General features: G+C 52.5%; 57 protein-coding genes and 1 pseudogene (1 of these 58 running past the window's edge). 23 read left to right on the forward strand and 35 right to left on the reverse strand.

Annotated elements, in window-relative coordinates; genetic code table 11:
• Positions 1-143: 143 nt before the first annotated feature.
• Positions 144-662, reverse strand: a complete 519-nt coding sequence (gene mobB, locus N0B36_RS19765) for a molybdopterin-guanine dinucleotide biosynthesis protein MobB (RefSeq protein ID WP_103848142.1) — start codon at positions 660-662, stop codon at positions 144-146.
• A complete protein-coding gene (mobA, locus tag N0B36_RS19770; protein WP_047357798.1) occupies positions 644-1,228 on the reverse strand; it encodes a molybdenum cofactor guanylyltransferase MobA in 585 nt (194 codons plus the stop codon). The genes mobB and mobA overlap by 19 nt, the downstream gene beginning before the upstream one ends.
• A 69-nt stretch (positions 1,229-1,297) precedes the next feature.
• Between mobA and N0B36_RS19775 the strand changes: the two genes are divergently transcribed.
• From N0B36_RS19775 to dsbA, 3 genes are all read left to right on the forward strand, one after another.
• Positions 1,298-1,567 (forward strand): YihD family protein, encoded by a 270-nt coding sequence (locus N0B36_RS19775; RefSeq protein ID WP_003028616.1) that lies wholly within the window; start codon positions 1,298-1,300, stop codon positions 1,565-1,567.
• 76 nt (positions 1,568-1,643) lie between these two features.
• The gene (locus N0B36_RS19780; RefSeq protein ID WP_103848140.1) at positions 1,644-2,630 is read left to right on the forward strand and encodes a serine/threonine protein kinase; all 987 of its coding nucleotides are present in this window, start codon (positions 1,644-1,646) and stop codon (positions 2,628-2,630) included.
• 16 nt (positions 2,631-2,646) lie between these two features.
• Positions 2,647-3,270, forward strand: a complete 624-nt coding sequence (gene dsbA / locus N0B36_RS19785) for a thiol:disulfide interchange protein DsbA (protein ID WP_016155156.1) — start codon at positions 2,647-2,649, stop codon at positions 3,268-3,270.
• 13 nt (positions 3,271-3,283) lie between these two features.
• Here the strand turns inward: dsbA and N0B36_RS19790 are convergent, their stop codons facing one another.
• On the reverse strand, positions 3,284-4,153 hold the full coding sequence (locus N0B36_RS19790) for an acyltransferase (RefSeq protein WP_227021179.1): 870 nt from the start codon (positions 4,151-4,153) through the stop codon (positions 3,284-3,286).
• On the opposite strand from N0B36_RS19790, the gene N0B36_RS19795 reads away from it, so the two are divergent.
• Both N0B36_RS19795 and polA read left to right on the forward strand, forming a co-directional pair.
• Positions 4,038-4,373, forward strand: coding sequence for a hypothetical protein (locus N0B36_RS19795; RefSeq protein WP_019077950.1), 336 nt, complete (start codon positions 4,038-4,040; stop codon positions 4,371-4,373). The two genes, N0B36_RS19790 and N0B36_RS19795, sit on opposite strands and share 116 nt — an antisense overlap.
• A gap of 215 nt (positions 4,374-4,588) precedes the next feature.
• Positions 4,589-7,375, forward strand: a complete 2,787-nt coding sequence (polA, locus tag N0B36_RS19800; RefSeq protein ID WP_259688881.1) for a DNA polymerase I — start codon at positions 4,589-4,591, stop codon at positions 7,373-7,375.
• Positions 7,376-7,708: 333 nt separating this feature from the next.
• Here polA and yihA read toward each other — a convergent pair whose 3' ends face one another.
• Entirely contained in the window at positions 7,709-8,341 is a 633-nt protein-coding gene (gene yihA / locus N0B36_RS19805; protein WP_005121851.1) for a ribosome biogenesis GTP-binding protein YihA/YsxC, read from the reverse strand.
• A 209-nt stretch (positions 8,342-8,550) separates the two neighbouring features.
• Here yihA and N0B36_RS19810 point away from each other — a divergent pair.
• The 3 genes and pseudogenes from N0B36_RS19810 (at position 8,551) to hemN (ending at position 10,976) form a co-directional block, all read left to right on the forward strand.
• Positions 8,551-8,799 (forward strand): annotated as a pseudogene (locus N0B36_RS19810) (hypothetical protein).
• Between the two features lie 105 nt (positions 8,800-8,904).
• On the forward strand, positions 8,905-9,414 hold the full coding sequence (gene yihI / locus N0B36_RS19815; protein ID WP_019077947.1) for a Der GTPase-activating protein YihI: 510 nt from the start codon (positions 8,905-8,907) through the stop codon (positions 9,412-9,414).
• Positions 9,415-9,602: 188 nt separating this feature from the next.
• A complete protein-coding gene (hemN, locus tag N0B36_RS19820; RefSeq protein ID WP_047497475.1) occupies positions 9,603-10,976 on the forward strand; it encodes an oxygen-independent coproporphyrinogen III oxidase in 1,374 nt (457 codons plus the stop codon).
• A gap of 87 nt (positions 10,977-11,063) precedes the next feature.
• On the opposite strand, the gene N0B36_RS19825 is transcribed toward hemN, so the two are convergent.
• The 4 genes from N0B36_RS19825 to glnA form a co-directional block, all read right to left on the reverse strand.
• A complete protein-coding gene (locus N0B36_RS19825; RefSeq protein WP_003028631.1) occupies positions 11,064-11,174 on the reverse strand; it encodes a YshB family small membrane protein in 111 nt (36 codons plus the stop codon).
• A 112-nt stretch (positions 11,175-11,286) separates the two neighbouring features.
• On the reverse strand, positions 11,287-12,696 hold the full coding sequence (gene glnG / locus N0B36_RS19830; RefSeq protein ID WP_016155162.1) for a nitrogen regulation protein NR(I): 1,410 nt from the start codon (positions 12,694-12,696) through the stop codon (positions 11,287-11,289).
• A gap of 11 nt (positions 12,697-12,707) precedes the next feature.
• On the reverse strand, positions 12,708-13,757 hold the full coding sequence (glnL, locus tag N0B36_RS19835; protein ID WP_016155163.1) for a nitrogen regulation protein NR(II): 1,050 nt from the start codon (positions 13,755-13,757) through the stop codon (positions 12,708-12,710).
• Between the two features lie 203 nt (positions 13,758-13,960).
• A complete protein-coding gene (gene glnA / locus N0B36_RS19840; protein ID WP_003028638.1) occupies positions 13,961-15,370 on the reverse strand; it encodes a glutamate--ammonia ligase in 1,410 nt (469 codons plus the stop codon).
• 380 nt (positions 15,371-15,750) lie between these two features.
• Between glnA and typA the strand changes: the two genes are divergently transcribed.
• Complete coding sequence (typA, locus tag N0B36_RS19845) at positions 15,751-17,574, forward strand: ribosome-dependent GTPase TypA (protein WP_008786988.1); 1,824 nt, start codon at positions 15,751-15,753, stop codon at positions 17,572-17,574.
• 69 nt (positions 17,575-17,643) lie between these two features.
• Here the strand turns inward: typA and ompL are convergent, their stop codons facing one another.
• The 8 genes from ompL to yihU form a co-directional block, all read right to left on the reverse strand.
• Complete coding sequence (gene ompL / locus N0B36_RS19850; protein ID WP_259688882.1) at positions 17,644-18,336, reverse strand: porin OmpL; 693 nt, start codon at positions 18,334-18,336, stop codon at positions 17,644-17,646.
• A gap of 66 nt (positions 18,337-18,402) precedes the next feature.
• A complete protein-coding gene (locus tag N0B36_RS19855; RefSeq protein ID WP_016155165.1) occupies positions 18,403-19,824 on the reverse strand; it encodes an MFS transporter in 1,422 nt (473 codons plus the stop codon).
• Positions 19,825-19,870: 46 nt separating this feature from the next.
• Positions 19,871-21,253 (reverse strand): MFS transporter, encoded by a 1,383-nt coding sequence (locus N0B36_RS19860; protein ID WP_016155166.1) that lies wholly within the window; start codon positions 21,251-21,253, stop codon positions 19,871-19,873.
• Positions 21,254-21,298: 45 nt separating this feature from the next.
• On the reverse strand, positions 21,299-23,335 hold the full coding sequence (locus N0B36_RS19865) for an alpha-glucosidase (protein WP_259688883.1): 2,037 nt from the start codon (positions 23,333-23,335) through the stop codon (positions 21,299-21,301).
• A gap of 48 nt (positions 23,336-23,383) precedes the next feature.
• A complete protein-coding gene (locus tag N0B36_RS19870) occupies positions 23,384-24,226 on the reverse strand; it encodes an aldose-1-epimerase (protein ID WP_259688884.1) in 843 nt (280 codons plus the stop codon).
• 18 nt (positions 24,227-24,244) lie between these two features.
• Positions 24,245-25,486, reverse strand: coding sequence for a sulfoquinovose isomerase (gene yihS, locus N0B36_RS19875; RefSeq protein ID WP_259688885.1), 1,242 nt, complete (start codon positions 25,484-25,486; stop codon positions 24,245-24,247).
• Positions 25,487-25,498: 12 nt separating this feature from the next.
• On the reverse strand, positions 25,499-26,374 hold the full coding sequence (gene yihT, locus N0B36_RS19880; RefSeq protein ID WP_016155170.1) for a sulfofructosephosphate aldolase: 876 nt from the start codon (positions 26,372-26,374) through the stop codon (positions 25,499-25,501).
• A gap of 19 nt (positions 26,375-26,393) precedes the next feature.
• Complete coding sequence (yihU, locus tag N0B36_RS19885; RefSeq protein ID WP_259688886.1) at positions 26,394-27,284, reverse strand: sulfolactaldehyde 3-reductase; 891 nt, start codon at positions 27,282-27,284, stop codon at positions 26,394-26,396.
• Positions 27,285-27,450: 166 nt separating this feature from the next.
• Here yihU and N0B36_RS19890 point away from each other — a divergent pair, with 166 nt between their 5' ends.
• From N0B36_RS19890 to fabY, 6 genes are all read left to right on the forward strand, one after another.
• Positions 27,451-28,347 (forward strand): sugar kinase, encoded by an 897-nt coding sequence (locus tag N0B36_RS19890; RefSeq protein ID WP_259688887.1) that lies wholly within the window; start codon positions 27,451-27,453, stop codon positions 28,345-28,347.
• A 33-nt stretch (positions 28,348-28,380) separates the two neighbouring features.
• Positions 28,381-29,184 (forward strand): DeoR/GlpR family DNA-binding transcription regulator, encoded by an 804-nt coding sequence (locus N0B36_RS19895; protein WP_016155173.1) that lies wholly within the window; start codon positions 28,381-28,383, stop codon positions 29,182-29,184.
• A gap of 104 nt (positions 29,185-29,288) precedes the next feature.
• Positions 29,289-29,888, forward strand: coding sequence for a glucose-1-phosphatase (yihX, locus tag N0B36_RS19900; protein WP_016155174.1), 600 nt, complete (start codon positions 29,289-29,291; stop codon positions 29,886-29,888).
• The gene (locus tag N0B36_RS19905) at positions 29,882-30,754 is read left to right on the forward strand and encodes a virulence factor BrkB family protein (RefSeq protein ID WP_019077938.1); all 873 of its coding nucleotides are present in this window, start codon (positions 29,882-29,884) and stop codon (positions 30,752-30,754) included. Before yihX ends, N0B36_RS19905 begins: the two co-directional genes overlap by 7 nt.
• Entirely contained in the window at positions 30,751-31,188 is a 438-nt protein-coding gene (gene dtd, locus N0B36_RS19910; protein WP_003028671.1) for a D-aminoacyl-tRNA deacylase, read from the forward strand. The genes N0B36_RS19905 and dtd overlap by 4 nt, the downstream gene beginning before the upstream one ends.
• Before the next feature lie 44 nt (positions 31,189-31,232).
• A complete protein-coding gene (gene fabY, locus N0B36_RS19915) occupies positions 31,233-32,174 on the forward strand; it encodes a fatty acid biosynthesis protein FabY (RefSeq protein ID WP_003825286.1) in 942 nt (313 codons plus the stop codon).
• 17 nt (positions 32,175-32,191) lie between these two features.
• Here the strand turns inward: fabY and N0B36_RS19920 are convergent, their stop codons facing one another.
• The 3 genes from N0B36_RS19920 to N0B36_RS19930 all read right to left on the reverse strand — a co-directional run bounded on the left by N0B36_RS19920 (position 32,192) and on the right by N0B36_RS19930 (position 33,966).
• Entirely contained in the window at positions 32,192-32,644 is a 453-nt protein-coding gene (locus N0B36_RS19920; protein ID WP_141876133.1) for a type II toxin-antitoxin system HigA family antitoxin, read from the reverse strand.
• Complete coding sequence (locus N0B36_RS19925; protein WP_216403621.1) at positions 32,641-32,952, reverse strand: type II toxin-antitoxin system HigB family toxin; 312 nt, start codon at positions 32,950-32,952, stop codon at positions 32,641-32,643. The genes N0B36_RS19920 and N0B36_RS19925 overlap by 4 nt, the downstream gene beginning before the upstream one ends.
• Positions 32,953-33,036: 84 nt before the next feature.
• Positions 33,037-33,966, reverse strand: coding sequence for an alpha/beta hydrolase (locus N0B36_RS19930; protein WP_259688888.1), 930 nt, complete (start codon positions 33,964-33,966; stop codon positions 33,037-33,039).
• Positions 33,967-34,170: 204 nt separating this feature from the next.
• On the opposite strand from N0B36_RS19930, the gene N0B36_RS19935 reads away from it, so the two are divergent.
• Positions 34,171-34,413, forward strand: coding sequence for a CopG family transcriptional regulator (locus N0B36_RS19935; protein WP_016155181.1), 243 nt, complete (start codon positions 34,171-34,173; stop codon positions 34,411-34,413).
• Positions 34,413-34,787, forward strand: a complete 375-nt coding sequence (locus N0B36_RS19940; RefSeq protein ID WP_216403623.1) for a type II toxin-antitoxin system VapC family toxin — start codon at positions 34,413-34,415, stop codon at positions 34,785-34,787. Before N0B36_RS19935 ends, N0B36_RS19940 begins: the two co-directional genes overlap by 1 nt.
• Before the next feature lie 36 nt (positions 34,788-34,823).
• On the opposite strand, the gene fdhE is transcribed toward N0B36_RS19940, so the two are convergent.
• The 4 genes from fdhE to fdnG are packed head-to-tail and all read right to left on the reverse strand — an operon-like array spanning position 34,824 to position 40,347.
• Positions 34,824-35,753 carry a formate dehydrogenase accessory protein FdhE gene (gene fdhE, locus N0B36_RS19945; RefSeq protein ID WP_003028685.1) on the reverse strand — a complete coding sequence of 310 codons (930 nt, stop codon included), beginning with the start codon at positions 35,751-35,753 and terminating at the stop codon, positions 34,824-34,826.
• Positions 35,750-36,385, reverse strand: a complete 636-nt coding sequence (gene fdoI / locus N0B36_RS19950; RefSeq protein ID WP_003028686.1) for a formate dehydrogenase cytochrome b556 subunit — start codon at positions 36,383-36,385, stop codon at positions 35,750-35,752. The genes fdhE and fdoI overlap by 4 nt, the downstream gene beginning before the upstream one ends.
• Positions 36,382-37,284, reverse strand: a complete 903-nt coding sequence (fdoH, locus tag N0B36_RS19955; protein ID WP_003028691.1) for a formate dehydrogenase O subunit beta — start codon at positions 37,282-37,284, stop codon at positions 36,382-36,384. Before fdoH ends, fdoI begins: the two co-directional genes overlap by 4 nt.
• Positions 37,285-37,296: 12 nt before the next feature.
• Complete coding sequence (fdnG, locus tag N0B36_RS19960) at positions 37,297-40,347, reverse strand: formate dehydrogenase-N subunit alpha (RefSeq protein WP_087121869.1); 3,051 nt, start codon at positions 40,345-40,347, stop codon at positions 37,297-37,299.
• Between the two features lie 194 nt (positions 40,348-40,541).
• On the opposite strand from fdnG, the gene fdhD reads away from it, so the two are divergent.
• A complete protein-coding gene (fdhD, locus tag N0B36_RS19965; protein ID WP_049040549.1) occupies positions 40,542-41,378 on the forward strand; it encodes a formate dehydrogenase accessory sulfurtransferase FdhD in 837 nt (278 codons plus the stop codon).
• A 128-nt stretch (positions 41,379-41,506) separates the two neighbouring features.
• Entirely contained in the window at positions 41,507-41,719 is a 213-nt protein-coding gene (locus N0B36_RS19970; protein WP_003825262.1) for a DUF1471 domain-containing protein, read from the forward strand.
• Between the two features lie 56 nt (positions 41,720-41,775).
• On the opposite strand, the gene N0B36_RS19975 is transcribed toward N0B36_RS19970, so the two are convergent.
• The 6 genes from N0B36_RS19975 to N0B36_RS20000 form a co-directional block, all read right to left on the reverse strand.
• Positions 41,776-43,521 (reverse strand): putative frv operon regulatory protein, encoded by a 1,746-nt coding sequence (locus N0B36_RS19975; RefSeq protein ID WP_259688889.1) that lies wholly within the window; start codon positions 43,519-43,521, stop codon positions 41,776-41,778.
• A complete protein-coding gene (locus N0B36_RS19980) occupies positions 43,521-44,591 on the reverse strand; it encodes an aminopeptidase (protein ID WP_259688890.1) in 1,071 nt (356 codons plus the stop codon). The genes N0B36_RS19975 and N0B36_RS19980 overlap by 1 nt, the downstream gene beginning before the upstream one ends.
• On the reverse strand, positions 44,581-46,026 hold the full coding sequence (locus tag N0B36_RS19985; protein WP_016155188.1) for a PTS fructose-like transporter subunit IIBC: 1,446 nt from the start codon (positions 46,024-46,026) through the stop codon (positions 44,581-44,583). Before N0B36_RS19985 ends, N0B36_RS19980 begins: the two co-directional genes overlap by 11 nt.
• A 10-nt stretch (positions 46,027-46,036) precedes the next feature.
• The gene (locus N0B36_RS19990) at positions 46,037-46,483 is read right to left on the reverse strand and encodes a PTS fructose transporter subunit IIA (protein WP_259688891.1); all 447 of its coding nucleotides are present in this window, start codon (positions 46,481-46,483) and stop codon (positions 46,037-46,039) included.
• A 182-nt stretch (positions 46,484-46,665) separates the two neighbouring features.
• The gene (locus N0B36_RS19995) at positions 46,666-46,989 is read right to left on the reverse strand and encodes an AzlD domain-containing protein (RefSeq protein WP_259688892.1); all 324 of its coding nucleotides are present in this window, start codon (positions 46,987-46,989) and stop codon (positions 46,666-46,668) included.
• Complete coding sequence (locus N0B36_RS20000; protein ID WP_016155191.1) at positions 46,989-47,648, reverse strand: AzlC family ABC transporter permease; 660 nt, start codon at positions 47,646-47,648, stop codon at positions 46,989-46,991. Before N0B36_RS20000 ends, N0B36_RS19995 begins: the two co-directional genes overlap by 1 nt.
• Before the next feature lie 101 nt (positions 47,649-47,749).
• On the opposite strand from N0B36_RS20000, the gene N0B36_RS20005 reads away from it, so the two are divergent.
• Complete coding sequence (locus N0B36_RS20005; RefSeq protein ID WP_016155192.1) at positions 47,750-48,298, forward strand: helix-turn-helix domain-containing protein; 549 nt, start codon at positions 47,750-47,752, stop codon at positions 48,296-48,298.
• Positions 48,299-48,634: 336 nt separating this feature from the next.
• Positions 48,635-50,035: a carbohydrate porin gene (locus tag N0B36_RS20010; RefSeq protein ID WP_259688893.1), complete on the forward strand. Its 1,401-nt coding sequence runs from the start codon at positions 48,635-48,637 to the stop codon at positions 50,033-50,035.
• Positions 50,036-50,088: 53 nt separating this feature from the next.
• On the opposite strand, the gene N0B36_RS20015 is transcribed toward N0B36_RS20010, so the two are convergent.
• The 6 genes from N0B36_RS20015 to rhaB all read right to left on the reverse strand — a co-directional run bounded on the left by N0B36_RS20015 (position 50,089) and on the right by rhaB (position 55,609).
• Positions 50,089-50,211: a hypothetical protein gene (locus N0B36_RS20015; protein WP_259688894.1), complete on the reverse strand. Its 123-nt coding sequence runs from the start codon at positions 50,209-50,211 to the stop codon at positions 50,089-50,091.
• 115 nt (positions 50,212-50,326) lie between these two features.
• Positions 50,327-50,641 carry an L-rhamnose mutarotase gene (gene rhaM / locus N0B36_RS20020; protein ID WP_103767188.1) on the reverse strand — a complete coding sequence of 105 codons (315 nt, stop codon included), beginning with the start codon at positions 50,639-50,641 and terminating at the stop codon, positions 50,327-50,329.
• The gene (fucO, locus tag N0B36_RS20025) at positions 50,638-51,786 is read right to left on the reverse strand and encodes a lactaldehyde reductase (RefSeq protein WP_259688895.1); all 1,149 of its coding nucleotides are present in this window, start codon (positions 51,784-51,786) and stop codon (positions 50,638-50,640) included. The genes rhaM and fucO overlap by 4 nt, the downstream gene beginning before the upstream one ends.
• Before the next feature lie 126 nt (positions 51,787-51,912).
• Positions 51,913-52,740 (reverse strand): rhamnulose-1-phosphate aldolase, encoded by an 828-nt coding sequence (gene rhaD, locus N0B36_RS20030; RefSeq protein ID WP_016155197.1) that lies wholly within the window; start codon positions 52,738-52,740, stop codon positions 51,913-51,915.
• Between the two features lie 143 nt (positions 52,741-52,883).
• Entirely contained in the window at positions 52,884-54,143 is a 1,260-nt protein-coding gene (gene rhaA, locus N0B36_RS20035; protein ID WP_259688896.1) for an L-rhamnose isomerase, read from the reverse strand.
• Entirely contained in the window at positions 54,140-55,609 is a 1,470-nt protein-coding gene (gene rhaB / locus N0B36_RS20040) for a rhamnulokinase (RefSeq protein WP_259688897.1), read from the reverse strand. Before rhaB ends, rhaA begins: the two co-directional genes overlap by 4 nt.
• A gap of 300 nt (positions 55,610-55,909) precedes the next feature.
• Between rhaB and rhaS the strand changes: the two genes are divergently transcribed.
• Both rhaS and rhaR read left to right on the forward strand, forming a co-directional pair.
• Positions 55,910-56,758: an HTH-type transcriptional activator RhaS gene (rhaS, locus tag N0B36_RS20045; protein WP_016157890.1), complete on the forward strand. Its 849-nt coding sequence runs from the start codon at positions 55,910-55,912 to the stop codon at positions 56,756-56,758.
• A gap of 105 nt (positions 56,759-56,863) precedes the next feature.
• Positions 56,864-57,362, forward strand: the 5' portion of a protein-coding gene (gene rhaR, locus N0B36_RS20050; RefSeq protein WP_259688898.1) for an HTH-type transcriptional activator RhaR. Its footprint extends 350 nt past the window's final position; 499 of the gene's 849 nt are visible here — the first part of the coding sequence; its start codon is at positions 56,864-56,866; the stop codon falls past the right edge of the window.

Consider the following 57,362-nt stretch of genomic DNA (forward strand, 5'->3'; position numbering starts at 1 on the left):
CGAGAGTAGGGAACTGCCAGGCATCAAATAAGTGAAGAAGCCCATCCTGCCGGATGGGCTTTTTTGCGTCTGCAGGGGGTGAAAACTGCCGGAGGTGACCTCCCGCCTTATCCGGCCTACAAAGGCGTATCACGACACAGCAGCTATCTTCTTATCCATTGCGTAACAAAATCGGCAACTTGCTGTATATCGTTGATATCTAACAATGGAACATCCACCGCAAGCGGAATATCACTGGCAACCGCGATAACATAGTTGTCTAACGCCAGGTCCTCTGGACTGTGCCCGCAACCGTCGCGAAAAAGAACGATCTTAGCAACAGGTTCATGCTTAAAGCCCTCAACCAACACCATATCCAGTGTAGAAGCATCCATCCTGCTTACCAGGTACGCTAAATCCAGTTCGGGCTCTTCCGGGGTCTCTACCATTAATGCCCAGCGCTGCTGGCTGGCGACCAGGGTTTGTGCTGCACCGGCTTTGCGTAGCTCATAGCTATCTTTGCCGGGCTTATCAACATCCATATTGTGATGAGTATGCTTAATCAATCCGGGACGAATGCCTCTGGCACGTAGCTCCGGGATCAATTTTTTAAGCAGCGTAGTTTTTCCCGTTCCGCTCCATGCTGCTATAGCGAGTAATGGGATCATGGTTTGTCCTGCCATTTTGCAAGTTCTTCAGGGGTGTTCACGTTCACGAACGCATCTTTATGATCGCTGAAATCGACAGCATGACCGCCAGCCTGGCGCATAAAGACCATGACGCGTCTTTCACCGGACTGAAGATAATCCTGTAGCAAGGGTTGCATGGTGCGGTGCATTAGCGCAATGGTCGGATGATCTCTTTCCCCATCATGCACCCAGACAACCGGTGCAGCTTTGCGCTGTTCCTTCAAACGTTTGACCAGATCGCGAGGAATATAGGGCATATCGCATGGGCAGAACAGAAACCACTCCCCCGCTTGCTGCAGGAATACCGATAGCATCCCGGCCAGTGGGCCAGGGAAATCGGCCAATGAATCAGGGATAACTTTTAGGCCGCTTTGTTGGTAAATATCCCGGTGGCGATTGGCATTAACCACCACGGTTTCGACCTGTAAAGCGAGGGTATCGGCTACGTGCCGCCAAAGAGGTTTACCGTCCAACTCAAGCAGACCTTTATCGGTTCCGCCCATCCGTCTGGCCTTACCGCCTGCCAGCACAACCCCTGTTATTGCACTATCCAGAATCACTGATATCGCCTCTTTTAATGTGGGATTGACCCTGCTAACGTATCTGTATTGAGCCTAAGGAGCACAACCATGAAATGTAAACGTCTGAATGAAGTTATTGAACTCCTCCAGCCGGCCTGGCAGAAGGAACCCGATCTTAACCTGATGCAATTTTTACAGAAACTGGCGCAAGAGTCAGGTTTTGACGGCGAACTGGCGGATTTAACTGATGACATTCTGATCTATCACCTGAAAATGCGTGACTCGGCGAAAGACGCCGTCATCCCAGGTATTCAGAAAGATTATGAAGAAGATTTTAAAACCGCACTACTCCGCGCACGTGGCGTAATTAAAGAGTAAAAGCTTGTAATCGCCACCACCGAAAGCGCTGCGAAATGATATCCTGAATCATTCGTAGTATTTTCCGGATGATGGGATGAACGACAACGCTTTTAATTTCCAGACGCTACACCCGGATACCATCATGGATGCACTGTTTGAGCAGGGGATCCGGGTGGACTCCGGGCTTACCCCGCTTAACAGCTATGAAAACCGTGTCTATCAATTCCAGGACGAAGACCGTCGACGCTTTGTCGTTAAGTTTTATCGCCCTGAACGTTGGTCTGTCGATCAGATCCAGGAAGAGCACCAGTTTGCTCTGGAACTGGTAAGCGATGAAGTCCCGGTAGCTGCACCGCTGATACTAAGCGGCCAAACGCTGTTAAGCCATCAGGGTTTCCATTATGCGATCTTCCCCAGCGTCGGCGGGCGGCAGTTTGAGGCCGACAATATCGATCAGATGGAGGCGGTGGGGCGCTATCTGGGACGTATGCATCAGACCGGATGCAAGCGTACTTTTGCCTTTCGCCCGACGATTGGCCTTGAAGAATACCTGACTGAGCCGCGTAAGCTTTTTGAACACGCACAGTTGATCCCATCAGGGCAAAAAGCGGCTTTCCTGAAGGCAACGGATGCGCTTATCGCGGTCGTAACCGAACGCTGGCATGCACGTTTTACCACGCTACGTCTGCACGGTGATTGTCATGCCGGCAATATTCTGTGGCGCGATGGTCCGATGTTTGTCGATTTAGATGATGCCCGCAATGGCCCGGCTGTTCAGGATTTATGGATGCTCCTCAATGGCGATAAAGCTGAACAACGCATGCAGCTTGAAACCATTATCGAGGCTTATGAAGAGTTTAGTGAGTTCGACACCTCTGAAATCGGACTGATAGAACCTTTACGCGCTATGCGTTTAGTTTATTATCTTGCCTGGCTAATTCGACGTTGGGCTGACCCTGCGTTTCCAAAAAACTTCCCGTGGTTAACCGGGGAAGATTACTGGCATCGTCAGACCGCGACCTTTATTGAGCAGGCAAAAATTCTGCAAGAGCCCCCCTTACAATTAACGCCAATGTATTAATCGGAGAAATTTGAACATGAAAAAATTATGGCTGGCGCTGGCTGGTATGGTTTTAGCTTTTAGCGCATCTGCAGCGCAGTTCCAGGATGGCAAACAATACATCACTCTGGAAAAGCCTGTTGCGGGTGAACCGCAAGTGTTGGAGTTCTTCTCCTTCTACTGCCCGCACTGCTATCAGTTTGAAGAAGTTCTTCACGTCTCTGATAACGTGAAGAAAAAACTGCCTGAAGGCACCAAGATGACCAAGTACCACGTCGAGTTTCTGGGGCCGTTGGGCAAAGATCTGACGCAAGCTTGGGCCGTTGCTATGGCGCTGGGCGTTGAAGATCAAGTAACCGTTCCGTTGTTTGAAGGTGTTCAGAAAACCCAGACCGTTCAGTCTGTAGCTGATATCCGTAAAGTGTTTGTCGACGCGGGTATTAAAGGTGAAGACTATGATGCGGCATGGAACAGCTTCGTGGTGAAATCACTCGTGGCGCAGCAGGAAAAAGCGGCGGCTGATTTACAGCTGCAGGGCGTTCCGGCAATGTTCGTGAATGGCAAATATCAGGTAAATCCGCAGGGCATGGATACCAGCAGCATGGATATCTTTGTACAACAGTATGCGGATACCGTGAAGTATCTGGTTGGTCAGAAGTAAAAGCAAAAGCCGGTCACTTGTGCTGACCGGCTTTTTCATATGAGGCTTTAATCGCGTCGAGCTGCGCGTCTTTCTCACTCCACAGCGTATTAAGCCATAGCTGAAACCGACGCTTGAATCCCTTATCGTTCACGTAATCACCGTGCAACTCTTCATGAATTGGCTCCAGATTTACCCGCACGACAATACGCGTTAGCTTACCGCTCAGCATATCGTAGAACGGTCGGCTGCTGTTTTCCGGATAGCACAACGTGACGTTCAACATTTTATCGAACTGTGACCCCAGTACGTTCAATGCCATCGCAATACCGGCCGCCTTTGGAGGGAGCAAGTTTTGATAAGGAGAGCGGGTTTGCTCACATTTCTCTTTGGTAAAACGTGAACCTTCGACAAAATTCACAATAGTTGTCGGGTGTACGCGAAACTTCTCGCAGGAACGACGCGTTGTTTCGACATCTTTACCGCGCCGTTCTGGATGACGGAGCAGGTAGCCTCGCGAATAGCGTTTCATAAACGGCATATCCAGCGCCCAGCAGGCCAGGCCAATAAAGGGCACCCAGGCCAGTTGTTGCTTGAGGAAATATTTATTCATTGGGATGTGCTTACGGAACAGAACGCAAAGCACAACGATGTCAGCCCAGCTGTAATGGTTACAAATGAGCAGATACCAGTTTTTCTTGCTAAGACCTTCCAGTCCCTCGACATCCCACTTCAGTCGCGGATTGAGGTGTAGCAGTAGCGCCAGACCTTCACACCAGCAGTACATCATGAAATTACAGAAGACAGAAACCTTGCGCCAGACAACGGGAACGGGCAAAAGGAGTTTTACAACTCCGGCAAGGATGATCGGCACAGAACAAAAAATCGTGACCAATATGGTCAATACGATACTCAGCAACAGCGTTATCGCAGCGAGTATTCTCGTCATAATTAAATTATTCAAAAGGTTAGCCATAGATAGTGCGCTAAAGAGGCGCAAGGGGCTGATTTTATCAGAAAACGAACCAAATGATGGATCTTCCCTGAATAGAAAAAAAGGGAATATCTATCCACATCAGGATATAAGCTGTATAAATGGAATAAAATGCTACGCATTTATTTAAGCTTCTGAAATATATATATAAATAAAATGACGTGTTAATTTCATTGCTATATTTAAAGAGCTGAAAATTATTTATTCACAAAGTTATCCACAGTCTTCTTTGCGAGCAAAGCAGAAGATCTACAAAAGTTTTTCGACAAATGCGGCGAAAAACTCATGTTTTCATCCTGTCTGTGGCATCCTTTACCCATAATCTGATAAACAGGCACGGACATTATGGTTCAGATCCCAGAAAACCCACTTATCCTTGTAGATGGCTCCTCTTACCTGTATCGCGCATACCATGCGTTCCCGCCGCTGACCAACAGTGCAGGAGAACCTACTGGCGCGATGTATGGTGTCCTCAACATGCTGCGTAGCTTGATTCTGCAATATCAGCCGACCCATGCTGCGGTGGTATTCGACGCTAAGGGTAAAACCTTCCGTGATGAGTTATTCGAACACTACAAGTCACACCGCCCACCCATGCCGGACGATCTGCGTGCGCAGATTGAGCCTCTGCATGCGATGGTAAAAGCGATGGGGTTGCCACTGCTGGCCGTTTCGGGCGTGGAAGCAGACGATGTCATTGGTACGCTGGCGCGGGAAGCAGAGAAGGTGGGTCGTCCGGTGCTGATTAGTACCGGTGATAAAGATATGGCTCAGTTGGTGACGCCGAATATCACCCTGATCAACACCATGACCAATACGATCCTTGGCCCGGATGAAGTGGTGAATAAATATGGTGTTCCACCAGAACTGATCATCGATTTCCTGGCGCTGATGGGGGATTCCTCAGATAACATCCCTGGCGTTCCTGGCGTAGGTGAAAAAACCGCGCAGGCTCTGCTGCAGGGGCTGGGTGGGCTGGATACCCTCTATGCTGAATCAGACAAAATCGCGGGGCTGACTTTCCGTGGTGCGAAAACTTTGGCGGGCAAACTTGAGCAGAATAAAGAGGTAGCGTACCTCTCTTATCAATTGGCTACCATCAAAACGGATGTTGAACTGGAGTTGACCTGCGAGCAGTTGGAAGTACGTCAGCCGGAAGCGGATGAACTACTTGGCCTGTTTAAACAGTACGAATTCAAGCGTTGGGTTACTGACGTTGAAGCGGGAAAATGGCTACAGGCGAAAGGAACGAAGCCGGCGGCAAAACCACAGGAAACTATCGCCGTCGATGAAACGCCTGAGGGGCCGGCCACGGTTCTCTCGTATGATAACTATGTGACAATTCTGGATGAAGCGACGCTGGAAGAGTGGATTGCGAAGCTGAAAAAAGCGCCTGTCTTTGCCTTCGATACAGAAACTGACAGCCTGGACAACATCTCTGCGAATCTGGTTGGCCTGTCTTTTGCCATTGAACCGGGTGTGGCTGCATATGTTCCTGTTGCCCACGATTACCTGGACGCCCCCGATCAGATCGCTCGCGACCGCGCGCTGGCATTGCTGAAGCCGCTGCTGGAAGATGAGAACGCGCATAAAGTCGGGCAAAACCTGAAGTATGATCGCGGTATCCTGGCGAACTATGGCATTGAACTGCGTGGTATCACCTTTGACACCATGCTCGAATCCTACATTCTTAACAGCGTCGCTGGCCGACACGATATGGACAGCCTCTCGGACCGCTGGCTGAAACATAAAACCATCACCTTTGAAGAGATCGCCGGAAAGGGCAAAAACCAGCTGACCTTTAACCAGATAGCGCTGGAAGAAGCCGGACGTTACGCTGCGGAAGACGCCGACGTTACGCTACAGCTCCATCTCAAAATGTGGCCAGAATTGCAGCAGCATAAAGGACCGCTGAACGTCTTTGAAAATATCGATATGCCGCTGGTTCCTGTTTTGTCTCGCGTTGAGCGCAACGGTGTGAAAATCGATCCGGCTGTTCTGCACAAACATTCAGAAGAGCTGACGCTGCGTTTGAACGAGCTGGAGCAAAAAGCGCACGAGATCGCCGGAGAAGCGTTTAACCTCTCTTCCACCAAGCAACTGCAAACTATCCTGTTTGAAAAGCAGGGTATTAAGCCGCTGAAGAAAACCCCTGGCGGCGCGCCATCAACGTCGGAAGAGGTACTGGAAGAGCTCGCGCTCGATTACCCATTGCCGAAAGTGATCCTGGAATATCGCGGCTTAGCAAAACTGAAGTCGACCTATACGGATAAGCTTCCGTTGATGATTAACAAGAAAACCGGGCGCGTGCACACCTCCTATCACCAGGCGGTGACCGCTACCGGGCGCTTGTCATCTACGGATCCAAACCTGCAGAACATCCCGGTACGTAATGACGAAGGTCGTCGTATTCGTCAGGCGTTTATTGCGCCAGAAGACTACGTGATTGTCTCCGCAGACTACTCACAGATTGAACTGCGTATCATGGCGCATCTCTCGCGTGATAAAGGTCTGCTTACAGCGTTTGCCGAAGGGAAAGATATTCACCGCGCAACGGCGGCGGAAGTCTTTGGCTTACCGCTGGATTCCGTGACTGGTGAACAACGCCGCAGCGCGAAAGCCATCAACTTCGGTCTGATCTACGGGATGAGTGCCTTTGGTTTGGCGCGCCAGTTGAATATTCCGCGTAAAGAAGCACAGAAGTACATGGACCTCTACTTCGAACGCTACCCTGGCGTGCTGGAATATATGGAACGCACCCGTGCACAGGCAAAAGAGCAAGGTTATGTCGAAACGCTGGAAGGGCGTCGTCTCTATTTACCGGATATTAAATCCAGTAATGGCGCTCGTCGCGCTGGTGCAGAGCGCGCGGCAATTAACGCCCCGATGCAGGGTACTGCCGCAGACATTATCAAACGCGCCATGATTGCGGTGGACGGATGGCTGCAAACCGAGCAACCACGTGTACGCATGATCATGCAGGTACACGATGAACTGGTGTTTGAAGTGCATAAAGATGACCTCGAAAGCGTCTCTAAAAAGATCCATCAACTGATGGAAAACGAGACCCAGATTGATGTGCCGTTGCTGGTGGAAGTCGGTAGTGGCGAAAACTGGGATCAGGCGCACTAAGGGTTTGCTGAATAACGCCCCTTTTTCGTAACTAAGCAACATAAGATAGAACTTTTTGTGATGTCCATTAGAATTCCCTATGTAAGGAATGAAAAAAAATTACAAAAAGTGCTTTCTGAGCTGCTCAAAAAAGAGTAAAGTTATTCACGTAGGGTACAGAGGTAAGATGTTCTATCTTTCAGACCTTTTACTTCACGTAATCGGATTTGGCTGAATATTTTAGCCGCCCCAGTCAGTAATGACTGGGGCGTTTTTTATTGTGCGAAAGAAAAGTTTCGCACAGGCTGTAGGCCGGATAAGACGCGCAGCGGCGCTATCCGGCATATCGGTGGATTACTCCCCGTCCTGCATCTCTTCAATCGGCGCCAGTTCACTAAACCAGCTATCCAGCTTCTGCCGAAGTTTGTCCACGCCCAGTTTTTTCAGGGATGAAAATGCTTCTACCTGTACATCACCGTTAAATGCCAGTACGGCTTCACGTACCATATTCAACTGGGCTTTGCGCGCACCGCTGGCCAGCTTGTCTGCTTTAGTCAGCAGTACCAGAACCTGAACGTTGCTCTCAACCGCCCACAAGATCATCTGCTGATCGAGGTCTTTTAGCGGGTGACGAATATCCATCAGTACCACCAGACCTTGCAGGCTCTGACGTTTTTCCAGATATTCAGCCAGCGCGCGCTGCCATTTGCGCTTCATCTCTTCCGGAACTTCGGCATAACCGTATCCTGGCAAATCGACCAGGCGTTTGCCGTCAACGACTTCAAACAAGTTGATGAGCTGAGTACGACCCGGCGTTTTAGATGTACGCGCCAGACTCTTTTGATTCGTCAGGGTATTTAGCGCACTGGATTTGCCTGCGTTGGAACGGCCAGCAAAAGCCACTTCGATACCGGTATCGGAAGGTAAATGGCGAATATCAGGCGCACTCATCACAAAGTGCGTCTGTTGATAATTCAAGTTAGTCAAAGCAGTCCTCTCCATCAATCAGGGCTTTGCAGCGATTATACCTGAACCCCAGCAAAAGGCTGGTTTTTCGACGCGTAGGCTATGTAAGTAAAAACCTCGCACTTTGTGAGACATTGCCGATAGTTTCTATACGAGATGACAGAGTAAAAAATGACGTAACTAAAATAAATCATATAGTTAAGATAAGGCACTATTCTTAAAGTCCGAAATTGTTACCCAGGTTACTTGTACGTTTAAACCAAAGCGGTAAAGTAGCGCCCATAGCGAGGAAGCTGACAGGATAGTCGACTCAGGATGAGGGTCAGGAGCGCCAGGAGGCGAAGACACAGGATTGTCAGGGAGACAAACGTCTGGAGACGTTAGTAAAAGGAAATGGAAACAACACGGAATGTTTCAGGCTAAGGGAAAAACAGGGTGTGTTGATAGCCAACAGGGATTGTAGAGCCCGTAAGGGTTGAGAGTCAGGAAAAAAGGCGACAGATTACTCTGTCGCCTTTTTTCTTTATTTCTGCTAGATTCCGGCGCAATTATATACTGAATAAAACAGCCAAAGACGAATCATGATGAAACCAACTTCTACACCACGCGGTAAAGGTCCTGCAAAAGCGCGTCGTAAAACACGCGAAGAAATTAATCAGGAAGCTCGCGACCGTAAGCGCCAGAAAAAACACCGTGGTCATGCGGCGGGTAGCCGTGCGTCCGGTAGCGAAGGTGCATCTGGTGGCGGAAACCAAAATAAGCAAAAAGATCCTCGTATTGGCAGCAAAAACCCCATTCCATTGGGCGTGACCGAAAAAGTCACCAAACAGCACAAACCGAAGAGTGAGAAACCTATGCTTTCACCACAGGCTGAGTTGGATTTACTGGAAACGGATGAGCGCCTGGATGCGCTGCTGGAGCGTCTTGAAGCAGGAGAAACCCTGAGCGCGGAAGATCAGACCTGGGTTGATGCCAAGCTGGACCGCATCGATGAGCTGATGCAAAAGCTGGGTCTTTCTTACGATGACGAGGAAGAAGAGGAAGAGGAAGAAAAGCAGGAAGACATGATGCGTCTGCTGAAAGGCGGCAACTAACGGTTTTACACCGTGGGTCTTCCCGTCCTGCTTATAACCCTTCCGGTTATATGTTATCTGGTGTGGTTATTCGTTAAACTACAGCGGTTGTCGCGGCGACAGAAGTGGCTGCGCAACCGGCTTATCACCCGCACTGGGGTTAAGCCGGTACGCCGTACCCGCCAGAGACGCCATCGGAAGGAGTGAGCATGTCAGAGCAGTTAATAGACTGGGACCTGGCCCTGATCCAGAAATATAACTATTCCGGGCCACGATATACCTCGTACCCGACCGCGCTGGAGTTTTCTGAAGACTACGGCACAGAAGCATTTCTAAAGGCCGTGGCGCGTTATCTTGAGCGTCCGCTCTCGCTGTACGTTCACATCCCGTTCTGCCACAAACTGTGCTACTTCTGCGGCTGCAACAAGATTGTGACTCGCCAGCAGCATAAAGCAGATCAATATCTCGATGCCCTGGAACAAGAAATTATCCATCGCGCACCGCTGTTCGCCGGACGCCATGTCAGCCAGCTGCACTGGGGCGGCGGCACGCCAACGTATCTGAATAAAGCGCAAATCAGCCGTTTGATGTCACTGCTGCGTGGCAATTTCAACTTTAACGACGATGCCGAAATCTCGATCGAAGTGGATCCGCGTGAAATCGAGCTGGATGTCCTTGATCATTTACGCGCTGAAGGTTTTAACCGTTTGAGCATGGGAGTGCAGGACTTCAACAAAGAAGTTCAGCGCCTGGTGAACCGTGAGCAGGATGAAGAGTTTATCTTTGCGCTGCTGAATCATGCGCGGGAGATTGGCTTTACCTCAACGAATATCGATCTGATTTATGGCCTGCCAAAACAGACGCCAGAGAGCTTCGCCTTTACCCTGAAACGCGTGGCTGAGCTGAATCCAGACCGTCTAAGCGTCTTTAACTACGCGCACCTGCCGACGCTGTTTGCTGCCCAGCGCAAGATTAAAGATGCCGACCTGCCCAGCGCGCAGCAGAAGCTGGATATCCTGCAGGAGACCATCTCTTCACTGACCGAAACTGGCTATCAGTTCATTGGCATGGATCACTTTGCCCGCCCGGATGACGAACTGGCCATTGCTCAACGCGAGGGCGTTTTGCATCGCAATTTCCAGGGCTATACCACTCAGGGGGATACCGATCTGCTGGGGATGGGCGTATCGGCCATCAGTATGATTGGCGACAACTACGCGCAGAATCAGAAAGAGCTGAAGCACTATTACCAGCAGGTAGACGAGCAGGGGAATGCGCTGTGGCGCGGAATTGCCCTGACCCGCGACGACTGCATTCGTCGGGATGTTATTAAGCTCCTGATCTGCAATTTCCGCCTCGACTATGCCGCCGTGGAACAACAATGGGATCTGAACTTCGCTGACTATTTTGCCGAAGACCTGAAACTGCTGGCACCGCTGGCGAAAGATGGGCTGGTGGATGTGGATGAGAAGGGGATTCAGGTTACGCCGAAGGGGCGTCTGCTGATTCGTAATATTTGCATGTGCTTCGATGCATATCTGCGCCAGAAAGCGCGTTTGCAGCAGTTCTCGCGCGTTATTTAGCCGGGTTGCCCGGTGGCGCTTCGCTTACCGGGCCTACGAAATCTCAATACGTAGGTCGGGTAAGCGAAGCGCCACCCGACAAACCCGCTAGCTGAACAGCCCAACCAGCGCCGCACACAGCACGGCGGCAACCGCAGTTTGTGGCGTATGGCTTTCAACCGCACCGCTCGATAGCAGATTTATCATTGATTCCAGCATGATGACTTCCCCCCGTTTGCCGGGCACGATCATACTTAACTCATCGGAACAGTAAAGCGCAAAATAGCAGCAATTTGCGCTCAATTATCAATCTTTACACAGTGACCGATCGTCACTCCATTCCGAGTTCTTTTAACTTACGCGTCAAGGTATTACGGCCCCATCCAAGCAGGCGTGCGGCTTCCTGTTTGTGCCCCTGGGTATGACGTAGCGCGGTGGTCAGCAGCGTGCGCTCCATCTCCGGTTGAGCCTCTGAAAGCAGGTTTTGATGACCGGAACGTAATGCCCGATCCGCCCACTGTGCCAACAGGGTTGCCCAGCTGTCTGGCTGCATATGGGACGGTGCATCAGGCACGGTGGTTTCAAACAGTTCGGTCGGTAAGTCCTGAATGAGTACTTCCTGTCCGGCGGCCATTACGGTTAACCAGCGACAGGTATTCTCAAGCTGACGCACGTTTCCCGGCCATGACAGACGGGTGAGCGCCGCCTCGGTTTCAGTGTGTAATTGCTTGGCTTCTACTCCCAGTTCGCGGGCGGCCTCCTGCAGGAAATGACGCGCCAGGCGTGGGATATCTTCCCGACGTTCGCGCAGTGGCGGCAGATGCACCCGGATGACGTTCAGACGATGGAATAAGTCCTCACGGAATTTGCCTTCCTGCACCCGCAGTTCCAGGTTCTGGTGCGTGGCGGCGATAATACGTACGTCCACCTTCACAGGCGCATAACCGCCAACGCGGTAAAACTGTCCATCGGCTAATACGCGCAATAAACGTGTCTGCACGTCCAGCGGCATATCGCCAATTTCATCGAGGAACAGCGTGCCGCCGTCTGCCTGTTCAAAGCGCCCCTGACGAATCGTATTCGCCCCGGTAAACGCCCCTTTTTCATGGCCAAACAGCTCAGACTCGATCAAATCTTTCGGAATAGCAGCCATGTTCAGCGCGATAAACGGTGCTTTGACGCGCGGGCTATGACGGTGCAACGCATGGGCGACCAGCTCTTTACCGGTCCCGGACTCTCCGTTAATCAATACGCTGATTGAAGAACGGGACAGGCGACCAATAATGCGAAAGACGTCTTGCATTGCCGGTGCTTCGCCGATGATGTCGGTTGTTGGGCCGTTGATCTGAACATTACGCGGTTGCTGCTGTTCCTGATAATGGCTGATGGCGCGTTCGACCAGCGCCACGGCTTCATCAATATCAAAAGGTTTGGGCAGATAATCAAACGCCCCTTGCTGATAGGCGCTGACGGCAGCATCCAGATCGGAGTGTGCGGTCATTATGATGACCGGAAGCATCGGATGCCGCTGTTTGATCTGTTTTAACAGCGTCAGGCCGTCCATGCCCGGCATGCGGATATCCGACAGCAGTACGTCCGGCGTTTTGCTGGCCAGCGCGTCCAGTACCTCTTTACCGCTTTCAAATGTAGTACAGCTTAGTCCTGCCCCTGCGAGCGCACGTTCAAGCACCCAACGGATGGAACTATCGTCATCAACTACCCAGACTATTCCTCGTTGCATAAACGTCACCTTTATTTCCTGATAGGCAGGTAAACCGAGAACTCGGTATGACCCGGCCAACTGGTAAATTCAATTTTGCCGGAATGTTGATCAATCAAATTACGGGCGATGGATAATCCAAGGCCGGTACCGCCTTCGCGACCGCTGACCATTGGGTAGAACAGCGTGTCCTGCAAATGCGAGGGAATTCCCGGGCCGTTATCCTCAACATCAATCCGCGCCGCCAGACGATAACGCATACCGTGCAGCGTGAGCTGAAACGCGGTGCGGGTACGCAGAATAATTTCGCCACCTTCCGGTCCCAGCGCCTGCAAAGCATTGCGCACGATGTTCAGCAAAACCTGCTCGATCTGGTCCGGGTCGTGCAGTAATTCAGGCAGACTTGGGTCGTAATCACGAATCAGCGTGACGTTTTCCGGCAGCTCCATCGAGACCAGCGCTACCACGCGCTCCGCCACTTTGTGAATACTTTCCGTGACGTGCATTCCCGGCTGTTGCGGTCCCAGTAAACGGTCGACCAGATTACGCAGGCGGTCGGCCTGCTCAATAATGACTTTGGTATATTCGGTCAGCGCCGGGTCCGGAAGCGCTTTACTGAGCAGTTGCGCCGCGCCGCGTAATCCACCCAGCGGGTTTTTAATTTCGTGCGCCAGGCCGCGCACCAGATCGCGGGCAGCAATCTGCTGGGCGTGCTGGAGCTGTTCCTGGCTCAGACGGCGCTGGTTATCCATTGGCGCCATCTCCAGCAGGATAAGGCCATCAGGCAGCCTCTGAGCGGTCACAGAGAGGATGTGTGAGTGGCTATCTATCACCAGCGTCACTTCGTTATCCGTAAAGCCCTGGCCTGCTTCCAGGCTCTCTCGCATCAGCCCGATGTTTAAGGAGAAATAACTCAACAGATCCGGAAGTGGGGTACCAAACAGTTTGCGGGAGCTTTGGGCGAGCAGCTGTTGTGCCGCCGGGTTGGCGTAATGTACCGCCAGCTCATCGTCGACGAGTAAGATGCTGTTGATTAAAGAATTGAGGATCTGCCCAGCATCGGGCAGCGTGCCGGTTGCCATTCAGCAGTCTCCTGAAAAGTGTTGCACCAATTTAGTGCATTATAGCTTTTTACATCAAAAAAGCGCGAGGAAGCAGGTTGTTAGTGGAGAAAAAAGCCCATCCTGGGATGGGCTAAAAGTTCCACGGCAACTTAAAGACTCTATATTTTTCTTGCTACAGCCGCGTGGGTCGCAACAAGAAATCTACGGAGTATTGGTACTAATTAAACGCTGTAGTACAGCTCAAACTCTACCGGGTGCGGAGTCATACGCACGCGGTCATCTTCTTCGCGACGCAGCGTAATGTACGCATCGATCGCTTCATTGGTGAACACGCCGCCTGCAGTCAGGAACTCACGGTCCAGATCCAGTTCTTTCAGTGCTTCTTCCAAAGAACCTGCAACCTGTGGGATCTCTTTCGCTTCTTCCGGCGGCAGGTCGTACAGGTTTTTGTCCATGGCTTCGCCCGGGTGGATCTTGTTCTTAATACCGTCAAGACCCGCCATCAGCAGTGCTGCGAAGCACAGGTACGGGTTAGCAGCCGGGTCCGGGAAACGCACTTCGATACGACGCGCTTTCGGAGAAGCTACTACCGGAATACGGATCGAAGCAGAACGGTTACGGGCAGAGTAAGCCAGCATTACCGGCGCTTCGTAGCCTGGGACCAGACGCTTGTAAGAGTTGGTGGTTGGGTTAGCCAGCGCGTTGATCGCTTTAGCGTGTTTGATTACGCCGCCAATGTAGAACAGCGCCTGCTCAGACAGACCCGCATATTTGTCGCCAGAGAACAGGTTTACGCCGTTCTTGGACAGGGACATGTGGCAGTGCATACCGGAACCGTTATCGCCAAACATAGGTTTTGGCATAAAGGTCGCGGTTTTACCGAAACGGTGAGCGACGTTGTGAACCACATATTTGTAGATCTGAATTTCGTCCGCTTTTTTGGTCATGGTGTTAAAGCGGGTCGCGATTTCGTTCTGACCTGCGGTCGCCACTTCGTGGTGATGCGCTTCAACAACCAGGCCCATTTCTTCCATGATCAGACACATGGTAGAACGGATGTCCTGAGAAGAATCTACCGGAGGAACTGGGAAGTAACCGCCTTTCACGCCAGGACGGTGACCTTTGTTACCACCTTCGTATTTGGTGGAAGAGTTCCATGCGCCTTCGATGTCATCGATAGCCACGTGGGAACCGGAAATGGACGCGCCGAAACGGATGTCGTCAAACAGGAAGAACTCTGGCTCAGGCCCGAACAGAACGGTGTCTGCGATGCCGGTAGAACGCAGATACTCTTCAGCGCGTTTAGCGATGGAGCGCGGGTCGCGGTCGTAGCCCTGCAGCGTACCTGGTTCCAGGATATCGCAACGGATGATCAGGGTGGACTCTTCATAGAACGGGTCGATGAGTGCAGTAGACGCATCTGGCATCAGAACCATGTCTGATTCGTTAATGCCTTTCCAGCCACCGATTGAGGAGCCGTCAAACATTTTGCCTTCTTCAAAGAATTCGGCATTTACCTGATGAGCAGGAATAGTGACGTGCTGTTCTTTACCTTTGGTATCAGTGAAGCGTAAATCAACAAACTTCACTTCGTGTTCGTTCAGCATCGTCAAAACGTGTTCAGCGGACATACTTACTCTCCCGGATTGGTCATGGTCGTCGTGGTAACGAAGTCTTCAATTCTGCAAAAAATTGGCCGTGTCGCCGTAAAAAATATAAAGCGAAATCTGTGCCAACTTTTAAATTGCCCCTAAAAGGCGTTATCATGCGCACTATCGTGCAAAGGGGCTGCACCATGAAGGTTGTATTGCACCATTATAGTGCTTTAATGTGAACATTAAGCACCATATTGGTGCAAAGCATGTCAGATTACCCCTTTTAACGCTCCGTGAATGTGATCACAAAGAAACTCTGCAATACTTGTTTGCGGAGGATGTTTGTGATCCTGTTTTGTACTGCGATTAATCCGTGTACAATAACGCGCTATTTCTAAAATGCCTGAGGCAAAGTTGTGATCGAAAATTTGCGTAACATCGCCATCATCGCGCACGTAGACCATGGTAAAACGACCCTGGTAGACAAGCTGCTCCAACAATCCGGTACGTTCGATGCACGTGCTGAAACCCAAGAGCGCGTGATGGACTCCAACGATTTGGAGAAAGAGCGTGGGATTACCATCCTCGCTAAAAACACCGCTATCAAATGGAATGACTACCGTATCAACATCGTTGATACCCCAGGGCACGCCGACTTCGGTGGTGAAGTTGAACGTGTAATGTCCATGGTCGACTCCGTGCTGCTGGTGGTGGATGCAATGGATGGTCCGATGCCGCAGACGCGCTTCGTGACCAAAAAAGCCTTTGCCCATGGCCTGAAGCCAATTGTTGTTATCAACAAAGTTGACCGCCCTGGCGCGCGTCCTGACTGGGTTGTTGATCAGGTATTTGACCTGTTCGTTAACCTCGACGCTACCGACGAGCAGCTGGACTTCCCGATCGTTTACGCTTCCGCGCTGAACGGTATCGCAGGTCTGGATCACGAAGATATGGCTGAAGACATGACTCCGCTGTATCAGACCATCGTTGATCGTGTTCCGGCTCCAAGCGTAGACCTTGATGGCCCGCTGCAGATGCAAATCTCTCAGCTGGACTACAACAACTACGTTGGCGTAATCGGCATCGGCCGTATCAAACGCGGTAAAGTTAAACCGAACCAGCAGATCACTATCATTGATAGCGAAGGCAAAACCCGTAACGGTAAAGTCGGTAAAGTTCTGACCCATCTGGGTCTGGAACGTATCGAGAGTGATATTGCCGAAGCGGGCGATATCATCGCGATCACCGGTTTGGGCGAACTGAACATCTCCGACACCATCTGCGACCCGCAGAACGTCGAAGCGCTGCCGGCTCTGTCCGTTGATGAACCGACCGTAACCATGTTCTTCTGCGTAAACACCTCCCCGTTCTGTGGTAAAGAAGGTAAATATGTTACCTCTCGTCAGATCCTTGACCGCCTGAACAAAGAGCTGGTGCACAACGTTGCGCTGCGCGTCGAAGAAACCGAAGATGCGGATGCGTTCCGTGTATCCGGTCGTGGTGAGCTGCACCTGTCTGTTCTTATCGAGAACATGCGTCGTGAAGGTTTCGAAATGGCGGTTTCCCGTCCGAAAGTAATCTTCCGCGAAATCGACGGCCGTAAACAAGAGCCGTTCGAAAACGTAACGCTGGACGTAGAAGAGCAGCATCAGGGTTCTGTCATGCAGGCTCTGGGTGAGCGTAAAGGCGACCTGAAAAACATGAATCCAGATGGCAAAGGCCGCGTACGTCTTGACTACGTGATCCCAAGCCGTGGTCTGATCGGCTTCCGTTCAGAATTCATGACCATGACTTCCGGTACCGGTCTGCTGTACTCCACCTTCAGCCACTACGACGATGTTCGCGCGGGTGATGTGGGTCAGCGTCAGAACGGCGTACTGATCTCCAATGGCCAGGGTAAAGCAGTTGCGTTCGCACTGTTCAGCCTGCAGGACCGCGGTAAGCTGTTCCTGGGTCACGGTGCTGAAGTTTACGAAGGCCAGATCATCGGTATTCACAGCCGCTCTAACGACCTGACTGTAAACTGCCTGACCGGTAAGAAACTGACCAACATGCGTGCGTCCGGTACTGACGAAGCAACGGTTCTGGTTCCGCCGGTTAAGATGACTCTGGAGCAGGCTCTGGAATTCATCGATGACGACGAACTGGTAGAAGTTACCCCAACCTCTATCCGTATCCGTAAGCGTCACCTGACTGAAAACGATCGTCGCCGTGCAATGCGTGGCGCGAAAGAAGAGTAATTAACGCTCTTTCTCAGGTAAGCATAAAAAAGCCGCTGATTTCAGCGGCTTTTTTTATCATCAGGAGAATTAGAAGAAATACTTTGCCCCAACACGAATCTGGTTTTGTTCGCGATGATAGGGTTTAACATTGCGATCTAACCAGCGTAATTCAAGGTAGGGTAACCAGTGCTCATTGATACGATACTTAAAGGTATTGGTAATTTCCCAGTGATGATCTTTTCCGTTGCTGCTATTGAAGTCATTGACTCGCATAAAATAGTGCGGTTCAAAGGTATAGGAAAATTTATCGGTAATGGTAAAGTTCCAGTAGTTGCCTATTTCATAGGTATCATTATTATCCAGCTCACCGTTTAGGTCGGTTGAACTGTAGTTATTATGGTTATATCGATTACGCACGGTAAGATTAAACCACGGAGTAAATTTATAGTTAACATCCAGATAAACAGCACCGCCTGAGCCAATACTCTTATCGTTTATTAACCCTCCAGGCTGGATTGTTAATTTATCTGTTGGTTTAAATAACGGGTACCAACCCTCTATTTCGTTATAGCCGTGTTTTAACTCATCCTTGCGTTGCATAGTGTAGGTGTTCGTAAGCATGATACCCGCACCCATATCGGAGTTATAGCCAACGCGCAGCATGACCTCCATTTGATCGGATGCCAGGTTATATGCTTCGCGGTTTTCTACATAGGCTCCAGCGAAAGCAGAGGTTGATACCACAGAGGATAAGAGAATTATTGTCGTTAATTTTTTCATGATAAATCCATTTTTTACGCGTAGGGAGGCCGCCATCCATTGGGATGGAATAGGCGGCAATTATTTTTATACGTTTACAGCAGAGGTGTTCTTTTTATTAGTAATAGGGTCCGGTTGGATGTTGTTTTTCTTCCGTTGGCTGATTTCCTCAATAATAAAAGCAAAACGAGTTTCGTTGAGCTTATAAAAGAAGCCCATCGTGAGTGCTGCAATAATTGCAAGTCCGCAAGGCCAGAGGAAAATAAGCTGACGCAAACCGAGCAGTGTGGCATCGCTCTGGACTATATTGGGGATATAACCGATTTGCGTCAGCATGATGCCCGGCAGGAAGCCTGCGAGCGCAGCAGAAATTTTGCGAGAAAAGGTATAACCCGTATACACCGAACCTTCTGCACGGATCCCCGTTTTCCATTCGCCATAATCGACCGTATCCGGAACCAGTGCCCAGTTTAGACTGTTAACAAAAGCGGTTCCGAAGAAGGCCATGCAAGAGAACGTGACGAATAAAAATGACGTACTGCCCCAGAAAAAGTTCAGCACATCACCGATAGCCCATAGCGCCAGGCCACCGAGGTAAACCTGCTTTTTACCGAAGCGTTTTACAGCTGTGGGAACCAGCAGTACCCCAACCAGAATGCATCCCATGCTGAAGAAACCCATCCACGACAGCAGATGAATATCGTTGAGCACGTACTGGGTGTAATACACCTGGATCGCCAGCTTGATGTTGAATGCCGCCAACGTGCACAGATTGGCGACACACAGCACCAGCAGTGGAGGGTTACGGAAAATGGCGCAGAACGACTTGAGAATGCTGGGCTTATGGTGATCCGGCACGATTTCGATATAGCGTTCCTTCACACCGCTAAAGCACCACCACATACTGAACAGTCCGCAGACGGAGAAGATCAGTGCGGCAATCAGATAACCCAGCGAAGGTGAACTAACAAATAGCGCCTGAATAGGCATAAAGCCAACAGTACACAGTAACAGGCCTACGGTAGCGCCGCCCTGACGCCAGGCGGCGAGCTGAGCTCGTTCATGCGGGTTTTTCGTGATCGCGGGCACCATCGCGCCGTAGGAGCAGTTCATCAGGCTATAGAACAGCCCGAACAGCATAAACAACACTGTCGCCAGTCCGGTTTTCACCGTTAGCGTAAAATCTGTCGCTAAAAACTGCGCGCTGGCAACGACAGCGACAGGAAATGATGCATACAAAATAAAGGGCCTGAATTTCCCTTTTGCGCCAATATTACGCCTTGAGTCCAGCAACACACCGGTCAACATATCAGTGAAAGCGGTGAAGAACTTCGCCACCAAAAAGATAATCCCACCGTAATACGCCGGCATCCCTAGTTCATCGGTATAAAATTTAAGCAGATACAGCGTACCGATACACAGCATCAAATTTGAGCCGAAGTCACCCACTCCGTAGGCGAATTTTTCACGCAGGCTCAGTTTTAGCGTTAGCGGATCATGAAAAGACATAATCGCTCCTCAATAGCGCCCCGTAGAGCGCTATTCATTATTATTATCAAACGGGTTGTTTACGCGCTTCTATCTCTTCAACGATGCGGACATACATCTTCTCGTTAAGGTTGTAGAAACAGCCCATAGCTACAATGGTGATCACCGCCAAGGCGCAGGGATAAATAAAGATCAACTGACGCAATCCTTCGACCGTACTTGCAGATTGCACCACATTGGGGACGTAGCCGATTTGCGTCAGCATCCATCCCGGGAAGAATCCTGCCAGCGCTTGTGACACTTTACGGAAGAAGGTGAAACCGGTGTATACCGTACCTTCAGAGCGTACGCCGGTACGCCATTCGCCATATTCCACGGTATCGGAGACCAGCGCCCAGTTCAGGCTGTTGACGAATGCCGAGCCGAAGAACGCCAGACAAGAGAACGCGACAAAACTGACGGAGCCGCCGCCAAAGAAGTAGTTAAGCAGATCGCCCGCCACCCAAATCAGCAAACCGCCGATGTAGACTTTTTTCTTGCCGAAACGTCTGACCATGCCAGGCATCAGGAAGACGCCGATGAAGATACAACCCATGCTAAAAAAGCCCATCCAGGAAAGGAGGATCGGGTCATTAAGAACGTACTGGGTGTAGTAGACCTGAATCGCCAGCTTGACGTTAAACGCGCCAAGCGTGCAAAGGTTGGCAATGCACAGAATAAACAGCGGGCGGTTACCGGCGATGGCGCGAAAGGATTGCAGCAATCCCGGTTTTTGCGCGGCATCAACGGGTTTCACTTCCACGTAACGTTCTTTTACCCCGGCATAGCAGAGCCACATAAACAGCAGGCCAAACAGAGAAAACAACGTGGCGGCGAAGATATAACCCAGCTGCGAGTTGCCTTCGATCAGGTTCATTACGGGAACAAAACCGACGGTACACAGCAACAGACCCAGGGTTGCGCCACCTTGCCGCCAGGCGGCAAGCGACGCGCGTTCGTCAGGATTTTTCGTAATCGCGGGAACCATCGCACCATAAGAGCAGTTCATCATGCTGAAAAACAATCCGTACAGCATAAACAGCACCGTTGCCATGACCGTTTTACCGGTTACTTCAAACGGTGTACCGACAAAGTTTGCAATCGCCAGCAAGGTAACCGGAAATGCGGCATAAAGAACGAACGGACGGAATTTTCCCTTCGGGCCGATTTTGCGGCGGGAATCAAGCATAATCCCGGTGCCCATATCGGTAAACGCGGTAAAAAACTTGGCGATGAGGAAAATGATACCGCCATAAGTTCCAGGTAAACCAAGGACATCGGTATAAAACTTGAGTAAATAGAGCGTACCAATATCCAGCAGGATATTGGAGCCTAAATCACCCATCCCATAGGCGAGTTTTTCTTTGAACGGCAAGCGTAGGGTTGCCGGATTAGAGGAAGTCTGACTCATTATTATTCTCCATGTGCCCGCGAGTTTCCCCACGGGCGAGCCGCATTAGATGTTGCGTAAAGTGGCAAACAGTGACGCCCATTCACTCTTCGCGCGATAAAACACCGGAGGCTTGCCAATAGGCGCATCCACGGTAATTTCACCGCCCTGGTAAGTTTCCCCGGTCCAGATGTTGACCCAGCTATCCTCCGGCAGGTACAGCGTCCAGTCGCTGCGCCCCTGTTCGTGAACCGGCGCAACCAACACATCCTGTCCCAGCAGGTACTGATATTTCAGGGTGTAGGTCCGTGCATCGTCTTCGTAATGTAGGAATAGCGGGCGCATCACCGGCAGACCGGTGGCGCTGTTTTGCGCGACCGCCTGTTTCAGATACGGTTTAAGGGTGGTAAAGACGGTGGTCATACGAGCAAAGTGGGCGATGGTTTCAGCATCACCATCAAACTGCCAGTTATCGCCAGGGCGGTTACCTTCGTGGGTGCGCATCATCGGTGTGAAGGTGCTAAAGTCACACCAGCGCAGCAGCAGCTCTTTGCTGCGTTTCATTTCAAATAGGGTGGTGTAGCCGCCGATATCGCTGTGGTGCAGACCATGGCCGCTCATCGCCAGTGACAGCGCAGCAGGCACGACCGAGGCCAGACCGTCGTCAAGGCTCCAGTCAACGTTCTGATCGCCTGCCCACATCATGGTGGAGTATTTCTGGCTGCCGGTGTAACCCGCACGCATAAAGAACAGGATCTCGCCGAGCTTGCCAGTCTCCTGTAACGCTTCGTAGTTACATTTCGCCCACAGCGCAGGCCAGGCGTTATGCATAATTTCAGCGCTAATGCCATTGTGCAGGTAAGTGTCGGTTGGCAGGTATTCGCCAAAGTCGGCCATCCAACCGCCGCATCCCAGCTCAATCATGTTCTTTTTGATGACTTCTTTGAACCAGGCGTAGGCTTCAGGGTTGGTCAGGTCCACCACGCCGCCGTAAAACTCGCCAAACTCAACCAGATAGTCAGCGCCAGAGGCATCTTTCGCCAGATAACCGTGCGCAGCCGCTTCGGCGCAGAGATCTTTATCGCTGGCGACGTACGGGTTGATGTAGGAGAGGAATTGCACACCTTCTTCTTTCCACTGCTTAATACGGCTATCCAACTGAGGATAGTTGTCGCTGTTCCACTTCCAGTTCCACATCACGCGTTTGCCAAAGGAGGTCATGCGGATCCCGGACCAGTCCTGCGCCCAGATGCCGTTTACTTTCACGCCTGCGTTACGCATGGTGTCCAGTTTGTTCTGGCAAACCTCAGTACCGCCTTGGATACCGAGCGTGACGCCATCGTAGATCCAGTCCGGCAGCTCCGGCTGGCGTCCTAACAGCGCGGTCAGTTTTTCCAGTAAAGAGATGTAGGTGTCAGCGCATTCAAATCGTAGGGTGGTTTTGTCCTCCCACAATGCCAGTTCGTGATACTCCGGCGCGCTGAAGTCGAAATTCATATAGCAGCTGTTATCAACGTGGCAGTAGTACTTCTGCGTGCTGACGAAGGTCGGCTGCGGGAAAAAGGTCCAGTAGTAGTCACCACCGGCGTTTTCTTTGCAGTCTGCCTGCCAGGTGACATAGCTATTTTTGTTACGGCCCACGCCCTGTTCGCTGGTCCACAGTGGGAACGGTTTACCGCGTAAGTCGAAATAAGAGAACTGTTCACCGCAGCCGTAAATATGATCGTCCGGGTTGGCAGCCAGACGCAGCCAGATGCGGTTATGGCTGAGGTCATCGTTGTGCAGATCCAGCTTCAGGCGACCCTGTTCATCGATGGAGATGTGCAGCGTGGCGTTGATGGTGTTACCGCGACTGAAATGCACCTGCCAGCCGTCAGGCGACTCGCTGACCGTGGCGTCGGTCAGGGCAATCTTCTCATTGAGCTTGTCTTTAATGCTGAAGTTGCCGCGGAACATATCAATATCGGCAACGCCAGCGCCGATCCACAGGCAGGGGGTTTCTGTGCTGTGACGTAAAATCAGGCGCTGGTGATATGTCAGCGTAAAGCCATTCTGTAACGTCGTTAGTTCTAAAGCGGTTGACCGTTGTTGTAGCGAATTCATTATCGTCTCCGTAAAAATAGGGTAATTCGGTAATTTGTCGGAAAACTGTTATTCACTGCCGATTAAAAAATGCATCTGATGCGCTTCTCCGGGCGCGAGATGAATCAGGCTAATTCCGGAGTTAAAGGCGTCTGGCGGGCAGGTCATAGGTTCAACTGCCAGGCCGCGCCTTGCTAATTTCTCGCCGGTATATATCTGCAGCCAGGGCTGGTGGCTGCGTAAAAAGGTGGACATGTTTTGCGATTGACTGGTTATCCTGACTTCCCACTCTGCATCAGGTGGCAACGTCCTGAACGTATGATCGATAGTGGTCTGCGCAATGAGTCGCGGCGTGGTGAAATCCCGTTCACCACATGTTTCTTCACTCGCCGGAAGCGTTAATTCACAGCCATCGATGGGGTGTAGATTGCAGGTCAAGTAAGGATGTGCTCCCGCACCATACGGTGCGATTTCATCTCCCACATTCTGTGTACGAATAAACACGTGCAATCCACAGTCTGCCCCGAGTCGGTAAATCACCTCTGAAACCAGCGCAAAGGGATAACCATAAGAGGGCGGCAGAAAAATCATCAGCGACACTTCCGATGCCGATTGCTGGTTAATCTGCCAGTCCCGCCAGGCCAACAGCCCGTGAATGGCGGTATGCGAAATAGGGTCGTTAACGGCAAGCTGGAAGGTCTTGCCGTTATGTTGATAGCTGCCGTCTGCAACGCGGTTTGGCCATGGGACTAACACTTTTCCTAAATGCGCCTGCGGCATCTCTTCCGGCTTATGTGGAATAACGATGTGACGCCCACGATTCATCAATTCTGCCAGCCCAGCGCCAACCGTGACGATTTTCGCCTGGTAGTGTCCGGCCTGAAGATGAATGGTTTTTCCACCACTATGCATGGCTGCTATCCTTGTGACTTATTTGGCGTTGATATCCAGAAGACCGGCAGCAACCGCCGGAGCAAGGCCCGGAGCCAGCGGTAGACGCGGGATTACCAGGCAGTGCAGCAGGTGATAAATGTCCTGCTTACCGTCCCAGACTTTGGTGGTCACTTTGTTATCGGTGTCCAACTCCTGCCACCATGAACCGGTCTCGTAGTCCATCAGATAGGTGATGCAGTAATCCCACCACTTCTGGTACCAGGCTTCGTACTGGCTGTCGCCGGTGAGGGTATACAAGGCATAGGCGGTACCCATGGCTTCGACTATCGGCCAACGCACTCTTTCGCGAACGATTGGTTTACCGTCCCAGTCCACCGAATAGACAAAACCATCCGCACCGTCCGGTGCCCAGGCATCACGGATGGTGGCGTGGAACAAGCCTTTGGCATCTTCCAGCAGCCAGGCGGGAGGCGTTTCGAAGCGGGCTTCCAACGCGGCATGCAGATGCAGCATCAGACGGCCCCATTCGATCCAGTGGCCCGGCGTGCCGCCGTATGCGCGGAAACGGTGAGCAGGGTTATCCTTGTTGTAATCGCGGATTGGGTTCCACTGTGAATCGAAGTGCTCGTTGACGCGATACTCCCCGCTGCGGGCCACGTCGTGAATAATCACCGAAGCAATTCGCAGTGCGCGATCGAGCCATTTACGGTCATGGGTAACGTCATAAACGATCAGGAAAGCCTCGACCGCGTGCATGTTGGCGTTACCGCCACGGTAATCTTCCGTCTGGCTGAAGGCTTCGTCCCAGGACTCCAGGCACATCTGCTCGTCTTCGCTCCAGAAGTACTTTTCAATCACCTCGATGGCATCATCCAACAATTGTCTGGCCTGTGGATGACCGGTAGTGACCGCGCTTGCCGCGCCGAGCAAAACGAAGAAATGCTGATAACCCTGCTTGGAGGCGTCCATCACGCCTTCGTTATTTACGCAGGCGTACCAACCGCCGTAGCGTGTGTCGCGTAGCGCACCGTTTAGCGCTTTAATGCCGTGGTCGACGAGTTGGTATGCGCCAGGCCGACCCATTGACGCGGCAACGGAGTAGACGTGCAGCATGCGGGCGGTGATCCACAGATGTGTCCCCATATCTGCTCTGACCTGACCACTGTTTCCCAGCCAGCCAAATCCGGTAGGTACCGCAGCGTTCTTACCAAAGTTAAAGATGCGATCTGTTTCCTGCTCCAGCCAGCGGTTGTGGCTTAGGGTGTTAAACCATTTCATTCTGAGATCCTCTTAGCGCCGGGCCATCATTTCATCGACGATATCGCCCAGACGCTGCAACTTAGGTGCGGAAACATCACGCAGCATCAGTTCGGTATCCGGCAGGCCAACCACGGATGACCAGACCGCACGTCCGGCCAGGAAGCCGGATGCGCCAGCGGTCATTGCTACGCTGACCGCGCGTGGGAACAGTTTTTCATCCACACCGGAGGAGAGAATGACCCACGGCATGTTGATGTTTTCATTCAGGCGCTGAGAGGCGCTAAGCAGCTCTTGTTGGGTTCCTTTGCCGTACAGAGGCATTTCGACCTTGTAGAGATCGGCACCGCTATCACCCAGTTCTTTCGCGGCATCGATAATGGCCTGTTCACGATCGAACTTATCGCCACGACGTGGTGGGCGAACAACCGGCTCGATGATGCTCAGCAGGCCATTGGAATGGCACAATTCATTGAATTCTCCCACCATATCAAGACGTTGTTGGGCATCTTCATCGCTACGCCACAGCACCAGCAGTTTGAGGGCCTTGGCACCATCTTGCTTCACGGTCTGCGGGTCGATTTTTTTATCAATCACCACGCTATCGACCGGAATACCGTTACCCGGAATGAACTCATCAGCGGCCACAATCATGGCGCAGTTTTTGGCGACCGCGTTTTGCTCTACAACCTGGCGGTAGCAGAACTGCTGATCGACCAGAATGGCGGAGGCATAGGGGGAAAGGATCTTCGCCGCATTGACTTTGAAATCGGTCAGCACGCTGTCATTGACCGGGGATTTTGCACCCGCGGCGGCAAACATTAAGCGCATGGCTTCGCGCTGATCGACCGCCAGCATGGCAAATCCGCCGGAAGCTCGGGTGATATCTTTCAGGGTGTACTTGGTCATTGTTCAGTCCTTTTACTTATCAAAGTTGGGAATTCAGTCCGGCAGATGCCCGAACCTGCTCGAGTATTGCGGTCCAGTCTTCCCGGCCACGGCCAGCGGCGCGTGCCTGGTTATAAACTTCGCGGGAAGCGGCGCCGAGCGGCATCGGCACGTGCAATTGGTTGGCAACGTCCAGGGCGATGCCAAGATCCTTGTGAGCTAAATCGATCATGAAAGCCGGGGAAAGATCGCCTTTCAGCACTTTGTTCGGCCAGGAGGTAGTAAAGTGGCCTTTTCCGGCGGGGGTGCCGCTCATGACTTGCAAAGCCACATCGAAGGAGAGACCAAGTGCCTCGCACAACACGGCGGCTTCGGCAGAGAGGGCGTTTAGCGCGATACTCATGTAGTTGTTGATGAGCTTCACGCGGATCCCCATACCGGGACCACCTGCATTGATCAATTCATTACCCATCGCCATCAGAACCGGTGTGGCGCGTTCTACCTGCTGTGCCGTTCCACCTGCCAGCAGCAACAGCGTTCCCGCTATGGCGTGATCGGAGGTGCGTCCAACCGGGCAATCCATCATATCGAAGCCTTTGGCACGCATATCGGCGATGAGTTTATCGGTTTGCAGTGGGTGAATAGTCGACATATCAATTACTAACGCCTGCGGGGAGAGGCTTTCGCAAATACCCTGCTCGCCGAACAATACGCTGCGCACCAGATCGCCGTTTGGCAGCATGGTGATGACAAATTCTGCACCTTGTGCTGCCTGAGCCGGGCTACTGGCAGGCTGTGCTCCTTTTTCCACCAGGCGCTGAACGGCATCCGGGTTAACGTCAAAGACGCTGAGTTGATGACCCTGCTTCAGCAAGTTGCTCGCCATGGGTGAACCCATCTGACCTAATCCGATAAATGCTATAACTGCCATAACGTTCTCCTGAGACGTGGATGTCATTTTTTGTCATTTAAGGTCGTTTGTTTCTGTCTATTTTTGATCGTATTTGTAATTTATGGTCAAAAAATTGACAGCCGTCACTTTTTAAACATTTTGTGAAATTAAAATGATCCCATCTTGAAACGCCTAAGGAACGACCATGATTCGTATTGCTTGTGTAGGTATTGCCGTGATGGATCGCATCTATTACGTGGAAGGTTTACCGACTGAAGGAGGTAAGTATGTGGCGAAGCGTTATACGGAAGTGGGCGGCGGGCCTGCTGCAACGGCCGCAGTGGCTGCAGCGAAGCTGGGCGCTAAGGTGGACTTTATTGGCCGTGTGGGCGATGACGATACCGGAAATAGCTTGCTGGCGGAGCTGGAGTCCCTGGGGGTAAATACCCGCTATTCCCGGCGCTACGCGGGGGCGAAGTCTTCACAATCGGCAATTATGGTTGATGCGCAAGGGGAAAGGATTATCGTTAACTATCCCAGCCCGGATTTACTGCATGATGCTGACTGGCTCAATGAGATCGATTTTACCCAGTGGGATGTGGTGTTGGCGGATGTTCGCTGGCACGAAGGGGCCAGGCAGGCGTTCACATTGGCACGTCGGGCGGGAGTGATGACGGTACTGGATGGTGACGTAACGCCACAAGATATCCGCGAGTTGGTGGCATTAAGCGATCATGCTGCGTTTTCTGAACCCGGTCTGGCGCGTTTAACCGGGATAAACGATCCTGAAGCCGGACTGAAACAAGCACAAACGCTCACAAATGGTCACGTGTATGTAACGCGGGGCAGTGCAGGCTGCGACTGGATAAAAAATAATACGTTGCAGCATCAATCTGGATTTAAAGTCGACGTTGCTGACACAACGGGGGCGGGGGATGTTTTCCATGGTGCGCTCGCGTTTAGCCTGGCCGGCGGCGACCTCCCGGAAGAGGCCGTCAGGTTCGCCAGCGGAGTTGCTGCGCTAAAATGTACGCGTCCGGGAGGAAGGGCCGGAATCCCTGACTGTGATCAAACCCGATCTTTTCTGTCACTTTTTGTATAAAATGCCAGGGCAATGGTTTTTCGAGGAAATTTCATGAGTCTTACCGAACTGACCGGTAACCCGCGACACGATCAACTGCTTATGCTGATTAGCGAGCGCGGTTATATGAATATCGACGAGCTGGCCAGCCTGCTGGACGTGTCCACGCAGACCGTGCGTCGTGATATTCGTAAACTCAGCGAGCAGGGATTAATTACGCGTCATCATGGTGGCGCGGGCAGAGCCTCCAGCGTGGTGAATACGGCGTTTGAGCAGCGTGAAGTCTCCTGGACGGAGGAGAAAAAAGCCATCGCGGAAGCGGTGGCGGACTACATTCCCGATGGGTCAACGGTGTTTATTACCATTGGCACCACCGTTGAGCAGGTGGCCCGCTCGCTGTTAAACCATAATCATTTGCGCATTATCACCAACAGTCTGCGTGTGGCGCACATTCTTTATAACAATCCACGTTTTGAAGTCATGGTGCCGGGGGGAACGTTACGCCCGCACAACAGTGGCATCATTGGTCCTTCTGCCTCGGCATTTGTCGCTGATTTTCGGGCCGATTACCTGGTAACCAGCGTTGGCGCGATCGAAAGTGATGGCGCGCTGCTGGAGTTTGATGTCAATGAAGCCAGCGTAGTGAAAACGATGATGTCGCACTCAAGACACATTCTGCTGGCAGCGGATCATACGAAATATACGGCTTCTGCCGCGGTAGAAATTGGTAACGTCTCTCAGGTGACCGCGCTGTTTACCGATGAATACCCAGGTCCCGCATTGCATAATTTACTCCAGTCACAACAGGTTGAAATTGTGCAGGTGAGTCCTTCACAAGATGATGCTCTGGCCGTGTAATTCCTCAGATGATGGCTCGATAAGTTCGAAGCCATCACTCTCGCATAGTCAAACTTCTCCTTTCCCGCTACAGTTATTCATCCACGGCGAATAAGGAGAAGGGCATGCTCTATATCTTTGATTTAGGTAATGTGATTGTCGATATCGACTTCAACCGCGTGTTGGGCACATGGAGCGATCTGAGCCGTGTACCGCTGGCCTCGCTGAAGCAAAGTTTCACCATGGGGGAGGCTTTTCACCAGCACGAGCGAGGTGAAATAACGGATGAAGCCTTTGCCGAGGCACTATGTCATGACATGGCGCTGCCGCTAAGTTACGAGCAGTTCTCTCACGGCTGGCAGGCCGTTTTTGTGGCATTGCGCCCTGAAGTCATCGACATCATGCATAAGCTGCGTGAGCAGGGGCATCGGGTGGTCGTCTTGTCGAATACTAACCGTCTGCACACAACATTTTGGCCGGATGAATATCCTGAAATTCGTCAGGCTGCTGACCATATTTATCTTTCCCAGGATCTGGGCATGCGAAAACCGGAAGCGCGGATTTACCAGCATGTCCTGCAGTCTGAAGGTTTTTCTGCGGAAGATGCGGTCTTTTTTGACGACAACGCCGATAATATTGAAGGAGCTAACCGGTTAGGGATTACCAGTATCCAGGTCGTCGATAAAACGACCATTCCTGACTATTTCGCGAAGTTGTTATGCTAAAAAATGTTCAGCAACAAGCCAGGCACCATACGCGTCCTGTACGGGCCTGGCTGAAGCTACTATGGCAGCGGATTGATGAGGACAACATGACGACGCTGGCAGGGAATCTTGCCTACGTTTCACTGCTCTCATTAGTGCCGCTTATCGCCGTTGTGTTTGCTCTTTTCGCCGCATTTCCGATGTTTTCCGACGTCAGTGCCCAGCTACGTCATTTTATTTTCGCAAACTTTATCCCGGCGACGGGAGACGTCATCCAGCGTTATATCGAACAGTTTGTCGCCAACTCGAACAAAATGACGGCCGTTGGGGCATGTGGGCTGATTGTCACGGCGTTATTGCTAATGTATGCCATTGATAACGCTCTGAATACTATCTGGCGCAGTAAGCGCACTCGTCCCAAAGTTTACTCTTTCGCCGTCTACTGGATGATATTAACGCTGGGGCCGCTGCTGGCGGGGGCTAGTCTGGCGATCAGCTCTTATTTGTTGTCATTGCGCTGGGCCAGCGATCTCAACTCGGTGATTGATGACGTCTTGCGTATTTTCCCTCTGGTGCTTTCCTGGCTCTCGTTCTGGCTGCTTTACAGCATTGTACCGACTACGCGCGTACCCAATCGTGATGCGGTTATTGGCGCCTTTGTGGCCGCCGTGTTGTTCGAGGCCGGAAAGAAAGGATTTGCGCTCTACATCACGATGTTCCCGTCGTATCAGCTCATTTACGGTGTCCTGGCGGTGATCCCCATTTTATTTGTCTGGGTATACTGGACGTGGTGTATCGTCTTGCTAGGCGCGGAAATAACTGTCACTCTCGGGGAATACCGCAAACTTAAACAAGCCGCAGAACAAGAAGAAGCAGATCAACCATGATTGCATTAATTCAGCGCGTAACCCGTGCCAGCGTCACCGTGGAGGGCGAGGTGACGGGTGAAATTGGCCCAGGACTTTTAGTCCTGTTAGGTGTCGAAAGGGATGATGACGAACAGAAAGCGAACCGTCTGTGCGAGCGCGTACTCGGCTATCGAATCTTTAGCGATGCCGAAGGAAAAATGAACCTCAACGTGCAGCAATCAGGTGGCAGTGTGCTGGTGGTTTCACAGTTCACGCTGGCGGCAGATACCGAACGCGGCATGCGCCCGGGGTTTTCGAAAGGCGCTGCGCCCGAGCGGGCTGAAGCGCTGTATGAATACTTTGTTGAGCGTTGCCGCCAACAGGAAATGAATACGCAAACCGGTCGATTCGCTGCGGATATGCAGGTTTCACTGGTTAATGATGGCCCCGTGACGTTCTGGTTACAAGTATGAACCAGCTACCGGTGTGGCCGCGGGCAACAAGAGAGAATACGACTATGTATCACCTTCGAGTACCGCAAACAGAAGAAGAGTTGGAGCGTTACTACCAGTTTCGCTGGGAGATGTTGCGTAAACCGTTGCACCAGCCCAAAGGCTCCGAACGGGATGCCTGGGACGCGATGGCGCATCACCAGATGGTGGTGGACGAAGAGGGAAATCTGGTCGCGGTCGGGCGTCTGTATATCAATGCGGATAACGAAGCCTCCATACGCTTTATGGCCGTTGACCCCTCTGTGCAGGAGAAAGGGCTGGGCACGCTGATGGCGATGACCCTGGAGTCTGTGGCGCGTCAGGAAGGGGTAAAGCGCGTAACCTGTAGCGCCCGTGAAGATGCGGTCGAATTTTTCGCCAAACTGGGGTTTGTGAGTCAGGGCGAAATTACCACGCCACAAACCACGCCGGTGCGCCATTTTTTGATGATTAAACCCATCGCAACGCTGGATGACATTCTCCATCGCGGGGACTGGTGCGGACAGCTACAGCAAGCCTGGTACGAACATATTCCATTGAGTGAGAAAATGGGCGTGCGCATTCAGCAGTACACCGGGCAGAAATTTATTACTACGATGCCAGAGACTGGCAATCAGAACCCGCACCATACGCTGTTTGCCGGAAGCCTGTTTTCACTGGCGACGTTAACGGGCTGGGGGCTTATCTGGCTGATGCTGCGCGAGCGTCATCTGGGGGGGACGATAATCCTCGCCGACGCGCATATCCGATACAGCAGGCCAATTACCGGGAAACCTACCGCTATTGCCGATCTGGGCTCGCTGAGCGGTGACTTGGACCGTCTGGCAAGAGGCCGCAAGGCGCGCGTTCAGATGCAGGTCGGGGTGTTTGGCGATGACACGCCGGGCGTCGTATTTGAAGGTACCTACATTGTGCTACCCGCGAAACCGTTTGGCGCATATGAAGAGGGCGGGAATGAGGAAGAGTAGGTCAGAGGGGATCCTCTTTACTCGATGAATGCGTCTGCCGGAAGGTTAAAGCGTTCTGCGAGCATTTTAATATGACTTACAGTCAGTGCTCTGCGACCATTCAAGATGTTGCTGACATTGGATTTTGAACCAAGTTCGTTGGCAAGATCTGCTGCTTTGAGACCATATTGATCCATGAGCGTACGCAGTAACGCAACGCCATGAGGAGTATGTTCCAGTTGTTGGTTGAGGGCACTGAACTCAGGCGCATGTTTTTCGTAGTCGCGGATCCGAGCTGAAAGCAGCTCAAACAACGGGTTTTCCAGGTCGTCACGATCAACCAGAAACTCCACCAAAGCGAGTGCTTTTCGGTACTCTGTCTCATTTTGTTCTTTGCCTAACAGGGGGATTTTTTTCACTGCATCGGTAAAGGTATCGATCATCAATTTTACACTGGCTGTGTCTATCTGATGGCTTTCATGCGTTCTCATTCTTTTTGACCCCGATAGTATGTGGTTAGTCTGTCATACTCGGCATGGTGAACGATATGCTTCACAAATACCTTTTGCAGTTTGAAATCAATATAGGCAATAAGTCTCAAGCAGTTACCTGAAACATTAATCACCCACCATTTATTTCTGTATTTAAAATTATCCAGTGAAGGTATGTACTGCTTCATCTCTTCAGGAGTGTGGAACATTTTTTTCTCTAAAATATTCAGCAAATCAACGAGTGCTGCCATGTGGTTTGGAAAACGGAGTATTGCCTCGTTGAAAGGTTTTCGGCTGATAACATGCATGGTGTAGTTCCATTACAAGGTTTTCAACCTGAAAACAAAATAACGCAAGGCAATTAAGTTTTCAAGATGAAAACAAAAGATTAATCAAGCATGTCTTCCTGATACAGGATTTACGACGCGCCAGGCCACATCTCGCATAACATTTCGTGCCGCCTGGCTCACTCCTGCCAACTGGAAAAATCCGTGGATAACGCCAAGATAGCGTTGGCAGGTGCACTCCACGCCCTGCTCCAGGAACCGTTGATACAGGGCCTCACCCTCATCGCGCAGTGGGTCGAATTCGGCTGTAATGATGTGCGTGGGCGGTAGACCGTTGAAGTCTTCACGCCAGACAGGGCTGGCTTCGGGATGCCGCAGGTCGGTTTGCGGCAAATACATCTCGTAGCCCGAAAGCAACGTGTCACGCGTGATAATGTAATCCTGCCCATTTCGGTCGTAGCTCTCAAACCTGGCGGTTGCGTCCAGCATCGGGTAAATCAGCATTAGCTGCGCAGGTTGCCATTGATTGGCAGCTTTCAGGCGCAGTGCGGTGACCAGCGCCAGATGCCCGCCCGCGCTGTCGCCAGCAAGCGTAATTCTGCCGCGATCGACACCCAGTTTCTGGGCATACTTCCAGATAATATTGGCTCCCGTTTCAGCGTCGTTATGTGCAGCCGGGAAAGTATGCTCTGGTGCAAGGCGATACTGCACCGCAATGACTCGACAGCCGCTGTACCAGGCGAGCTGCCTTAGCTGGTTATCATGCGTCGCGAATCCGCCACTAACAAAGCAGCCACCGTGATAATAGATAACGCAGGGGAGATTTCCCGTGGCGTCCCGCGGCGAAACAACGCGAAATGTCATTGCATCGAGTTCAATATCTTCAACCTGTACGCGGGTTTCAGTTTCTCCTGCCAGTACCGTGCTGGCAATGTAGCCTGCTCTCCGTTCATCAATATTTTGCTCGCGCGAAGAAGGGCGTCCCGCTGCGATAAATGCCTCAACCAGCTGTGCAATCCCGCTTTCCAGTGCCATTTATTATTTTCCTTATCTGTATGGATATACAGTTTTATAACCTGGATAGCCACGAATGAGAATGGGAAAAGTGACGGGTGTACGATTCTGGAAAGCGGCTCGCAAAAGTAAAAATCGTTCGCGTGAAGGCTATTTTCTCGCTTTTCTCGGGTGTATGTTGTGTGGAAATTAATCGCCAATGATATACTGGAGGTATATGTGAGTATGATGGCTGGGATGGATATGGGCAGAATTTTACTCGATTTATCAGACGAAGTGATCAAACGTCTTGATGATCTCAAGGTGCAGCGTAATCTGCCGCGGGCCGAGCTTTTGCGGGAGGCTGTTGAACAGTATCTTGAGAGGCAGGATCAAGCTGAAACGACAATTTCACGTGCTCTTGGGCTATGGCAAGGTTGTGAGGAAGATGGCGTTGATTATCAGCGTAAACTCCGTGAGGAATGGTAATGGTCACAGGATCTGCGCTTTTTGATACCAACATCCTCATCGACCTGTTTAGCGGGCGAAGTGAAGCAAAACTAGCGATAGAAACATGGCCGCCGCAGAACGCAATCAGCCTCATTACATGGATGGAGTTGATGGTGGGCGCAAAAAAATATCATCAGGAATCTCGCACACGCGTTGCGCTAGGCGCTTTTAATGTGATCGGTGTTTCACAGGATATTGCTGAACGAAGCGTGAGTATCAGGCAGGAATATGGGATGAAATTGCCGGATGCCATCATTTTGGCCACTGCGCAGATTCATCGTCTTACACTGGCTACGCGTAATACCAGGGATTTTGCAGGCATATCCGGCGTGGTCACACCGTATACGTTATAACCCGGGCGACCTGCGCCGCCCGGTAGTGCGAAGAACTTACTCCCCTTCACCCGGGAACAGGAACGGGTTGATGGAGCTGCGGGCAAAGCCCTCTTGCTCCATGTGTGCGTCCAGCATCAGTGAAGCGAGATCGTCGGCTACGGCCTCGACTTTCGGGTCTTTTTCCTGATAGAGAATCTTCAGGTAAGTCCCGCAATCGCCGCAGCTTTCAGCTTTAATTGCCGCCTGTTCGTTATCCAGCGACCAGTAGTTCAAATCACGGCTCTGCTCGCAGTTGCTGCACTTCACGCGCACCACGTGCCACTCGGTTTCGCACAGGTTGCAGTGCAAATAGCGCAGCCCCTGAGTGGTACCGATTTGCACCATGCTGGAGACCGGCATTGAACCACACACCGGGCAGTACTGACGCTGTTCGCCGTATTCCGCACGGGCTTTGCCGGGGATCAGGCTCGCCATCTGCGCCCAGTAGAGCGACAGGGCAGCCCAAATGAACGGTGCTTTGTCGCTGCTGACGGAGGCGAAATCGGAGGCAAACAGCGCGCTGGCCATCAGTTCCAGCTCCTGCTCCGAGGCTTTTTCCAGATTCTCGATTACGGCCAACGCAGGGCCGCTCATTTCCGGCTTCAGCTCAGCAATTAGCGATTGCAGCAGTTTTTGCCAGTGCTTGTCGCGTGGCAGAACGTGGATATCCAGTGGCGGTTTGCCCTGATCGTTCGCTTCTTTGATGCGAGCGGTCAGATCCATCTGCAGCGGATGGTCGTACAACACCACTTCCTGCGCGTGAGCGATCAGCGCGGCAAAACGCAGGTAATCACCCAGCGGGTTGTTCTCGGCCAGCTCGCGCAGACGTTCAGCGCGGCGGTTATACAAATTTTTGAGTCTGGGGAATAATAACGGCGGAATCATATCCGCCGTGCGTTTCTCGCTCTTCTCCAGCTCATCTTGCGGGATTATGCGAATACTCATTCAGATGACTTTTCCTGTTTCTGGCGGACTTCACGGTACCAGCGCGGGTGATGTTTCTTCGCCCATGAGCTGGTAACCCATCCTTCCACCATCGCGGTAATGGTGCCTTTCACCCAAAGGGCGGCGTAAATGTGCACCATGATAACCACAATTAACGCTACTGCGGCAAATGAATGCAGCATTAACGCGAATCGGATCACCGGGATTGAGAAAGCAGGCGCAAAATACGGACGCCAGATGACCACTCCGCTCACCAGCAACAGGACCAGGAAGATAATCGCCGCCCAGAATACGCATTTCTGGCCGAAGTTATAACGTCCCGTGTCACCTACTTCCTCGTTGACGACAATCTTACGAATATTCTTCGCCCAAAAGATATCATCCCGATTGATTAGATTGTGGTGCCAGTAACGGAAAAACATGATGATAAACGAGGCAAACATGATCACGCCGACAAACGGGTGCACAATTCGCGCCAGTTGCGGCGTGCCCATGATGTGCATCAGCCAGTTAAAAGACGGGAAGAGAAAACCCATCCCGCTCACTGCCGCCAGAATGAAACAGAAGGCGGTGATCCAGTGGTTGATGCGTTCCGGCGCCGTGTAGCGCACGATGGTGTCACGTCGTTTCATTTGCGCACCTCGTCTTTTTCTTCATGCAGATTGTCTTCTTCCTCTTCCGCACGGTTCGGGCCTACGCCGACGTAGTGGAAGATACTGGCCGCAAATGTCGCTGCAAAGCCGACGGCTGCGAGAGGTTTCCAGATGCCTTTCCAGAACTTCACGGTGGCGCTGATTTCCGGGTTCTCCGGCAGACCGTGGTACAGATTCGGCTTGTCCGCATGGTGCAATACGTACATCACGTGCGTACCGCCAACGCCTGCCGGATCGTACAGACCCGCGTTTTCGTAACCACGCGTTTTCAGCTCCGCCACGCGCTCACCGGCCAGCGTTTTCATCGACTCTTTGGTGCCGAAATGAATAGCGCCGGTTGGACACGTTTTCACGCAGGCTGGTTCTTGTCCGACCACTACACGGTCAACGCACAGCGTACATTTGTAAACGCGGTTGTCTTCCGGGTTGAGGCGCGGCACGTCGAACGGGCAGCCCGCGATACAGTAGCCACAGCCGATGCACTGCTCGGACTGGAAGTCGACGATACCGTTGGCATACTGAATGATTGCTCCTTCGGCCGGACACGCCTTCAGGCAGCCCGGATCGGCGCAGTGCATACAGCCATCCTTGCGGATTAGCCACTCCAGTTTGTCGTTTTGTTCCACTTCCGAGAAGCGCATTACCGTCCAGGATTTAGCGGTCAAATCAGCCGGGTTGTCGTACACCCCAACGTTGTTGCCCACTTCATCACGGATGTCGTTCCATTCTGAACACGCCACCTGACACGCTTTACAGCCGATACAGGTGGTGACGTCGATAAGCTTCGCCACCTCTTCCTGATGGTCCCGCGCCTGAGGTGCGGGGGTGAAACCGTTAGTGGCGGAACGACGAATGATGTCTTGCGATTGATAAGCCATAGGTCGTCTCCGTTACACCTTTTCCACGTTCACGAGGAAGGACTTAAATTCCGGCGTCTGCGTGTTCGCATCACCGACGAATGGCGTTAACGTGTTAGCGATAAAGCCTTTTTTCGCCACACCTTCGTAGCCCCAGTGAATCGGGATTCCGATAGTGTCGATATCCTGACCGTTGGCCTTCAACGTGCGAATACGTTTGGTCACCACCGCTTTGGCTTTAATGTAGCCACGGTTAGAGGAGACTTTGACGGTATCGCCATGAGAGATACCGAGCTTATTCGCCAGCTTCTCGCCAATTTCCACAAACTGCTCCGGCTGGGCGATAGCGTTAAGCAGCGCATGCTTAGTCCAGTAGTGGAAGTGCTCGGTCAGACGGTAGGTCGTACCGACGTACGGGAACTTATCCGCTTTACCCAGTGCTTCCGCGTCACCTTTAAAGATACGTGCGGCAGGGTTAGAGATAACGTTCGGGTGCAGCGGGTTAGTCCCCAGCGGCGTTTCAAACGGCTCGTAGTGTTCCGGGAACGGACCTTCTGCCATCTTATCGATAGCAAACAGGCGTCCCATCCCTTCCGGCTGCATGATGAACGGCCCAACGTTGCTGCCCGGCGCGGCGGCACTGTAGTCTGGAATATCCATCCCGCTCCATTTCGCCCCGTCCCATTTCAGGATCTGACGTTTTGGATCCCACGGATTCCCCTGCGGGTCAGCGGAGGCGCGGTTATACAGAATGCGGCGGTTGAGCGGCCACGCCCATGCCCAGCCCAGCGTATTGCCAAGGCCTGACGGATCGGCGTTATCGCGACGTGCCATTTGGTTGCCTTCCGGCGTCCAGCTACCGGCAAAAATCCAGCAGCCGCTGGAGGTGGTACCGTCGTCACGCAGTTGGGCGAACGAGCTAAGCTGTTGGCCTTTCTTGACGATAACGGCACCGGTGGCCGGGTCGGTAATGTCGGCCAGGGCTTTACCGTTGCTCTCCATCGCCACTTCTTCCGAAGCCGGTTCGTGTGGGGTGGAGTAGTTCCAGGTCATGCTCAGTACCTGTTCCGGGTTCGCGCCACCCTGTTCGGCATACATCTTGCGCAGACGCAGGAAGATACCGGCGAGGATTTCACCATCGGTAACGGCAATCCCCGGGGCATCCGCACCTTTCCAGTGCCACTGCAGCCAGCGACCGGAGTTGACGATAGAACCGTTCTCTTCGGCGAAGCAGGTGGACGGCAGACGGAAGACTTCGGTCTGGATTTTCGACGGGTCAACATCGTTCGACTCACCGTGGTTCTGCCAGAAGGTGGAGGTCTCTGTGTTGAGCGGGTCGATGGTGACCAGGAACTTCAGTTTGGATAGCGAAGCCACCACCTTGTTTTTATTCGGGAATGATGCGACCGGGTTAAAGCCCTGGCAGATATAGCCATTCACTTTGCCCTGGTTCATCATCTCGAAGTACTGCAGGACGTCGTACCCTTTATCCCACTTCGGCAGCCAGTCGAAGCCCCAGCTGTTTTCCGCTGTCGCTTTATCGCCAAAGAAGGCTTTCATCATCGAAACGAAGAATTTCGGGTAGTTGCCCCAGTAGTTCACCTGGCCTTCCAGCAACGGTTTTGGCGTGTTGGCGGCAAGGTAAGTTTGCAGGTCAGTTTGCTTCTCGCTTGGCAGCGTCATATAGCCCGGCAGGCTTTGTGACAGCAGACCTAAGTCGGTCAGACCCTGAATGTTAGAGTGTCCGCGCAGGGCGTTAACGCCGCCGCCTGCCATCCCCATATTACCCAGCAGCAACTGGATCATCGCCATGGTACGGATGTTCTGCGCACCAACGGAGTGTTGCGTCCAGCCCAGTGCGTACAGGAACGACGCGGTTTTATCTGGGCGGCTTGTTTCTGCGATGTACTCACAGACCTTCAGGAAGTCGGCCTTTGGCGTACCGCAGATATTTTCTACGACGTCCGGCGTGTAGCGGGAGACGTGCTGTTTCAGCAGGTTCCATACGCAGCGCGGGTGTTGCAGGGTGACATCGCGTTTGGCGAAGCCTTTTTCATCCAGTTCGTAGTTCCAACTGGTTTTGTCATACTTGCGTTTGTCCGCGTCGTAGCCGGTAAACAGGCCATCTTCGAAACCGTAATCCTCACGCACGATCAGGCTGGCGTTGGTATAGGCTTCAGTGTATTCGCGGTTGAATTTTTCGTTGTTCAGCAGGTACAGCAAAACGCCTGACAGGAAAGCAATGTCAGTACCGGAACGAATCGGAGCATAGAAATCAGCCACCGCCGCGGTTCGCGTAAAGCGCGGATCGATAACAATCAGCTTCGCGCCGTTGTGAATTTTGGCTTCCATCGCCCAGCGGAACCCGACCGGGTGAGCTTCAGCGGCGTTACCGCCCATCACCACAACGAGGTTGGCGTTTTTAATGTCGACCCAGTGGTTGGTCATCGCACCGCGACCAAATGTTGGAGCAAGACTTGCTACCGTTGGTCCGTGTCAGACGCGTGCCTGGTTGTCGACCGCGAGCATACCAAGCGCGCGGGAGAATTTTTGTGTTAAATAGCCGGTTTCGTTACTGGAAGCGGAAGCACACAGCATCCCGGTGGAAAGCCAGCGGTTAACGGTTACGCCTTCGGCGTTTTGTGCAACGTAGTTAGCGTCGCGGTCTTCTTTCATCAGCTTAGCGATGCGGTCAAATGCCTCATCCCAGCTAATCTGTTGCCACTTATCAGAGCCAGGTGCGCGGTATTCCGGGAATTTCAGGCGGCTTTCAGAGTGGATGAAGTCCACAAGTCCTGCCCCTTTCGGGCACAGTGCGCCACGGTTCACCGGGTGATCCGGGTCCCCTTCGATATGGAAGATGGATGCTTTGGCGTTTTTTGCTCCGTCACCGAGACTGTACATTAACAGTCCACAGCCAACGGAACAGTAAGTGCAGGTGTTACGGGTTTCGCGGGTGCGCAGCAATTTATATTGCCGTGTTTCCGCTAGCGCTACGCCGGGTGCAAAGCCCAGTGCCGCTGCCGTGGTGCCTGCCATACCGCCAGCGCAGATCTTAAAGAACTGCCTTCTGCTGACCTGCATGGTTCGCTCCTTGTTTCGACATTGTCACGTTCCCTTCGTTTTCCTATAACGCGAACGCGAGGGAAGTGGTTGTTATTTTTCTTTGCGGACGGGACCGCAAAGGTCCAGAATTGGGTGAATTTCCCTCCGTCCAGGAGGGGTTTGTAAAGAATACCACAATGTTGGTATGCGTGTTCCAATACGGTTAAAAGAAAGTGAATAAGATTATTCAAGAAAACATCAAGAATGTGACATCTCCGACAGGATCTCGTCAGTTGACCCTCTGGAAGCGCGAGGACTTGCAACATCCTCAGCCAGATGAGGTAGCTGAAGAAGTGCCTGTGGCGCTGGTATACAACGGGATCTCACACGTGGTGATGATGGCATCACCGAAAGATCTTGAGCACTTTGCGATGGGTTTTTCACTTTCTGAAGGCATTATTGAGTCCTCGCAAGATATTTACGGGATGGACGTGGTGCCTTCCTGCAACGGATTAGAAGTGCAGGTTGAACTGTCCAGCCGGCGCTTTATGGGGCTGAAAGAGCGTCGTCGCGCACTGGCCGGTCGGACTGGCTGCGGTGTTTGTGGCGTGGAACAACTTAATGATATTGGCAAACCGGTCCAGCCGCTGCCGTTTACCCAGACATTCAATCTGGCGCATCTCGATAACGCCTTAAGGCATCTCCCTGATTTCCAGCCTGTTGGGCAACTGACAGGCTGCACGCACGCGGCTGCCTGGGTACAGCCGTCAGGTCATCTGGCGGGCGGGCATGAAGATGTTGGACGTCATGTTGCGCTGGATAAACTGCTGGGACGACGTGCGATCGAAGGGGAAACCTGGCAGCAGGGCGCGGTATTAGTCTCCAGCCGCGCCAGCTACGAGATGGTGCAGAAGTCGGCAATGTGCGGCGTGGAAATCCTGTTTGCTGTTTCTGCGGCGACAACGCTCGCTGTGGAAGTTGCCGAACGCTGTAACCTGACGCTGGTGGGTTTTTGCAAACCGGGCCGGGCGACGATTTATACACATCCCGAGCGTCTGATAACTGAGTAACCAGTGTTCAATTAATTTGAATAAGACTGGCAAATCCTTCCGCTTTTAGTTGTGCGATGAGATGGCTATTATTTATCACATCAAGGCACGGTGCCTTAATAAAACAACTAAGTTAAAGGGTTTATATCATGAAAAGCATCAAAACTTTTGTCGCAGTTATCGCTCTGGCTACTTCTTTCGGTTCTTTCGCTGCTCAGACAGTTACCGCAACCGGTTCTACACTGGAAAGCGCTGAAGCAAAAATTGCCGCTCAGGCTGAACGTGCAGGTGCCAGCGATTATAAAATCACTCAGGCATACACCGGCAACCGCGTGCACATGACCGCTGAACTGCTGAAATAAGATACCTCAGTACTGTCGAAAGAGCGCCCTTGAGGCGCTTTTTTCATTTCCGGTATTCACTGCCTGAGCAATTCGATAAACGCGTTATAGTCTTTCAATCCCGCAATAGTTTCTGCCGGATGGCTGCTCAGCACGCTGGATAAATAACTGAAGATTTTTAGCTCATGCCGCGCCTCGGCGGCGGCACAGGCGATCAGGACATGGCTGACCGGTTCGTTATTCACCAGAATAGGGTGTGCGAGGGTAATAAAGAAACCACGAAAGCGACGCTCCTGTTCGCTCCAGCAATGAGGAATCGCCAGGCGATTCACGATCAGGTTTTCACCTTCATGCTCCCGGGCGCAAATGCGCAGCGCTTCGTCCTCGGTGATATGGCTCTGTGCCACAAGCTGGTCGCAGATCCGGCCGATGATACTCTGCCAGCTTTCGGCCTTCATATTGGCGTAATGGAAGCTGCCCGGCTGTAAAAAGAAACGTTCGGGCTGCTGGCGGATAAAGGCCGTCGCGAGGAAGTGTTTAATCTGCTCGGTACCCGCAGAGGTGATGATATTCTTGATGGTTAAGGTATTTTTTATAGATTCATCAAGTAAATAGTGACTATTGTTGATGATTAACAGTGGGGTGATTTCTTCACTGATGGCGCTGACTTCACTCGTATTTCGCGCAATGATCACCCGACAATTCAGAACATCTCGCTCAATGGCCTGTTGGTTGATGGTGGCGATAGCATTCTGGTCGGATAACAAAATGACCGGCTGGCGCTCGTTTTGATGGCGCTCCAGGGCGCAGGCGAAGTAAAGCCCGATGAGGTCGCTATCGAACAGTGGGATATCCAGTTTTTCACGCAACAGGGCAATAAAACGCAGACTCAAATCGAAGGCGGCAGGCCAGGTCGACTTCAGGTTGTGCATACTGCTCTGGCGATGTTCTGGTACCCAAACCGGGGCAGAGACGCATCTCAGCAGGTGGCCGGTAATATTATCAACCAGTTGGGTATCGATAACGTTCAACGCAGCGATGCCGGGAACGCTTTTTAACAACAAGGTCACCGCATCGGCAGAAATTGTCATTGCCTGCCGTTGTCTGATTTCCAGAAGGCCGATCAGTGTTCTGAAGGCGTTCTCGCCCAGGTAGACTCCTCCTTGTTCCACCGCATTTTTCAGTGAAACATACCGACACTCCGGCCATGATCCGGAGAGCTGGTTACGCAGGGCATAGACGGCCAGCACCAGACTTGCCAGGTACTCTCCCGAGATGAGCGGGAATTCATTAAGTTTTTCACATGCTGCATTGAGCCTGTCGATATTGTCCCGGGTAATACCCGGCAGTGGAATTAAGAGGGGATCTTTTTTAAGCAGATTCGCCAACAGGATAATGCGCTTTTCTTCTGGTTCATCAATGAAATGACCGACGCCCGGGCGGCTGGCAAGACAAAAGGCCCGCTCATAGCGCTGCTTCAACCGTGGGAGACGATCGGCCACCCAGGTTTCAGGTAAATTGAGCGCCGAAGCCAGCTGTACACGCGGTGTAAAGGTATTGAGCAGAAGAAAGGCCAGCAACCGGTCATCATTATCATGGCGTTGCAGAAGCTGAAAATAACCGCGTCTGTCGACAATTTCCAACTGATAGCCCGCACTGCCACCGGGCTGAATGCGGGCCTTACCGCTGAGGGTAAAATTGAGGTAGTCAATATCGCGCAGGATGGTTCTGCCTGAAACGCCAGTTTGCCGCGCCAGGTCGCCCAGCAAACACGGCTGCTGTTCAAGAAGATCCACCAATTTTAACTGGCGTTCCGAAAGCATTAACTCTCCCGGCGAAAGTCAGTAAACGCGCGGACCTTTTCGGTCGACAGCGAGGTGAGCAGTTCGTGCACCAGCGTAAACAGCGCGTCGTAATCCGATGCGGAAATCATGCCGCTGTTGGCGTGGAGATAGCGCGTCGGCAGGCATAGCGCCGCCACCGGACGACCGCCGCCCATAACGTTATAGCGTCCACCGTCCGTCGCCCCGGTTTTCATGATGCAAAACTGCAATGACGCGCCGCTGCTTTCTGCACACGCTTTTAATGTGGCAACCAACTGCTGATTAGGGAAATAGCGCTTATCGAACAGCATCAGCCCTGGGCCCTCGCCAAGCTTGAGTGGGTATTTAATGCCGTCGATTCCGGGCACATCGCCCGCAACCGCAGTATCCAGCACGATCACCACATCGGGCTTGATATGCTCCGCTGAGGTTTGCGCCCCGCGTAGACCCACTTCTTCTTCCACGCTGCCCACGCCGTACAGGGTAATTTCAGGGTTATCCACGGTTTGTAAAAGCTCGGTCATCAGGGCGCAGCCGACGCGATTATCCAGCGCTTTGCCGACGATCTTATCTTCGCCCCAGCGAGCGAAATTGGCTTCCGGGCTAACGAAATCACCGATCGCAATTCCGCGGTTTTCTACTTCTTCGCGGCTGTTGGCGCCAATATCGATGAACATTTCGTCAAATGTCAGAGGTTGCTGTTTCTGCTTTTCCGTTAAGGCGTGCGGTGCCACGGAGCCGATTATGCCAGGGATTTTGACGCCCTTGCGGGTGCGGATGGCGACCCGGTGGTTCAGCATCGACTGGCTCCACCAACCGCCAATGGTGGTGAAGCGCAAAAAGCCGCTTTCGTCGATATGCGTGACCATAAAGCCCACTTCATCCATGTGACCAACGATGGCAACCTTCGGCCCACGGTTGCCCTTGCGTGCGACAAAGCTGCCGAGGCCGTCAAAAGTGATTTCATCGACGCTGGAATCCAGCGCATTAATGAGAAGAGTGCGAACTTCCTGCTCATCACCGCTGACGGCGCTGGCTTCGCATAACTGCTGAAGTAACTCAATGTTCATGGGCAAGCTCCTGCTGCGCGGCTTTACGTTTCAGCCACAATCCTTTCAGGATGATAATTAACGAAATGTTCAGCGCCAGACCGATAGCCAGCACCAGGTAAAATGACCCCACCGGAGACATCAGGCCAATCAGCGGATCAAAGATACCTAAACCCGGCGCGAGACGTTTGATTCCAAAGGCGATGACCAGCATGCCGGTAATACCACCGGAGAGCGTATTGGCGGTAATCATCGGCAGCGGCGCGGCCAGCGCATAGGGGATTGCCGGTTCGGTGGCGACGGTGGCACCCACCACAATCGCACTGCTGGCGGCGGCCTTCTCCTGCTGGGTAAACAGTTTTGGCGCTAAATAGGTAGCGATACCTGCCGCGACGGGCGGCATCAGCGCCACCACGCCGACGATGGCGTACCAGTCATAGATATGTTTTTCCAGCAGTGAGAAGCAGAAGAACCAGGCCGTTTTATTGATTGGCCCGCCCATATCAAATGCCAGCATTGCGCCAACGAGGAAGGCTGCGCCCATTTTCATTGATGGCGGAATGGTGTTCAGGAAGTGCAGCAGACCCCCCATGATGTCGGACATCACCGGGCCGATGACGTAATAAGTCAGTACGCCAAACACCAACAAAGTGACAAACGGAATCAGCATGGAGCCGAGCAGCGGCTGCAACGCTTTGCCGAGCCGAACCTTGCGAAACCAAAGCACAAAGTAGCCAATTGCCAGCCCGAGTACGACCGCGCCGAGAAACCCCGCGCCGGACTGGGTGCCGAGTAGGCCTTTATCGTTCGCCAGGTAACACACCAGAAACGCCGGGGCAAAAGCGGGCTTATCGGCAATCGACCACGCGATGTATGCCCCCATAATGGGGATCATAAAGGTGAAGCCCAGATAGCCGATGGATTCAACAACCCAGGTGAACGACGGCGCACCTTTCGACATATCGGCATAGGGCAAACCGAACTGCACCAGCATATTAGCGATGGCGACCAGAATACCGCCGCCAATAACAAACGGCAGCGCGGCGGAAACGCCAGCCATCAGGTGGCTCATCACGCTACCGTGCTGGACCTCCTGTTTTCCCAGCTTCACGCTGCTATCAGTGGCAAAAAGTTGTGAATGAGTCGGTAACTGCGTAAAAATCAGGTCGATATTTTTCAGCGCCTGGGAAATGGCTATTTCATAGACTTTTTTCCCGGCGAAACGCGCCCGGTCTTCGCCGCTCAGGCCGCGACCTGTAGCCAGAATAACGTAATCGGCAGCGGCAATTTCTTCACTGGTCAGTCGGTTTTCGACGCCGCTTGAGCCCTGGGTTTCGACTTTAATCGTATGGCTGAGCGAGCGCGCTTTTTGCTCCAGCGCTTCTGCCACCATATAAGTGTGGGCGATACCCGCCGGACAGTTGGTAATCGCCACTAAACGCAAGGATGACTCCATAGCCGCTTCCTTATGAGGTTAAGGTCTGATTGAGCAGGGTGAGTACCTGGTCGGTGTCGCCTTGCTTCAGTTGGTTGATGAAATCTTGATGGATAATTTTGCGGCACAGGGTGCCGATAATTTTGACCTGATCGTCCTCGCCCGTTTGTGGCACGCCGAGGCAGATCCAGCAGTTAACGCCCTCGCCGTCGCTGGCTTTCCAGTCCACTTTTTCTGATTTGCGCGCGAACAAGACGAAGGGGCGTGTGATACAGGCGCTTTTACCGTGTGGGACGGCAATGCCCGAACCAAAGCCGGTGGAATGCAGCTTTTCGCGTATCAGCAGCGTTTGCAGGAAGGCGCTGCGGTCAGAGATGTAGCCATTTTGAAGCGCCATATTCGCCAGTTGCTTGAGGATGGCATAAACGCTATTCCCCTGAATATTCAGGTCAATGCAGTTAGCTGTAAGGGCTGTCATGATGGGACTCCGTTAAAAACTGTTTGATTTGATTTTAACGGTGAGATGGTGAAGAGATGAGCAGCAATATGTCAGCGAGAAGTGACAATTTGAGACAGAGTTAGCGCCTGGTTTTGTGGGGTAAAACACATAACGCTACAGGTGATTACCCTGATGAATATTTCGCCAGGGTAATTATATTCTTAGTGTATGCCCACCATTCGTAACAGCGCGGTTACCACTGCGGCGGCAACGATCACCACGATCAGCGGCACCTTACGCCAGGCGAGAAATACCGCAAAAGCCACGCCGAGTACGCGCGCCATTCCGGCAAAGTGTTCGCCTTCGTAAAAGGTGGTAGCCAGCGCAACGGAGAACAGTAATACCGTTGCGGCGTCGGAAAGCAGCGCCTGCGAGCGTTCTGAGAACGCTAAACGGCTTCCAAGCTTGGCTCCCCCTAAACGCATTAAATACGTTCCCAGAGATAACATGGCGATACCGACGATAAACAGCGTCATGTTGCCCATTATTTTTTCCTCGTCAGTAAGCCAAAGAGTGAGAGCAAAACCGGTAAACCGACCGGCGCAAAGGGAATGGCGGCAAGCGACAACGTGGCGCCGCTACAGGCACGAATCAGCGTAGTGCGGTTTTTGAATGCCGGGACGACCAGAGCCAGCAGAATGGCAGGGAAGACGGCATCCAGACCGATGGTTTCCGGGGCAGGGAGCAGTTTGCCGACGCCTGCGCCGATCAGGGTGCCAACAGGCCAGAAAATTGCGACGCCCAGACCGCACAGCCAGTAGGCGGCTTTACGTTGCTCAGGCGTTTTTTGCGACAGGCCAAAGACCACGCTTTCGTCGTTCATAATATGACAGCCGAGGAAACTGGCAGCCCGGGTGCCTACCAGATCGCGCACGGTGACGCCGAACGGCACGTGTCGGGCGTTAACCAGTAAACCGGCAGCCGCAGCCGCCAGTGGATTACCACCGCTGGCGATAATGCCGATAAACATAAACTCGGACGCGCCCGCCAGCACAGTAATAGAGAGTACAAACGGTACCCACAGCGGGAAGCCGTAGGCCATCGCCAGCGAGCCGTATGACATGCCGACTACACCGACGGCCAGACAGACTAAAAATATTGCTTTTATCGTGTCGCCTTTGAGACTGGAAAAATAATGTTTCATACCGTTTTAGCCATATCGAACGAGTTTCCATTATAATGAACGTGACTAATTGGCTTTACAAGTCGAACAATTCGTTCGATATAAAAAACATGGAGTCGTGAATGACCCAGCCCATCAGTATGATCGCGAAAAGTCTGGTGCGTGAACGTCAGCGCACCGGTTTGTCGCTGGCGGAGATTGCCCGTCGCGCAGGGATTGCAAAATCGACACTCTCGCAATTGGAAGCGGGCAATGGAAATCCTAGCCTGGAAACGCTCTGGTCGCTGTGTGTGGCGTTAGATATTCCCTTTGCGCGCTTGCTGGAACCGCAGGAGCAAAAAACGCAGGTGATTCGCCGCGGCGAAGGGACAAAAGTCGTGGCTGAGCAGGCCCACTATCAGGCCATTTTACTGGCCGCCTGCCCACCGGGTGCGCGGCGGGATATCTATCTGCTGCTGACGCAGCCGGGCGCGGATCGTATTTCACAACCGCATCCACCGGGATCGGTTGAACATATTATCGTAACGCAGGGTAAGGCGATGGTGGGATTGACGGAAGCGCCGGAGGAGTTAGGTGAGGGCGATTATATTTGTTACCCCGCCGATCAAGCGCATATCTTTAAAGCACTGGAGCCTGACACTCAGGCGATTCTGGTTTCTGAGCAGAGTTAATTGAACGCTTATTAAATAAAGGTGCGGCGATTATCGTTCGCGCCTTTATTATTTTTAATTATGTTTTATTGTTATTCATATAAAATTGTTTTTATTATTTTTAGTTAATTTCAGCACTATTGTTATATCCCTCACATTCTTACTTATATCTACGTTACACATAATAAAATCAGTATGATAATAAATATTAGCCTGCACTGGTGCCACGTTTTAATGTTCTGAATTTATTTCAGTCATCGGTATCGTATTACCTATAAAAATATTTTTTGGATTTGCATGTTGCGCGTCTTCCGGTCGGAAGACGTTGGACGATCTTTATTTCAAGGAAAGCAAATAATGAAGAAATCGACGTTAGCTTTAGCAATAGGTCTATTATTAGTGGCAAATAATGGCTTTGCTAAAACGCAAAAAATGACTCTGGAACAGCGGCTCGAACAACTGGAGGCTCGGCTGGAAGCTGCGGAAAACCGCGCGGCAAAAGCGGAAAATCAGGTGCAGCAATTGCAGGTACAGCAGGCTGCGGAGATCCAGGAAATTAAAGTTGCTCAGGGGAATACGCCAGTCAACGGCACTACGCCCGCGCAAGAGACCAAAAAGAACGCCACCGCCCCTAACCTGGTGCTCTCCGGCTATGGCGATCTGAAAATCTACGGCGACGTGGAATTCAACATGGATGCGGAAAGCAACAAAGGTGTGCTGGCGGCAACTAATTCGAATGTGGGCGACCCAACCAATGAACGCTGGGATCTGAACGGACGTATCCTGCTGGGCTTTGACGGTATGCGTAAGCTGGATAACGGCTATTTCGCCGGTTTCTCAGCGCAACCGTTGGCTGACATGACGGGTTCGGTCAATCTTGATGACGCCGCTTTCTTCTTCGGTCAGGAAAATGACTGGAAAGTAAAAGTCGGTCGTTTCGAAGCTTACGATATGTTCCCGCTGAATCAGGATACCTTTGTTGAGCATTCAGGGCATACCGCCAACGATTTGTACGATGACGGTAGCGGCTACATCTACATGATGAAAGAAGGTCGTGGCCGTTCTGATTCCGGCGGCAGCTTCCTGATGAGCAAACAGCTCGATAACTGGTATTTCGAGTTAAATACCCTGCTGGAAGATGGCACCTCGCTGTATCAGGATAGCCGCTATCATGGTCGTGAAATATCGCAGGAGAAAAACGTGGCTTATCTGCGCCCGGTTGTCGCCTGGACGCCGGTGGATGCGCTGACGATTTCTGCGGCTATGGAATCGAACGTTATCAATAACGCCTATGGATATACCGATCCGCTATCAGGCAAGTTTGTCGATCAGTCCGATCGTACCGGTTACGGTATGACGATGACCTGGAACGGTCTGAAAGCCGATCCGGAAAATGGCCTGGTGTTTAACCTGAACACCGCTTATCTCGATGCGGATAACGAAAAAGATTTTACGGCGGCGGCCAACGCTCTGTGGAAGCGCTTTGAACTGGGCTATATCTATGCTCATAACAAGATCGACGAATTTAACGGTCTGATCGATCACGATGATAATGACTGGTTCTACAATGAGGGCACTTACGATATTCATACCATTCACGCGTCTTATTTAATTCCGAATGTGATGGATATGCAGAACTTTAATATTTATCTCGGCGCTTATTATTCGATGATTAACAGCGATAACAGCAATCCGGAGAATTATACCGACGACGACGACCGTTACGGCGCGCGTCTCCGTTTCAAATACTTCTTCTGATTTTCCGTTCTCAGGCGCCTGGATTCAGGCGCTTTTTTCTTAGAGCCTGGTCATCAGGCTTTTATTTCCCCCACCCAGTTATTTTTGATTTTGAACTTGTCGGCGCGGTTGTAGCTACACGAGTAGTTAAATGCCGTCCCTTCTTCCAGTTTGGTGACGCCGGAGACTTTCAGCATCGGTATGCCTGAGCAGGTGCCGGGTTGTGGGGAAAAGACGTGGATGACAAAACGAACGCAATGCTGCTGACGGGAGAAAAAGTTTCCTCCCCCGTCAGGGGAGGAAACAGAGCGGTTAAGGCAGATAAAACACTTCTTTTAGCTCAGCGCTGACCGGGCTGTTGTCCGGATTGGCGGGCATAACGTCACGCATATGTTTCCACCAACGCTGGCAAACATCGGTGTTGGCAACGGCGTTCCAGCGCTCTTCTGACTCAATCTCGACGGTGGCGAACAGCAGGTTGCGTTCCTGATCGAGATAAATCGCGTAGTGATGGGCACCGTGCTCTTTCAGCACCGCTTCCAGTTCTGGCCAGATGGGATTGTGCCGACGTTGATACTCAACGTGCGCGTCGGCATTCACCTGCATCACAAAGGCCTTGCGGATCATAACGCCTCCAGATACAGCTCGCGGACCTCGTCGCGGCTGGCGGTGCGTGGGTTACACGGCGCACATGGATCGGCGAGGGCTTTATCCAGCCAGCCTTCAATATCCTCTTTCGTCACGCCAAGGGAACTAAAACCAGCCGGAATACCTACACGCTTGCTCAGGGCACGAATCGCGGTGATGGCCTCCATGCTTGCCGCTTCGTCGCTCATCCCGCGGGTGTCCACTCCCATCGCCTGCGCCACTCGGGCAAAACGCGCCACGGCGTTAGGGCGGTTAAAGTTTTCGATGATCGGCAGCAGGATGGCATTGCAGACGCCGTGCGGCAGATTATGGGTCGCGCCTGGCTGGTGTGCCAGCGCATGCACCAGACCCAGACCTGCGCTGTTGAATGCCATACCCGCCAGATACTGACCAAACGCCATTTGCTCACGAGCCTCGAGGTTATGACCATCGTCGACCGCTTTCGGCAGCCACAGGTTGATCAGGCGAATTGCTTCCAGGGCGTTGGCGTCGGTGAGCGGATGTGCGCCAACGGAAACATAGGCTTCCACCGCGTGAGTCAGGGCGTCCATGCCGGTTGCGGCGGTAACGGAGGCTGGGATTTCCAGCATCACGCTGGCGTCATCCACGGCGATATCCGGGATGATGTTCGGGTCGATGATCACCTCTTTGACCTTACGGGTAGAGTCGATAATGACCGCGTTGCTGGTCATCTCTGCTGCTGTACCAGCAGTGGTATTGATGGCAACCAGCGGCACGCCCGCATTTTTCACTTTGCCCACGCCGGAGTAAGCGGTAGAAGGGCCTGGGTTGGCGGTCAGGATCTTCACCGCTTTGGCGGTATCGATCGGGCTGCCGCCGCCGAAAGCGATAATGTAGTCACATTCTGCCCCCTGATATGCCGTAAAACCTTTCTGTACCAGCTCTTCTGTCGGATTCGGGAACACCTCATCAAACAGGTGGTAAGACATTTGATGTTCATCCAGTGCGGCAAACAGGCTATCCAGCAGGCCCAGCTTCACCAGTTGACCATCGGTGACGATCAGCGCTTTGCCCCATTGTTTATTCGCCACGAGATTCACCATATCGGCAATCGCGCCGGCGCCATGCAGGCTAATTTTTGGCAGTGCCAACATAAAGCTCATCACTATTCTCCTTAAAAAAAATCCCTGGTGCCCGATGGCATTACGCTTATCGGGCCGACGGTGAAACGTGCATCGTCATGTAGGCCGGATAAAGCGAAGTCGCATCCGGCGTTGAGTTGGCAGGTATCAGTACAGCTCTACGGCGCTTGCCAGCGGAGTCACGCCAAAGCGTTTAGCCAGTGCTACCAGCTCTTCACGCGTGATGGTCTGCTTCATACCGCCCATCGAATAGATTTTGACTAAAACTTCGGCGGATTTTTCTGCGGTATCTATCAAGCCAAATGCTTCGTCGAGGGAGGGACCGCTGCCGAACACGCCGTGGAACGGCCACAGTACCAGCGAGTGTTTCTGCATTTCCTCGGCGGTTGCCTGGCCGATTTCATCCGTACCCGGCACCATCCACGGCAGAATGCCGACGCCATCCGGGAACACCACCAGACACTCGGTGCTACCTTCCCACAGTTTGCGGGTAATCAGCGGGGTGTTGTTTTCCAGCACGTAGGTCAGGGCGATCAGGTTGGTAGCATGGCAGTGCATGATCACGCGGTCTTTGCCGTTCGTCGCTTTAATACGCTCGCAATGGGAGAGGAAGTGAGCCGGCAACTCGGAGGTTGGCACCGCTTCGTGGGTCAGGCCCCAAAGGATGTGGTAGCCCGCGCCGTCGCTGTCTACTTTCACCACGCCCAAATTTGCCGCGGGATCGAGCTGAACGTTACGGAAAAATTTACCGGAACCGGTGACGATAAACGGCGTGTTTGCCAGCAAAGGCATTGGCTGACTTAGCGCGATATAGCGCGGTTTTTCGTGGAAATCGGCGCTAAATGGCGCAATGTCAGCCTCATCCAGACGCAGCGTCAGATTGCCGCCGTTACGTTCGTCCCAGCCTTTCAGCCACGCGTCGGAAGTGGCTTTGATCATCCCCTGGACGAACCAGGAATTAGTCATGTTTTGCATATTCGGTGATCCTGTTGATTGCCCGATCGTTATCGGGTCTTACGTAGGCCGGATAAGTGAAGATCCATCCGGCAATCGTCTTTCATTCATTGCCGGATAGCGACGTGGGGCGTCTTATCCGGCCTGTAAGCCTGGTGTCACGGTTAGCTACGTTTGCTCAAAATCTCTTTCTCATAGGCGCGCACGCTGTCCAGCCACTGGCTTCCCGCTGGCGTGTCGTGACGCTGGCAATACATCTCCCAGACGGCCTGCCACGGCAGCGATTTTTGCTCTTCCAGCAGGGCCAGACGAGCGGTGTAGTCGCCGCTGGCTTCCAGCTGACGCAGTTGTTCGGTCGGTTCTAACAGCGCGCGCAGCAGGGCTTTTTTCATATTGCGAGTGCCGATAACCCACGCGGCGATGCGGTTAATAGAGGCGTCGAAGAAGTCGAGGCCGATGTGTACGCGGTCGAACAGGTTGTGGCGGACGATCTCGCTGGCAATCGCCTGCGTTTCGTCATCCAGCAGCACCACGTGATCGCTGTCCCAGCGCACCGGACGGCTGACGTGCAGCAGCAGACGCGGTACGTACAGCATGGCGGCGGAGATTTTGTCGGAAATCACTTCAGTCGGATGGAAGTGACCCGCATCCAGGCACAGCGCGGTCTGACGGCTGGTGGCGTAACCCATATAGAACTCGTTGGAGCCCACGGTGTAGCTTTCGGCGCCGATGCCAAACAGCTTGCTCTCGACGGCGTCGATATGGTGCGCCGGGTCGAGTTTTTCGCTGATCACTTCATCCAGTGCTTCAAGCAGACGTTGGCGCGGCGCTAACCGGTCAACGGTAATGTCTTTCATGCCATCCGGGATCCAGATATTCATCACTGACGGCGTACCCAACTGCTCGCCAAAATACGCTGAGACGCGACGGCTGGCTTTGCAGTGGTCAATCCAAAACTGGCGAATGGTGTCATCGGCGTGGGCCAGCGTGAAGCCGTCGGCGCTCAGCGGGTGAGAGAAGCAGGATGGGTTGAAATCCAGCCCTAACTGGTTTGCTTTCGCCCACTCAACCCAGTTTTTAAAGTGTTCAGGTTTGATTTGGTCGCGTGCAACCGGCGTATCGGACTCCAGATAGATCGCGTGCAAATTCAGACGTTTTGGACCTGGGATCAGGCTCAGCGCCTGCTCCAGATCGGCGCGAAGTTCGGTGGCGTTACGCGCTTTGCCCGGATAGTTGCCGGTAGCCTGAATACCGCCTGTGAGCAAGCCCTCCGGATTCTCGAAACCGGCGACATCATCGCCCTGCCAGCAGTGCATGGAGACCGGCAGACGATCGAGCTGGCGTAAGGCCGCCTCGACATCAATGCCTACCGCGGCGAAACGCAGTTTTGCCAGTTCCCAGGCTTGTTCAAGTTGAGTGGTCATGCGCAAAGCTCCTTTGTCTGTCGTAGTGATGGAAACTGCGCCTGGTAGCGGGCAATTTCACTTTCAGGATTTGGAATGAAGGTGGTCAGGTCGTAGTTGGCACGCACCACCTGACGGAAATCATCGACGTTGTTAAGCTCGTCCAGCGTCATCAACTGGATGCCAATATTGCCGAGCGTGGAGGCCTCAATCGGCCCGGACATCACGCGAATACCGCAGGCATCCGCGCACAGCTGGTTCAGCAGGGCGTTCTGGCAGCCGCCGCCAACGATGTGCAGTTGGCTAAATGCTGCACCACGCAGTTGTGCCAGTTCTTGCAGAATGTCAGCGTATAGCAATGCCAGGCTGTCGAAGATACAGCGCGCCAGTTCGGCGTTTTGCTGGGGAACGGGTTGACCCGATTCACGACAGGCCGCCTGAATTTCCGCGCTCATATCGTCGGGGTTGATAAAGCGATCGTCGTTCGGGTTAATCAGGAATTGGCAGGCCGGCAGCGCTTGCGTTTGGGCAATAAGCGTTGGCAGGTCGGTAATCTGGCGCTCTTTTAAAACACGCTGGAGCAGCCACAGTCCCATGATGTTTTTCAGTACGCGGTAGCGCCCTTCCGCGCCCCCTTCGTTGGTGATGTTCGCCGCCAGCGCCGCATCGTTGGTATACGGCGTTCTGCTCTCAAAGCCCATCAGCGACCAGGTACCGGAAGAGAGATACGCACTATTTTTATCGGCCAGCGGTGAAGCGATGACCGCGCTGGCGGTGTCGTGACTGGCGACGGCCACAACCGGAATTTGGTTTTTCTGCGGGCAAATCCAGTGACCAATGACGTTCCCCGGATGCGTCGGGCGACCAAACCAGGCTTTGTCTGCCCCGGTCCACGCCAGCAGCGTGTCATCCCAGTCGTCGGTGTTGATATTGACTAACTGGGTGGTGGTGGCGTTGGTGTATTCCCAGTTCAATTTGCCGGTCAGGCGAAAGCTGAAGTAGTCGGGGATCAGCAGGGCATGTGCCACCTGCGCAAGCAGTTCTGGTTGCTGTTCAACCAGCGCACGTAGCTGATACAAGGTGTTAAACGGCAGAAACTGAATGCCGCTACGGCGGTAGATTTCACCTTTACCTGGCTGCGCCATCGCCTGTGACATAATGCCGGTCGTGCGGCTGTCACGGTAAGAGACCGGCAGACCAACACGTTGGCCGGCGTTATCGATCAATACGTAATCCACGCCCCAGGTATCAATGCCAATGCTGTCTATCCGAATGCCTTCATCACAGACTTTTTTCAGGCCAAGGCGAATGTCGTTTTCCAGGCTGTCGATGTCCCAGGTGTCAAAACCGTCCGTTTTTTGCAAACAGTTAACGAAGCGGTGGATTTCACGCAGCGTCAGGGTGCGGTGTTTACTGTCGTAAAGTGCGAGCATTACGCGCCCACTGGATGCGCCGAGATCGACAGCGACACAATGGCGAAAAGTCATGGCGAGGTCCTTCTGAGTTTTGTTGCACTCAGTCTAAGAACCCCGAATAAAGCGTACCTTCTTGACAGTGACAGCCCCAATTAGCGGCTGGCAACATGGCAAAGGTGAACGTGATGTTGTTCACAGTTTCCACTAATCGCGCGGATTTTGGCGGATGTGACGCCTTCCGCATTTCCCGATCTTTCCCGCCATTTCTTGAAGAATTAACCGTGTTTACGCACTTTGGCGTCAAAAAATTAAGGTGAGGGTAGGAACCCTTAATTACTATTCAGCCATATTCGTTAATCAGGGGGAGCCGTCATGACCGTACTGCATTGCGTGGATTTTTTTCCGACAGGTAAAGCGCCTGTGGCTATTGAACCGCGGCTTCCTCAGCCCGCGTTTCCTGAACATCATCATGATTTTCATGAAATTGTGGTGGTCGAACATGGAACGGGGATCCATGTGTTCAACGGACAGCCTTACACCATCAGCGGCGGTACGGTGTGTTTCGTCCGCGATCATGACAGGCATTTATATGAACATACTGACAATCTGTGTCTGACCAATGTGTTGTATCGCTCTCCGGATGCGTTTCAATTTCTGGCCGGGCTGAATCAGCTTTTACCTCAGGAACAAAATGGGCAGTATCCCTCCCACTGGCGCGTAAACCAGGGCGTACTGCAGCAGGTTCGTCACCTGGTGGGGCAGATGGAGACGCTCGGCGAGGAGATGGATACGCCCACGGCGGCAAATCGCGAGATCTTGTTTATGCAGTTGCTGGTACTGCTACGTAAAAGCAGCCTGATGGAAGCGGCGACCGATAACGATGCACGGCTTAACCTTTTGATGGCATGGCTGGAGGATAACTTTGCCGAAGAGGTGTGTTGGGAGGCGCTGGCCGAGAAGTTTTCGCTCTCTTTACGCACTCTGCATCGCCAGCTTAAACAGCAAACAGGATTGACGCCGCAGCGCTACCTTAACCGTCTGCGACTGATTAAAGCCCGACATCTGCTCCGCCACAGTGATGACAGCGTGACTGATATCGCTTATCTCTGCGGTTTCGGTGACAGTAACCACTTTTCGACGCTTTTTCGCCGTGAGTTCGAGTGGTCGCCACGCGATATTCGTCAGGGGCGTGACCTTATAGCGGGAAGCAGCCTTCAGTAACGCGAAAGCTATCAACGTTTTTTACCGTCCGTTTGCTGATAATCATACCCTTTCATGCCGGATGCGCTGCGCTTATCCGGCAAGCGTACAGGTTGAGGTGATGTGATGGCGAATCATCTGGTTCTTTTGAAATCAGACTTTTTTGCGCATGAGCAGCAGGCTGTCGCCGTGGCCGATCGTTATCCGCAGGATGTCTTTGCTGAGCATACCCACGAGTTTTGCGAGCTGGTTCTGGTCTGGCGCGGCAATGGTCTGCATGTCCTTAACGATCGTCCGTACCGGATAACCCGTGGCGATCTGTTTTACATTCGCGCCGAAGATAAACACTCCTATACCTCCGTTAACGACCTTGTGTTGCAAAATATCATCTACTGCCCGGAGCGGTTAACGCTGAATGTTGACTGGCAAGGGGCGATCCCCGGATTTGACGGTACGCCAAGGCAGCCGCACTGGCGACTTGGCAGCGTTGGCATGACCCAGGCCAGACAGGTGATAAGCCAGCTTGAGCATGAAAGTAATCAGCGCGATGCGCAGGCCTTTACCATGGCTGAGCTGCTGTTTGGTCAACTGGTAACTCACCTTAAACGTCATCGTTATGCCACGG

The sequence above is a fragment of the Citrobacter sp. XY323 genome (assembly GCF_025106035.1).
Classification (GTDB): domain Bacteria; phylum Pseudomonadota; class Gammaproteobacteria; order Enterobacterales; family Enterobacteriaceae; genus Citrobacter; species Citrobacter braakii.

Coding starts and splice junctions, on each gene's coding strand:
- mobB (WP_103848142.1), bottom strand. CDS start 662: ATGGCAGGACAAACCATGATCCCATTACTCGCTATAGCAGCATGGAGC.
- N0B36_RS19775 (WP_003028616.1), top strand. CDS start 1,298: ATGAAATGTAAACGTCTGAATGAAGTTATTGAACTCCTCCAGCCGGCC.
- N0B36_RS19780 (WP_103848140.1), top strand. CDS start 1,644: ATGAACGACAACGCTTTTAATTTCCAGACGCTACACCCGGATACCATC.
- dsbA (WP_016155156.1), top strand. CDS start 2,647: ATGAAAAAATTATGGCTGGCGCTGGCTGGTATGGTTTTAGCTTTTAGC.
- N0B36_RS19795 (WP_019077950.1), top strand. CDS start 4,038: ATGAAATTACAGAAGACAGAAACCTTGCGCCAGACAACGGGAACGGGC.
- polA (WP_259688881.1), top strand. CDS start 4,589: ATGGTTCAGATCCCAGAAAACCCACTTATCCTTGTAGATGGCTCCTCT.
- yihI (WP_019077947.1), top strand. CDS start 8,905: ATGAAACCAACTTCTACACCACGCGGTAAAGGTCCTGCAAAAGCGCGT.
- hemN (WP_047497475.1), top strand. CDS start 9,603: ATGTCAGAGCAGTTAATAGACTGGGACCTGGCCCTGATCCAGAAATAT.
- N0B36_RS19825 (WP_003028631.1), bottom strand. CDS start 11,174: ATGCTGGAATCAATGATAAATCTGCTATCGAGCGGTGCGGTTGAAAGC.
- glnG (WP_016155162.1), bottom strand. CDS start 12,696: ATGCAACGAGGAATAGTCTGGGTAGTTGATGACGATAGTTCCATCCGT.
- glnL (WP_016155163.1), bottom strand. CDS start 13,757: ATGGCAACCGGCACGCTGCCCGATGCTGGGCAGATCCTCAATTCTTTA.
- glnA (WP_003028638.1), bottom strand. CDS start 15,370: ATGTCCGCTGAACACGTTTTGACGATGCTGAACGAACACGAAGTGAAG.
- ompL (WP_259688882.1), bottom strand. CDS start 18,336: ATGAAAAAATTAACGACAATAATTCTCTTATCCTCTGTGGTATCAACC.
- N0B36_RS19855 (WP_016155165.1), bottom strand. CDS start 19,824: ATGTCTTTTCATGATCCGCTAACGCTAAAACTGAGCCTGCGTGAAAAA.
- N0B36_RS19860 (WP_016155166.1), bottom strand. CDS start 21,253: ATGAGTCAGACTTCCTCTAATCCGGCAACCCTACGCTTGCCGTTCAAA.
- N0B36_RS19865 (WP_259688883.1), bottom strand. CDS start 23,335: ATGAATTCGCTACAACAACGGTCAACCGCTTTAGAACTAACGACGTTA.
- N0B36_RS19870 (WP_259688884.1), bottom strand. CDS start 24,226: ATGCATAGTGGTGGAAAAACCATTCATCTTCAGGCCGGACACTACCAG.
- yihS (WP_259688885.1), bottom strand. CDS start 25,486: ATGAAATGGTTTAACACCCTAAGCCACAACCGCTGGCTGGAGCAGGAA.
- yihT (WP_016155170.1), bottom strand. CDS start 26,374: ATGACCAAGTACACCCTGAAAGATATCACCCGAGCTTCCGGCGGATTT.
- yihU (WP_259688886.1), bottom strand. CDS start 27,284: ATGGCAGTTATAGCATTTATCGGATTAGGTCAGATGGGTTCACCCATG.
- N0B36_RS19890 (WP_259688887.1), top strand. CDS start 27,451: ATGATTCGTATTGCTTGTGTAGGTATTGCCGTGATGGATCGCATCTAT.
- N0B36_RS19895 (WP_016155173.1), top strand. CDS start 28,381: ATGAGTCTTACCGAACTGACCGGTAACCCGCGACACGATCAACTGCTT.
- yihX (WP_016155174.1), top strand. CDS start 29,289: ATGCTCTATATCTTTGATTTAGGTAATGTGATTGTCGATATCGACTTC.
- N0B36_RS19905 (WP_019077938.1), top strand. CDS start 29,882: ATGCTAAAAAATGTTCAGCAACAAGCCAGGCACCATACGCGTCCTGTA.
- dtd (WP_003028671.1), top strand. CDS start 30,751: ATGATTGCATTAATTCAGCGCGTAACCCGTGCCAGCGTCACCGTGGAG.
- fabY (WP_003825286.1), top strand. CDS start 31,233: ATGTATCACCTTCGAGTACCGCAAACAGAAGAAGAGTTGGAGCGTTAC.
- N0B36_RS19920 (WP_141876133.1), bottom strand. CDS start 32,644: ATGAGAACGCATGAAAGCCATCAGATAGACACAGCCAGTGTAAAATTG.
- N0B36_RS19925 (WP_216403621.1), bottom strand. CDS start 32,952: ATGCATGTTATCAGCCGAAAACCTTTCAACGAGGCAATACTCCGTTTT.
- N0B36_RS19930 (WP_259688888.1), bottom strand. CDS start 33,966: ATGGCACTGGAAAGCGGGATTGCACAGCTGGTTGAGGCATTTATCGCA.
- N0B36_RS19935 (WP_016155181.1), top strand. CDS start 34,171: ATGATGGCTGGGATGGATATGGGCAGAATTTTACTCGATTTATCAGAC.
- N0B36_RS19940 (WP_216403623.1), top strand. CDS start 34,413: ATGGTCACAGGATCTGCGCTTTTTGATACCAACATCCTCATCGACCTG.
- fdhE (WP_003028685.1), bottom strand. CDS start 35,753: ATGAGTATTCGCATAATCCCGCAAGATGAGCTGGAGAAGAGCGAGAAA.
- fdoI (WP_003028686.1), bottom strand. CDS start 36,385: ATGAAACGACGTGACACCATCGTGCGCTACACGGCGCCGGAACGCATC.
- fdoH (WP_003028691.1), bottom strand. CDS start 37,284: ATGGCTTATCAATCGCAAGACATCATTCGTCGTTCCGCCACTAACGGT.
- N0B36_RS19970 (WP_003825262.1), top strand. CDS start 41,507: ATGAAAAGCATCAAAACTTTTGTCGCAGTTATCGCTCTGGCTACTTCT.
- N0B36_RS19975 (WP_259688889.1), bottom strand. CDS start 43,521: ATGCTTTCGGAACGCCAGTTAAAATTGGTGGATCTTCTTGAACAGCAG.
- N0B36_RS19980 (WP_259688890.1), bottom strand. CDS start 44,591: ATGAACATTGAGTTACTTCAGCAGTTATGCGAAGCCAGCGCCGTCAGC.
- N0B36_RS19985 (WP_016155188.1), bottom strand. CDS start 46,026: ATGGAGTCATCCTTGCGTTTAGTGGCGATTACCAACTGTCCGGCGGGT.
- N0B36_RS19990 (WP_259688891.1), bottom strand. CDS start 46,483: ATGACAGCCCTTACAGCTAACTGCATTGACCTGAATATTCAGGGGAAT.
- N0B36_RS19995 (WP_259688892.1), bottom strand. CDS start 46,989: ATGGGCAACATGACGCTGTTTATCGTCGGTATCGCCATGTTATCTCTG.
- N0B36_RS20000 (WP_016155191.1), bottom strand. CDS start 47,648: ATGAAACATTATTTTTCCAGTCTCAAAGGCGACACGATAAAAGCAATA.
- N0B36_RS20005 (WP_016155192.1), top strand. CDS start 47,750: ATGACCCAGCCCATCAGTATGATCGCGAAAAGTCTGGTGCGTGAACGT.
- N0B36_RS20010 (WP_259688893.1), top strand. CDS start 48,635: ATGAAGAAATCGACGTTAGCTTTAGCAATAGGTCTATTATTAGTGGCA.
- N0B36_RS20015 (WP_259688894.1), bottom strand. CDS start 50,211: ATGCTGAAAGTCTCCGGCGTCACCAAACTGGAAGAAGGGACGGCATTT.
- rhaM (WP_103767188.1), bottom strand. CDS start 50,641: ATGATCCGCAAGGCCTTTGTGATGCAGGTGAATGCCGACGCGCACGTT.
- fucO (WP_259688895.1), bottom strand. CDS start 51,786: ATGAGCTTTATGTTGGCACTGCCAAAAATTAGCCTGCATGGCGCCGGC.
- rhaD (WP_016155197.1), bottom strand. CDS start 52,740: ATGCAAAACATGACTAATTCCTGGTTCGTCCAGGGGATGATCAAAGCC.
- rhaA (WP_259688896.1), bottom strand. CDS start 54,143: ATGACCACTCAACTTGAACAAGCCTGGGAACTGGCAAAACTGCGTTTC.
- rhaB (WP_259688897.1), bottom strand. CDS start 55,609: ATGACTTTTCGCCATTGTGTCGCTGTCGATCTCGGCGCATCCAGTGGG.
- rhaS (WP_016157890.1), top strand. CDS start 55,910: ATGACCGTACTGCATTGCGTGGATTTTTTTCCGACAGGTAAAGCGCCT.